Here is a 57,671-nt window from a genome sequence, read left to right as displayed (position 1 = left end):
GCACCCCGCTCGCGCCGTGCCGGCCGACGATGGGCACCAAGACCACCGTCATCGCGCCGGTCGGCCCGGATACCTGGAAGCGGGAGCCGCCGAACACCGCCGCGATCGCGCCCGCGACGACAGCGGTGGCGAGTCCGGCGGCCGCGCCCAGCCCTGAGGAGATGCCGAAGCCGAGTGCCAGCGGCAGCGCCACCAAGGCCACGATCAGACCCGAGAGCAGGTCGGCTCCGGGCGCGCGGAGCGCGGGTTTCCAGTCCGACCAGCGCGGCAACAGCGCGAACGCGTTCACAGGGCTCGGGCCAGACGCAACTTCAGCGCGGCCAATTGCGCACGCAGTTGATCGGGCAGCCGGTTGCCGCCGATGGTGGCGTACCACTCGTCGATCGACGCGGTCTCGAGCACCCACTCGTCGATATCGACGGCCAGCGCCGCGGTCGCCAGTTCCCGGGCGCGCTCCGAGAGGCCGGACAAGTCGAGAGCCTCGGCGGTGGGGACGAACCCGATCGGGGTCTCCACGGCATCGACCGCGCCGTCCAAGCGGTCGAGTGCCCACTGGAGGACACGCACGTTGTCGCCGAAACCGGGCCACAGGAAACCGCCGTCGGCGCTGCGACGGAACCAGTTGACCTGGAATATCCTCGGCAGCTTCGCGGGGTCGGCGGCGGCGCCGAGCTTCAGCCAGTGCGCGAAGTAGTCGCCGACGTGGTAGCCGAGGAACGGAAGCATCGCCATCGGATCCCGCCGCACCACACCCACCGCTCCCGCCGCGGCCGCGGTGGTCTCCGACGACAGCACCGACGCGGTGAACACACCGTGTTCCCAGTCGAAGGTCTCGGTCACCAAGGGAATCGTCGTCTTGCGGCGGCCGCCGAAGAAGATCGCGGAGATCGGCACCCCGGCCGGGTCGTCCCACTCCGCCGCTACCGTCGGGCACTGCCGGATCGGGGTGCAGTATCGGGAGTTCGGATGCGCGGCAGTGCTTTCCGCATCGGGGGTCCAGTCCTGGCCGTGCCAGTCGATCAGATGCGCGGGTGGTGTATCGGTCAAGCCTTCCCACCACACGTCACCGTCATCGGTGCGTGCGGTGTTGGTGAAGATCGAATTCCCGGCATCGATCGTGGCGATGGCGTTCGGGTTGGTCCGTGCTCCGGTCCCCGGGGCGACGCCGAAGAACCCCGCCTCCGGGTTCACCGCGTACAGTCGGCCGTCGGCTCCGAACCGCATCCAGGCGATGTCGTCGCCGATCGTCTCCGCCCGCCAGCCCGGCAGGGCGGGTTCGAGCATGGCGAGGTTGGTCTTGCCGCACGAGGACGGGAACGCGGCCGCGATGTAATGGACCTTTCCCCGCGGGGAGGTGAGTTTGAGAATCAGCATGTGCTCGGCCAGCCACCCCTCGTCACGCCCGAGCACCGAGGCGATGCGCAGCGCGAAACACTTCTTGCCCAGCAGCGCGTTACCGCCGTACCCGGAGCCGTGACTCCAGATCTCCCTGCGCTCCGGGAAATGTGAGATGTACTTGGTCGCATCGCACGGCCACGGCACATCCACCTCGCCTTCTCGCAGAGGCGCGCCGACCGAGTGCAGGCACTTCACGAAACCGGTTCCATCGGTGATCTTGTCCCACACCGGCGCACCGGAGCGGGTCATGACCTGCATCGCCACCGCCACATACTCCGAATCGGTGAGCTGCACCCCGTACTTCGGATCGTCGGCATCCAACGGTCCCATGCAGAACGCGATGACATACATCGTCCGTCCCGCCATGGCCCCGCGATAGTGCTCGGTCATCACCGTGCGCATGTCCAGCGGATCGACCCAGTTGTTGGTCGGGCCCGCGTCCTCGCGAAGTTCCGAGCAGATGAAGGTGCGATCCTCCACCCGCGCGACGTCGTCGGGATCCGACGCGCACCAGAAGGAGTTCGGTTTCGCCGCGAGCGGCACGAAGGTGCCCTTCTCCACCAGCAGTCCGGTGAGCCGGTCCCACTCCGCCCGCGAGCCGTCGCAGAACACGATGTGATCGGGCGCGGTCAACTCCGCGACTTCGGCGACCCACGCCAGGATGCCCTCGTGCTCGGTGGGGCACTGCACGCTCGCGGCGACGTCTAGATGGTTGGTCAAGACGGACATCTCCTTCGCAAACAATTAGGTTATTAGTTTAGAAAAGCTGCAATCAAAGGCCACGTGCGCACCCTCCGGGGGTGACGGAGGTCAGGCGGGTTCTTCCAAGGCTTCGACTTGGCCTGCGACGACGCCGGTGAGGATGGCCCGTGCGGCGGCCAGTAGTTGTGCGACCTCGGGGGTTGTCAATTCGTAGGTCACCGAGAGCCCTTCGCGGCGCGCGGTCACCAGGCCGGCGCGCCGCAGGATCGACAACTGCTGAGACAGGTTGGCCGCCTCGATTTCGATCTCGGTCAGCATCTCGGAGACGGCGTGCTCACGCTGGCTGAGCAGCTCGAGCACCCGCACCCGCACAGGATGCCCGAGTGTTTTGAAGAAGTCGGCCTTCATCTGATAGAGCGGTCGCTGCAGTCCGGGCATCGATGACCACTCCTTCCACTCCCACCGGCGGCGGCTCGGCATCCACGGCCGCACCCTGTTTGCAGAGTTTAGCAAACAGCGCAATCACTGCATCTCGCGCGGCCTGCCTTCGACTATGGTCCGGTGGGGCGCGGAGCGCGGGTCACGACGACAGCGGGTTCTTCTTCAACGCGACCGCGCCGAGGACGGCGGCGACCAGCCCGACGGCCAAGGCCACGAAGCCGCCGACGATCCCGTATCCCGTGCCCGGTCCGCCTTCGGCGGCGGCCACTACCAGTCCGCCGAGCACCAGCCCGGTCACTCCGGCAGCCAGCGCGGTGATCGCGCCGCGGCGTCCAGCGCGGTGGATGACGGCCCGGACGCCGGTGACGACGCCCAGCAGGCCCACCGCGACACCGACCAGGGACCAGAAGCGGCCGGGGGTCAACCCGGAGCTGCCCGCCTGGGCGAGAAGCTCCGAGGTGGCGAGCAGGTGCGGAACGGACATGGTGTGCTCCTTCTTCAACGACGCGGACGGAGCCCATCCTGTCTGCCGTACCGCTTCCGGTCGTCCTGCACGCGCAGCAACTTCACGCTGCCACCGAGGGCGTAGGAACCGGAGGGGAGTACCGCGTCCGCGGTAGACAGTGATCATTCCGGTGGACGACTCTCCCGCGCGGGCATCGGGTTAGGGTGCAGCCATGGAACGGCTTCGGGACTGGGCGATCGCCGTGGGCATCGCGGTGTTCCAGCTCGTCTCGGGGCTGTCGGGGCCGGTGGCCGGGTGGGTGCTGCTGGTCGCAGGCGGGTTGTCGTTGGCCGCCAGCCGCCGGGCGCCGGTCGTGGTGCTGGCGGTGACCGGGTCGACCGCGCTGGCCTACCAGGCCATCGGGGTGGACGTGCCCGCTGTCGCGTTCCTGTTCGCCGTGTACGCGGCGTTCCGTGCGGGGCGCCGAGTGGCGGCCGTGGCGGGGTCGGTTGTCATGGTGCTCGTCATGCCGCTCGCGTTGCTGATCGCACCGCGCGGGCTGCCCGTGGGCGAGGCGTTCGCGCAAGCCCGTGGCGTGCTGCAACTGGCGTGGTTGGTCGCCGCAGGCGCCGCGGGCGAAGCGCTGCGGCAGGCCGAGCGGCGGGCCGAGGAGGCCGAGCGTACCCGTGAGGAGACCGCGCGGCGGCGGGCCGACGAAGAACGCCTGCATATCGCGCGGGAATTGCACGACTCGCTGACCCATCAGATTTCGGTGATCAAGTTGCAAGCCGAGGTGGCCGTACATCTGGCCCGCAGGCGCGGCGAGCAGGTCCCCGAGGCGTTGCTGGCGATCCTGGCGGCAGGCCGCGAGGCATCCAGGGAGCTGCGGGCCACACTGGAGGCCCTGCGCGACGACCGCGAACCGTCGTACGGGCTCGATCAGGTGCCTGCGCTGGTGGAAGGCGTCCGCGCGACCGGCTTGGACGCGAAGCTGACGGTCGAGGGGCAACGCGAGGCCCTGCCTGTGGCGGTGGACCGGACCGCCTACCGGATCGTCCAGGAATCGCTGACCAACATCACCAGGCACGCCGCCGCCGACACCGCGTCGGTCCACATCGAGCACCGTCCCGACGCCCTGGTGATCCGAGTGGACGACGACGGCCGCGCCACGCCCGACACCACGCCGGCGCCTGGCGTGGGGCTGCTCGGGATGAGCGAGCGGGTCACCGCCCTCGGCGGCCGGTTACATGCCGCACCCCGCGGTGAGGGCGGTTTCACCGTTCGCGCCGAGCTACCTGTGGAGCGGGCCCGGTGATCCGCGTCCTGCTGGTCGACGACCAGTCGCTGATCCGTAGCGGATTTCGCGCGCTGCTCGACGCGGAGGAAGATATCGAAGTCGTGGCCGAGGCCGCCGACGGCGCCCGGGGCGTCGAGCTGGCCCGCGAACACCTCCCCGACATCGCACTCGTGGACATCCAGATGCCTGTCGTGGACGGCATCGAGGCAACACGGCGCATCGCCGCCGACCCGGCCCTGACCGGAGTGCACGTGGTGATACTGACCAACTACGGCCTGGACGAGTACGTCTTCGACGCCCTGCGCGCGGGTGCGGCCGGGTTCCTGGTCAAGGACATCCATCCGGAGGACTTCCTGTACGCCGTCCGGGTGGCGGCCCGCGGTGACGCGCTGCTCGCGCCGTCGATCACCCGCAAACTGATCAACCGCTACGTCAGCAGGCCACCGGACTCGGGGGAGGCTCCCGGCCTGACCGAGCTGACCAACCGCGAGCGAGAGGTGGTCACGCTCGTTGCCCGGGGCCTGTCGAACGACGAGATCGCCGAGCATCTGGTGATCAGCCCACTGACCGCCAAGACGCACGTCAACCGGGCCATGACCAAGCTGCACGCCCGCGACCGCGCCCAGCTGGTCGTCTTGGCCTACGAATCCGGCCTCGTGACCGCTCGCCGAGCCTGACCTTCCCCGGGGCCTGGCGTGGCCGTCCGCCGCGCCGAGCACGCTACGGAGGGTGCGTTGCCGCCCGCGCCCCGAATCGGCGTGTCTTCTCCGCGTTCAGTCCGATACCCCGCCAAAATGCGACACAATTGATCTGGATGTACGGGTGCGCACCCGCGTCGTTTTCACGGTGAACCCGAAATCGCACCGACGAGAAAAAGATGGGCGCGAGTCGGCGATCGGCGCCGACGACTGGTACGGCGGCCACGCTTGAACCCATTGCGATGTCTCGAGAGATCAGCGAAGGAATCAGGATATGGCTCGATACCTGTTGGCGGCGAGTCCGATATCCGGTCATGTCGCACCCATGCGGGCCGTCGCGGCCGATTTGCGGCGACGTGGGAACCAGGTTCGGTTGCTCACCGGAGCCGTGTTCGGCACATCCATTCGAGCGCGAGGTGTCGAATTCTCGGAGCTACCTCGCGATGCCGAGGTGGCGCGCGCTGCACAGCCGCGTAATCGGGCCTCGGGTCTGGTCCAGCGGTGGCGAATCGGCCGAGTGGAATTGCAGTCCGCTTTTCTCGCGCCGATAGCGGCACAGCACCGTGCGTTGCGCGCCGAGCTGGACCGCGCGGACTTCGATGCCGTCCTGGTCGATGTGATGTTCACCGGGGCCATTCCGCTGCTGTTGACCCAGCGGGAACGTCCGCCGGTGATTGCCTGCGGCGTCGTTCCGTTGATGCTGTCCAGCGCGGACTGTCCGCCGTTCGGGACCGGATGGCAGCCGCAAGCGGGTCGCGACTACACGTCCATGAACCGGTTCGTACAACAGGTGCTGTTTCGCGGTGTCCAGGCGAAACTCGATGTAGTTCTGCGTGCGCTCGGCGTGGGGCCCGCGCCGGTTTTCCTGCTCGACTGGCCGCTCCTCGCCGATCGGATATTGCAGTTCACTGTGCCAGGATTCGAATATCCGCGACATGATCTGCCGCCGTCGGTGGTCTTCACCGGACCGATCCCGGCTCCTGCGGCCATGGATGCCGCCGTACCGAGCCGGTTGCCCGCCGCGGATAGTGCCGAAACGATTGTCCATGTCACTCAGGGAACATGGGACAATCGGTGTTTCGATCAGTTGCTCCGCCCTTCCCTGACCGCATTGAGTCATCGCCCCGATGTGCTGGTCGTCGCGTGTACCGGCGGCTCCCACGCACCGATCGGCCCGCTGCCGGCGAACGCATATGCGGCCGATTTCATCTCGTACGACCGTCTTCTACCGCGCGTCGATTTGATGATCACCAATGGTGGCTACGGTGGCGTCAACCAAGCCCTGCGCCATGGGGTGCCGTTGATCGTCGCGGGCGATACTGCGGACAAGCCTGAAACAGCGGCCCGCGTGGCATACGCCGGCGTGGGAATCAATCTCGGCACCGCACGGCCGCGACCCGCTGCCATCATCGCGGCGGTCGACCGGGTGCTGAGTTCGGGCGGCTTCCGTGACGCGGCGAACCGATTGGCGGCGGATATCGCGAATCGGTCCCCCTTCGACTCGGTCGCGGATGTGTTGACCGAAGTGACAGCAGGTCGGCGGCCCGCCGTATCCGCGCCCGCCGTCGGGCAACGGTATCCGTGGAAAGGGAACGGGGAATGACGGTGCCCGCCGATTTCGCCGTTGAGGAGAGGTGGACATGATGCGAACCGAACTCGACGCCGCCGGCATCACGGAGCCGGAACTGCGCCGGTCGTATCGGATCTGCCGCGAACTCAACGCTCGCCACGGGAAGACCTTCTTTCTCGCCACCCGGTTGCTCGCACCCGATCAGCGGCCCGCCGTGCACGCGCTGTACGGATTCGCCCGTCGCGCCGACGACATCCTGGACGATTTCCGCCCGCAGTTGTCGACGACCGAACGCGCTGCCCGGCTGAACGCACTCGCACGGCAATTCGAAGCCGGGGACACCGGTGGCGATCCGGTACTGGCCGCGGTGCTGCACACCGCGCAGACCTATCGGATACCGGGCCATTTGTTCAGTGCGTTCCTGGCCTCGATGCGTCTGGATCTTTCCGTCACCGACTATCCGGACCGCGCGGCGCTGGACCGATACGTCTACGGATCGGCGGAAGTGATCGGGCTACAGCTGCTGCCGGTGCTGGGCGCCACGGACACGGCGGCGGCCGCGCCCTACGCCGCCGCCCTCGGCAAGGCATTCCAGCTGACGAACTTCTTGCGTGACGTCGACGAGGATCTGGCTCGCGACCGTGTCTATCTGCCCGCCGATGAACTGGCCGCGCACGGTGTGGACCGAGAGTTGCTGTTGTGGTGCCGCCGACATCGCCGAGGCGAGCCGCGAGTGCGCCGCGCATTGGCGGCACAGCACGCGATCACCAGGAAGATCTACGCTCACGCGCGGGAGGGGATCGCATTGCTCGCACCTCGCTCGCGGCCATGCGTGACGACCGCGGCGACGCTGTACGCGGAGATACTCGACCGCATCGAAGCCGCGGACTTCGAAGTGTTCGGCCGACGCGCCAGAGTCGGCACCGGTCGAAGATTGCAGGTCGGCGCGGCGGGCCAGCTCCGCGCGTGGTGGGCACGACGGCCTGCCGGACCGACCCGGCCGAACACTCCGCGCGCGGCAGCGCACGATTCCGTATCACCGCTCGATTCCACCGATTCGCGCGAACCTACGTGAGGTGGTTGGGATGGACCATTGGCGTTATCTACTTGTTCTCCTCACCTGCCTGGTGCTGACCGCTCCGCTGGAGTTCCTCGGTGGCGGCGTCTACCGGAGACCGCGGCTGCTGCTCGGCGCCCTGCTGCCCGCCGTCACGTTGTTCGTCGTCTGGGACCTGGTGGCGATCGCCGCCGGAGTGTGGGACTACAACTCCCGCTATCTGCTGGGTGTGTTCCTGCCCGGGACGATTCCGCTGGAGGAGTTGCTGTTCTTCCTCGTCGTCCCGCTGTGCGGGCTGCTGACCTACGACGCGGTCGAAACGCTGCTCGGCGCTGCTCGCCGCCGCGGCAGCACCAGCCCGACGAAACAGCCGCGACGATGAATTCGGTGGGTTGGGGGTACACGTTTCCCGCCGTGGCGGCGGTCGTGGTGGTGTGTCTGGTCGAGTGCACGCTGTTGCGGACCGGGCTGTTCCGGCGACCTGGCTACTGGTTGACGATGCTGATCGTCCTCAGTTTTCAAATCCCCGTCGACGGGTGGTTGACCAGGCTCGACGCGCCGATCGTGCGGTACAACCCCGACCATGTCCTGGGGCTCCGGTTCCCCTGGGATATCCCGGTGGAGGACTTCTTGTTCGGCTTCGTCTTGGTGACCTCGGTACTCCTCGGCTGGGAGCGGACAAGGCAGCGGCAGGAAGGCGTGCGGCGATGAGGCGCGATGGGTCGGCTTCGCGGCGGCGCGGGGATTCCCGGCGCGTCCGCTTTCCCGCCGCCGCGGGGCACATGGACGTCGGCCGCGACGGTCGCCGCCCGCGCGCCGTTGTCGTCGGTGCGGGGATCGCGGGCTTGGCGGCCGCGACGGGGCTCGCCGAACGGGGATTCCACGTCGAAGTCATCGAACGCGAACGGTACCTGGGCGGACGGGTCGGCGGCTGGACCGAGCGGCTTCCCGACCGCAGCGCCGTCGGGATGAATCGCGGCTTCCACGCCTTCTTCGCGCAGTATTACAACCTCCGCAAACTGCTCGCCCGTACCGATCCGCAGCTACGCAGGCTGCGTCGGCTCGACGACTACCCGCTCATCGACGCCGAGGGCCGCCGCGACACCTTCCGCCATCTTCCGAGCACTCCGCCTTGGAACGCGCTCGCCTTCGCCCTGCGCAGCCCGACGTTTCGACTGCGCGATCTGATTCGTATGGACCCACGCGCCGCCGCGCCGCTGGCCGCGGTCTCGGTCCCGGACATCTACCACCGGATCGATCACCTGGATGCGGAAACGTTCCTGCATCGCGTCAACTTTCCCGAAGCGGCGCGCCACCTCGCGTTCGAGGTGTTCTCCCGCAGCTTCTTCGTCGCTCCCCAGCACATGTCCGCCGCCGAACTGGCGACGATGTTCCACATCTATTTTCTGGGCTCCAGCGAAGGCCTGCTCTTCGACGTGGCCGAGGACAATTTCGATGTCAGCCTGTGGACACCACTCGCGGAGTACCTCACCGCGCCGCGAGTGCCCCGGCGGCCGGGCACCGTCCGCATTCACACGGGCGTGCGCGTCGGCCGAATCGATGCGGACGAAACCAGCGGATTCCGGGTGCTCGACGACACCGACGCCGAGACGACCGCCGACGCGGTGGTCTTGGCCGTCGATATCACCGGGTTGCGCCGGATCGTCGCCGCGTCACCCACGCTCGGCGACGGCCCATGGCGCGCGCAAGTAGCCCGATTGGCTGTCGCACCGTCCTTCGCGGTGCAGCGTCTGTGGCTGAACCAGCCGATTCGTGCTGACCGTCCGAGCTTTCTCGGCACCGGCAATCTGGACCCGCTCGACAACATCAGCGTGGTGAGCAAGTACGAGAAGCAAGCGGCGGACTGGGCGCGCGAGAGCGGTGGAAGCGTCGTCGAATCGCACGCGTACGCCGTTGCGGACGGGATGCCGCCCAGCCAGGCGCGTGACGAGGTCCGCAGCCGGATGCTGGCCCGGCTGCACCATATCTACCCCGAGACGGCCGAAGCGCGCATCGTGGGGGAGACCATGCTGTGGCGGCAGGATTGCCCACGGTTCGCGCCGGGCGACTTCGCTCGACGGCCCGGTATCTCTACTCCGCACCCGCGATTGGTCCTGGCCGGCGACGGCATACGCGTCGACCTGCCGGTCGCTCTGATGGAACGCGCCGCCACCACCGGCTGGATCGCGGCGAACACGCTGGTCCGTCAGTGGGCCGGTGCCGGACACTCCTTGCAGACGGTCCCCATCCGGGGCCGATCGGCGATCCTGCGCGCGCTCGCCGCTCGCGGGGGTAGCGATGAGTAAGCGCGCCGAGTTCGGCAGATGGCCGAAAGACATACCGCTACAGCGGTTCGCGCCGGAGGAATGGTCTCGCCAGCGGCCGACCCACGCGGATGCCGACCCCGGTCTGATCGCGGCGGCGACACGATGGTCACAGCAGCGACCCTCGGGTAACTGGTACACCCTCGCGGCCAGTCGCAGTGTCGGTCGCGGCCGTCCGCTGAGCGCGACCATCGGCGGGATCGAACTCGTCGCCTGGCGCGACGAGCGCGACGTCTTGCACGTCGGTCCGGGAGCCTGTCCACACCTGGGGGCGCCGCTCGCCGAGGCGCAGGTCGATGACGCCGCACTGATCTGCCGATGGCACGGACTGCGGGTGGAAGCGACCGGATCCGCCCGATGGTGCCCGTACCCGAGTTACGACGACGGCGTGCTTGCCTGGGTGCGGCTGGACACGATCGGTGAGCAGACACCTACCGACACGCCGATCATCGGCCCCCGCCCCGCCGACACCACCGTGCACGCGGTGACCCGCTCGACCGGCGTGTGCGAACCCCGTGACATCATCGCGAACCGACTCGACCCCTGGCACGGCGCATGGTTGCATCCGTACTCGTTCACCCGCCTCGAGGTGACACAGACCCCGCCGCGGCACGACATCACCGAGGAGAATCACCGATTCCTGCTCACCGTGACCTTCCGAGTGACCCGCAGGCTCGGCGTGCCCGTCGTGGCCGAGTTCACCTGCCCGGATCCGCGCACCGTCGTGATGCGAATCGTCTCCGGTGAGGGAACCGGAAGCGTGGTGGAAACCCACGCGACGCCGATCGGCCCCGGCCCCGACGGCCGGGCGCGCACCGCGGTGATCGAAGCAGTGATCGCGAACTCGGAACGGCCGGGTTTCCGGTACGCGCATCGACTCCTGCCGGTGTTGCGCCCGCTGATGGCTCGCGCCGCGACGCGGCTGTGGCGTGACGACTTGGCGTACGCCGAGCGCCGGTACCAACTGCGTACTCACCGTCGATAGGGAGTGGAACCCCGGCGACGAACTGTTCACGCACGATCGATCACGAACGCGCCACTATCGCGACCGCCGATCCCACGGGTCCGCGGCGGTCGGCGTCATGGCCCAGCAGGTCCATCGACCCGCGGTGAACCGGGATCACCGCTGCGACCATCGTCGGGCTGATCTTCGGTGCCTGATCTCTTGCCCGCGCTCTTCGCGATTCGGCGCGGTTTGACCGTGCGCCGGATGTCGGCGGCGGGACTATCGCCACCAGCTCGTTTCCTGCGCAACGCGTCGAGGTCGACCACAGTTCCGTCAGGCTCGGCACCACCTGGATCGCTCTCCGGAGCGCGATGTCGCGCCGTGCCGGGGCCGACCGGCCACCAGCCTGTCTCCCGCTGCAGTTCCGATCGCAGGACGGGCTTGGTCGGCGCGGGGTCGTAGACGGAGCCACGGTCGGAGCGCCAAGTCTTCTGAAGACGCTCGCCGGCCTCTTCCGCCACGCGTCGCGGGCGGCGTGGTAGTCGGGTGACTTTCGACGTGCCGTCGTCGGCTCCGGGCATCTCCACAGCCTTCATTCCTTCTGCCTGCCTACTGCGCAACCGTTCCGGCTCGTCGAACCTCTTCCCGCCGGACTGCGGCATGGATTCCCATCCGGGCCCTACCCGCTCCGACATCGGGCTAGCAGCCGACGAGTGCCACTGCACCCGTCGGCGCCACGACCGCTGATACGTCGAGCTGATGTTCGAACGTGCTGCCGATTGCGTCGCTCACGCCCGTATTCTCCCTCAACAGATAACCGCCGAGCACCGGAGCCAGGGACATGGCAGCTGGGCGGCCATACGGGCCCTTCCGGTGTGGGCCGCGCTTCGGCCTCCCGCTGCGGTCGCGGACCTGCGGGCCAGCGGTCTCTCCACTGACGATCGTGACCATACCTGCTCTGCGTGCGTAGTGGGCGATCGCCTTCGTAAGCCACGAACGGCGGCGACTTGCAGCGGCTGGCTGTGCTATGCCCGGGGCAGGGGAATCTCGAGGTGCACTGTCTGAAATCCGCTGTGCGGTCCGCGTGCGTCGTGGACGATCCGGCCGAAGGTGAGCCAGAACTCCAGCGCGCCGGGCGTCCTGGCGTCGGTGTGCAGATACAGCCGCTCGAACGCCGGTGTAACCGAGACGTAGTCGATCGCCGCGTCGACCAACCGTGTGGCCAGGCCGCGCCGGTGGTGCTCGGGGCGGACGTAGACGCGGAACAGCTGTGCGGTGCTCTGGTCGGGGTACTGTTCGGCCAGCCACGCCGGGTGCGGTGGGTGGCGAGGGCCTTGTGCGCGGATCGCGGTGGTGGCGACGATGCGGCCGGAGTGCTCGACGACCCAGAGCCGGTTGCGAGGGTGGCGCAGATACACCGTTTCCGGGTCGATCACGTCATAGTGGTGCTCGGGGAGATAACCGATGCCGAACACGTCGTAGAAGGTGTCGAGCATGACACTGCGGGCGCCGGGAAGATCGTCTGCGCAGGCCACGCGCAGCTGGTAGCCGGTGGCGGCGGGCGCGCTCACCGGTGCGCTCCCAACTCGCGGTCCAGCACTTCCAGGCCCTCGACGGCGACCGGTCCAGGGCCGGTGTAGCCGAACGGGACGGCGATGATTCGGTTGGCGCGGATCGCGCGCAGTCCGGCCAGTTCGGGGCGCTCGCGCAGGGCGTCGCGGGCCGATTCGGGGGTCTGGGTGCCTTGGGTGAGCAAGATGACGACTTCGGGATCGCGCTGGATCAGAGTTTCGGTGTTGACGTCGAAGTTGCGTTTGGCTACGTCGCCGAAGACGTTGTCCAGACCGAGGATCCGCATCTGGGTGGCGACGGTGCTGGTGCTGCCGTAGGCGCTGAGCTTGGCGCCGTCGCGCGAGATGATCAGCGCCGCGGCGGGCCGGGCGGCCCGCTCGGCGCGGTGGCGGTCCGCGACCGCCGCTACCCGCTGCTTCAACGCGGTGACTTCGGCGTTCGCCGCCGCGGACGTGCCGAACAACCGTCCGTACAACTCGATGTCGGCGAAGATATCGTCGTAGTTCCCCGCGGCATCGCGGCAGTAACCGCGGGTCACCAGCAGCGGAATGCGCACCCGTGCCAGATCCTCGGGCGTGACCGCCGCACCCTCGAAGCTCACCACCAGATCGGGGGTTCGGTTGATGATTTCCTCGCGCGCCAGTTCGCCGGTGGGGGCCGTGATTTCGATGCCCTCGAGGGCGTCGGCGTATCGGCCGGGAAAGGGAGCGGTTTCGAATGTACGGGTGACGATACGATCGGCGGCGCCCGCGGCCGCGATGAGCGGGGCTGCGACGGATCCGACCGTCACCACGCGGCGGGGCGCGCTGGTGAAGGTGACGTCGCGGCCACAGCTGGAGATCGTCATCGGGAACCCTTCCGCCGCCTCGACGGTGGCGGGTGCGGGGCTGCCGCAGCCGGTGAGCAGCGCCGCGGTGAGCAGCGCGACGGGTACGGGTGCGAGCCGGGGGAGACCTATGGACACGATGATCGTTATTCCTCTCCTGCAGAGTTTCAGGTGGGTGAGTGCCGGAACCGGCGGATCAGCACCAGCAGCAGCGGCGCACCGACGACAGCGGTGACGATTCCCAGCGGTAGTTCGCGGGGGGCGAAGACCACGCGGGCCGCGACGTCCGCGACGACCAGGAACAGCGCGCCCAGCACCGCGGACAGCGGGATCAGTCTGCGATGCGTCCCGCCGCCGCACAGGCGGGCGACGTGCGGCACGATCAGGCCGACGAAGCCGATCGCGCCCGCGACCGCGACGACCGCGCCGATGCCGAGCGCGACGACGCCCAACGCGAGCATCCGGAGCCGGACCGGGGACAGGCCCAGCGCGCGTGCGGTGTCGTCACCCGCGGCGAGCACGTCCAGTCGCGCCGCCAGCAGCAGCAGCGAACCGGCCATGGCCGCGGTGACCAGCGCGGTGGTGGCCACCGACGACCAGCCCGCCGAACTGAGCGAACCCAGCAGCCAGAACAACACGGTCCGGGCGCCTTCCTGGTTGTCGGAGGCGAAGATCAGGAAACTGGTCGCCGCGGAGAACAGGTAACCGATGGTGACCCCGCCCAGCAGTAGCCGCAGCGAGGTCATCTGCCCGTTGATCCTGGCGATGGCGAACAACAGGACCGTCGCGGCGAGCGCACCGGCGAACGCGCTGGCCGCGAGCGCGCTCGCGGTGGCCGCGGTGACACCGAACAGCAGCGACATCGCCGCGCCGGTCGAGGCGCCTGAGGTGACGCCGAGGATGTGCGGGTCGGCGAGCACGTTGCGCACCAAGGTCTGCAGCACCGCTCCCGCGACGGCCAGCGCCGCGCCTACCATGGCGCCGAGCAGCACGCGCGGCACACGCACGAGCCAGACGATGGAATCCTGGGCCGGTGTCCAGTCCGCCACTGCGGGCGTCCCGAAGAGGTGGTGGCCGACGATGCGCGCGACGGTGCCGGGTGGCACCCACACCGGCCCCAGCCCGGTGGCCACGATCAGCACCACGGCCAGCGTGGCGCCGAGCCCGCCGAGCCACAGCACGGTTGTCGCGCGGTGGCGCGCGTGGTCCAGATCGTCGGCGTCTTCGGTGCGGGGTGAGGTCGCGGTCATCGAGCAGCCGCCTTTCCCGGATCCAGAACCTCGGTGGGCGACTCCGCGTCGCGGGGGCCGAACAGCAGTTGCATCGCGCCGAACGCGGCCGACATGTGGACGCAGACGCCGTAGACGGGTTCGAGGACGGCCGGAGTGAGTACTTCCGCCACCGGGCCTGCGGCGGCCACCCGGCCTCGGTGCAGCAGCACCAGGCGGTCGCAGTAGCGGGCGGCCAGATTCAGATCGTGCAGCACCACCAACGTGGTGGTGGTCGTCAGACCCCGGATCAGTCCGAGCAGTTCGTGCTGATAGCCGATGTCGAGATGGTTCGTCGGTTCGTCCAGCAGCAGGTGGTCGGCTTGCTGCGCCAGAGCTCGTGCGATGAGCACCCGTTGGCGTTCGCCGCCGGAGAGCGCGGTGTAGGGGCGATCGGCCAGGTGACGGGCCCCGACACGAGCCAGCGCCGCCGCGGCGGCGATACGGTCGGCGCGCGAGTAGCCCTGTAGCGCACCGGCCCACGGGGCACGGCCGAGCAGCACGGTTTCGGCGACGGTGATCGCTGTCTCGGCGGGTGACTCCTGCGCGACGACGGCCAGTCGCGCCGCCAGGGCCCGGCCGCGCAGCGCCTCGACCGGAGTGTCATCGATGGCCACCACACCGGACCGGGGCCGCAGCGCGCGATAGAGCAGGCGCAGCAGTGTGGATTTGCCCGAGCCGTTGGGCCCGATCAAGCCGACGGTGGTGCCGGGCTCTGCGATCAGTCCGACTCCGTCGAGCACGACCTGACCGCCATAGGAGAAGCCCACGTCATCGACCGTGATCATCGGCTCACCGCCGCCGCGGCACGCCGTGGAGACTCGGTCCAGTCCGGCGGCGCGGGCCGCCACGTGCGGTGCACGGTGACCGCCGTGGCGAAACCGGCGCAGACACGCTGTGCCGCCTTGATTCTCGCCGGCAGCGCCGGGTCGGCCTCGTCGAGCAGGATGCCGGTCGTGGTGCCGCTGTGCGCGACGACCACCCCGGCCGCGCCGAGTTCCCTGGCCGCGCCGATGGTCGCGTCCAGATGCGGCCGCGACCGCAGCATGGTGCTCAGTTCCGCGCTGCGGGTGGCCACCGCGCCGATCGCGGTCACGTCGCGACGGGCGACCGCGCCGGTGAGCTCGGCGAGCAACGCACTGTATTCGCGTTTGACGGCCGTGGTGAACGGGCGCTTGCGCCGGTTGAAGGCGACGGTGTCGACGTGGCCGCCTTCGTCTCCGGTGACGATGGTCAGCGGCGGCAGCGCGCCGAGCACAGCCAGCAGCCGTACTTCTCGGTGGTAGAAGGCGACCGCGCCGGGATACATCACGCCGTCGGAGGGTTCGATACGCCGTAGTTCGGTCTCGATCTCGCCGGGGCCGATCTCCCGGCCCTCGGCGTCGGCCACGGCGCGGGCGGTGGCGACCAGGTCGGCGGTGGAGCTGGCCAGGCCTTTGCCCTCGGGCAGGTCGCCGAGCAGGGTGAGCACACCGCCACGCAGCACCGGCGAGCGTGCGAGCAGCGCGCGGGCCAGGGCGGCGGACTTGGTCTTGTGGGCGGGAACGACGGTGACGGTGTGCCGGTGCGGGTCGGGTTCGAAGACCGCGACCGCGCCGCGCGCGATGGGCAGGGTGACCAGGAAGTCGCGGTCGTGCTCCGCGGTGACGCCTTGCAGCAGTTCCCCGCAACTGCCGAACGCGCTGCCGACGCCGACGCGGGGTGCGGCGGTCACCGCGGCCCCGTGGCGGTGCGGCGGGCGACCACGTGCAGCCGGTCTCCGTCGAGCCGCTCGGACAGCACGCCGTCGGCGGGCCACCCCGGTGTGGTCAACGGTCCCGGCGCGTCGAACAGCGCGAGCACCTCGAAGCCCGCACCCGCCAGCAGGTGACGCAGTTCCTGCGGGAACAGCAATCGCCAGGCAGTGTGCTGGACGACCGGCTCCCGACATCCCGGCCACGTCCAGATCCGTTGCCTGCGCAGCAGTTGCGCGGGCAGGTCCACGGTGAGCGAGGTGCGGGAGGTGTAGGTGATGCCTTCCCAGTCGACCTGCCGGACCAGTTGCTCGTCGAGTAATTCTCGTCGCCCGCGATCGGTGAGCAGGAAGGCGCCGTTGCGCATCTCGAGGATCAGAAGACCCCCGGGGCGCAGACACGTCGCGAAACGGTCGAGGGCCGCGACCAACTCGGCGGTGTCGTGCAGGTGCAGCAGCGTGCTTCCCAAGCAGGTCAGCACGTCCACCGGCGCGTCGGCGCGCAGGGCGCGGGCGTCGCCGACGCTGAAATCCACTGCCGGGTAACGGGTCCGGGCGTATTCGACCATGCGCGGTGAGATGTCGATCCCCCGCACCCGGTATCCGAGTTCGCTGAGACGGGCCGCGTCGCGACCGGTGCCGGACCCGACGTCGAGCAGGTCGGTGAGCGTGCCCGCGCCGAAGCGGGCGAGCAGATCGGCGACGAAGCGCGCGTTGCGGTGGCCGCTGTCGGGAAAAGTGCGTTCGTAGAGCGCGGGATTGTCGGTCAGCAGGTTCTCGCTGAGCAGGACCGGGCCCTGATCGTGAGCAGTCATCGGGCGGGATCGCCTTTCGCCGTGCGACTCGGCGTCGCGTCGATCGGTCGGGGTTGCGATGCGGTGGGCTTCGGGAGGCAGCCGCGCCTGCGCAACAGCAGCACGGCGACGGCGGACAACCAGCCGATGCCCGCGCACAGCAGGGCGGGCGGCCAGGTCAGCGGTCCGCCCGCATGGTCGACGGCGGTGCCGACGACGGTGGTGGCCACCACGGTGAACACGCCGGAGGCCAGATAGAACGCGCCGAAGTAGGTGCCGGTCAGGTGCGGTCCGCTGAAGCGGGGAATCGCCTCGTTCACGAACGGCTGCACGGCCATCACACCGAGCGCGAGCGCCACCGCGGCCGCCACGACCGGCGCGACTCGCACCGCGACGGCGATCGGTCCGTCGCCGCCCGGCGACGCGGCGACTCGCCCGGCGGGCGGGACCAGGAATGCCGCGCCCAGCACCGCCATCCCCAGCGCCATCGCGGAGCCACGGTCCGTCCGCCGCGAGAGCGTCCTGGTGATGGGAACCTGTAGTGCCACCACCGCGACCGTCTCGACGACGAACAACGCCGCCACCGCCCCCGGGCCGGCGGAAGACCCGGCGAGGTCCTGCACCTGCAGGGTGAACAGGAAATAGATCTGGCTCTGCAGGGCGAACATGCCCATGAGCGCGAGCGCGAAAGCCCAGAATCGGCCATCGGCGAACACCCGCGCGAAATCCGCGCGCAGTGCGGTGTCCCTGCGCGGCGCGGGCCGGGCGGGCAGCAGGATCGACTGCGCGATGGTCAATCCGGCGAAAACGCAGGACGCGGCCACCGCGGTCAAGCGGAATCCGGCCGTGGCCAGCAGCGTCCCGACCACCGGCCCCAAGGCCGAACCGGTATTGCCGAAGATGTTGAACAAGGCGAACGCCTCGGCCGCCCGGTCGCCGCTGTCGCGGGCGATGTAGGCGCGCACCGCCGGGTTGAACAGCGCCCCCGCGAATCCGGTGAGCACCGACGCGAGAAGCACCACCGGCAGGGAGCCGCCGACGGCGAACAGCGCGAACCCCGTCGCCCGGATGCTCGCGCCGACGATGATCACCCCCCGCGCGCCGAGGCGATCCGAAGCCGAGCCCCCGACCAGGAACAGCCCTTGCTGACTCAGATTGCGCACGCCGAGCACCACACCGACCACCGCCGCCGACAGCGCCAGATCGGTGCGCAGGTATTCGGCCAGGAACGGCACCAGCATGAAGAACCCGATGTTCCCGACGAGCTGGTTGACCAGCAGTAAGCGCACCGAGAGCGGGAACGTGCCGAACAGCCCCAGCCCCCTCACGCGGCGGCTCGCACGCGCCGTACCCCGAGTCCGGGCCCGGCCGGTCGCCGCAGCGTGCCGTCCGCCCCGCCCAAACCCGTCCACGGGTCGTCGGCCAGCAACAGATGACCGTCCAGATCCACCCAGCGCGCAGCCCCGGCCAGCTGGGCCGCGGGAGCGATGCCCAGTGAGCTGCAGGCCTGGCAGCCCAGCAGCACCGGCAATTCTCGCGCTCTCGCCCAGTCGAGCATCGTGCGCGCCGCGTCGAGCCCGCCACATTCGGCGAGTTTGACGTTGATGCCGCCGATGCCGTCGGGCAGCCGGTCCAGATCGGCGAGAGAACCCGCGTCCTCGTCGGCGAGCACCGGCATCGGCACCTGCCTGGCGACCGCAGCGAGTCGATCGGGGTCGCCTGCGGTCACCGGCTGTTCGACGGCGGCGATGCCCTGGTCGGCGAGTGCGTCGAGCACCGCGATGGCGGTGCGGACGTCCCAGGCGCCGTTGGGGTCGAGCAGCAGTTGCGCGGTCGGCGCCGCCGCGCGGATCGCGCGTACACGTGCGATGTCCTCGGCAGGGTCCGGCGCACCCGCTTTGACCTTGAGCACGGTGAATCCGGCCCGCGTGATGCGGTCCGCGGTAGCCTCGGCTTCGCCTGGGCTCATCAGGCCGATCGTGTAGGCGGTGGGCACCGAATCCCACTGCGGCAGTCCGAGATACGCACCCAGCGGCAGCCCCGCGCGGCGGGCGAGCACATCGTGGACCGCGCTGTCGAGCGCGGCGACCACCGGCAGCGCGAACTCCGAGCGCAGCGACGGCAGCAGCGCGCGGACCTCATCGGGATCGGCGCAGCCCGCGATCCGCCCGGCGAGCCCGCGCAGGGCGGCGTCGATCGCGGCGAGGTCGAGCCCGAGGCGGGGGCTGCCGACGACTTCACCGTGTCCGGCGTGCCCGTCGGCGGTCAGCGTGACCCACACCGCTACTCGCTCCACCATCGTCGCGCGCGAGATGCGCAGGGGGCGAGCCAATTCCAGAGTCGTGGTCGTCCACGTCGTTCTCATGCGCTGACCTCCTTGCCCAACGGGTCGCGGACCACGGCGCACCGAGCCCACCCGTGCGCCTCTTCGGCGTCGGGCGCGGGCAGTTCCACCGGTTCGGTGACGGTCGATCCGAGCAAGCCGTTTCGCCGGCACCACTCGTCGTCGTAGATGCTGCGCAGGTAGCGGTGTGGTCCGTCGGGGAAGACGGTGAGTACGCGAACATCGGGCTCGCGCCGGGTGATCCAGCCGGCGACCAGCGCGGTCGCCCCGGTACTCCAACCGCCCGCGATACCTGTGGCGGCGGCCAGTCGACGGCAGGATGCCGCCGCTTCGGACGGGCCGACCCAGTGCACCTCGTCGAAGTCGTCGTAGGCGACGTTGCGCGGCAGAATGCTGCTGCCGAGGCCGCGCATGAGCCGCGGCCGGGCCGGCTGACCGAAGATGCGCGAGCCCACCGAGTCGACACCGACCACCCGCAGTTCCGGCCAGTGTGCGCGCAACACCCGGGTCAGGCCTGCGCAATGGCCGCCGGAGCCGATACCCGCCACGAGCACATCGGCGTGGCCGACTTGCTCGAGCAGTTCCTGGGCCATGGCCGCGTAACCGGCGGCGTTGTCCGGATTGTCGTACTGGTCGGGCCAATACGCGCCCGGGGTGGCGTCGAGCAGTTCGGCCAGCCGGTCGAGCCGGGCGCGCTGCCAGCCGCCCTCGGGATGCGGGTCACAGACCACTTCCAATCCGACACCGAAGGCGGTGAACAGCGCGCGCATCTCCGGCTCGAGTTCGTCGTCGACCACGAGCACGACGGGATGACCGAGCGCCTTGCCCGCCAGGACGAGGCCGAGACCCAGCGTGCCGCTGGTGGATTCGATCACCGTCGCACCCGCGGTGAGTTCGCCGCGGGCGCGTGCGGCGCTGAGCATCGACACCGCCGCACGCGCCTTCATGCCCGCGATGCTCGCGGCCTCCAGTTTGGCCAGGTAACTGCCCGCGCCGGCCGGGATGGGGACGACGGGGGTGCCGCCGACCAAACCGAGGAGCGCGGGTTGCGGTGCGGGGCTGGTCATCGGTTGCACGAGGTTCCCCCGTCTCGGTAGCGGAACAGGGTGCTGGGGCCGCCGTCGAGGGAAAAGAAGGGATACGGTTCGGCCGAGACCGCCGTGACGCCCCGGCCAAGAAACCAGGGCAGGACGGCACTGCCGGTCTGGGCGAACAACACCAGGGGGAGTGATCGGTCGTTCGCTCCGGCCAGCAGCGCGTCGAAGGTCCCGTTGCCCAGTGTCATCCCGGTGACCAGCAGCGCGTCGTAGTCCGGCGGCGTGTCGGCGACGGCGCGATACACGGGCTCGTCCCATTCGGTTCGCCCTCCGACCAGGTCGCACGGGTAGTAGCCGATGCCGCGGGCACGCAGTGCCGCGAGCAAGGAGCCGACCACGCCGACGACCAGCACGCGCCGCACGCCGGAGGGCAGCAGATCCACCACCGCCTCGGCGCGCTGACGGGACTTCTCCAGCGAGCTGCCCCCGGTCACGTCGACGAGTTCGGCGGCGACACCTGCCGCGACGGGGTGCGGCCGTAGATGCATCAGATACGCGTCCAAGGCGGCGATCCGGACCGTCTGTCGTGGATGGGCCAACAGCTGCGCCACTGTCGCTCCCACACAGTCGTCGAGCACGTCCGCGCGGCCGCAATCCTCACCCGGCTCGAGCCCGCAGGAGCCGACGGCCGCACCGACGCGAACGCTCAGCACCTCGTTGCGATACCCGCCGCGACGGCCCGTGTGCCGGGTCCCGTAGCGGGTGTGGAACGCCGTGGCCACCGCCAGGCCGGCCGGATCGGCGCCGAGACGAGCCTCCCGTGCCCAGTCGGTGAGTTCGACGACCGAGCGGGGCCGTGGCGCGAGGGCGAGATCGGCGGTGGTCATGACGCCACCCGCGCGACGTCGACGGTGAGCTTGTCGATGAGGTCGCGCGCCAGATCGCCCGCGGCGCCTGGTTGCTCGTCGACCACCATGACATGGCCCAGGTAGGTGTTGTTGTCGGTCGCGATCCGGACCTCGGTGCCCGGCTCGGCCAGGGTGTGCTCGACGACGCGCGGATCGTCGTCCCAGCGTTCGTCGCCCGATATCGCCGTCAGCACACCCGCGCGATCGGCTACCGCGAATGCGATGGCGGCGCTGCCCGTACCGGTCGGGCGGGGTGTCAGGTCGGGGGTGTCACCTGCGGCCACCTCGGCGTGCACGGCCGCGAGGTCGATCCCGGTCACCCGGCGCACCAGTTCGGTGATCCGATTGCCGGCGGGACGGGGATTCACCTCGATCAACCGAGGCCCGTCGGCGGTGCGTTTGATCTCGGTGTGCGCGACGGTGTCGTCGAGGCCGAGCGCCGTGATCGCGTCGCGGGCCACCGCGCTGACGGCCGCCTGCTCGTCGTCGGTCAGCGTGGCCGGGAACATGTGCCCCGCCTCGATGAACGCGGGCGTTCCGGTCAGCCGCTTGTCGGTCACGCCGACCACGGTGGTGTGGCCGCGCACGGTGACCGTCTCGACGCTGAATTCCGGCCCCGCCAAACACTCTTCGACAAGGATTTGTGGTGCGCGTATCTGCCCGCGCGCGTTCACCGGAAAGCCGGCGATCCGCTCGACGGCCGCGCGCAACTGCTGCTCGTCGTCGACGCGGCGGACGTACATGCCGCCGCACAGGTCCACCGGTTTGACGACCAGCGGGTAGCCGATTTCTGTTGCCGCACGGGCTAATTCGCCCCAATCCTCGGAAACGGCGAAGGCCGGGCCCGGCACTCCGGCGGCCTGGCAGAGCGCGCGGGTGCGGTCTTTCCGGCAGGCCGCGTCGACGGCGTCCCTGGCGGGGCCGGGCAAGCCCAGATCCGCGGCGATCGCCGCGACGGTGGGCAAGTAGTAGTCACACGAGGACAGCACTCCATCGAAGGCCAGTACCTCGTGCAGCCTGCGCACATACGCCACCAGTGCCGTCTCGTCGTTGGTTTCGGCGGTGAGGACGTTGGCCGCGCCCAGAAGCGGATGGGTGCTCGGCTTGCCGCGCAGGTAATGACTCAGATCTCGGGTGAGGAAGCTGAACGTATGCCCTCGGTCGCGTATCCCGGCCGGAAGCAGCGTGCTCATAGAGCCGACCCAGCTCTCCACCATCAGCAGATGTCCCACAAACCCTCCAACCTTCGAGCGGCACATAATGATAACCATTATCACTTGTGAAGCAAGAGGGTTCTGCGACCGACGAGCGCAGAGGCATTGTGGTGCAACATATTTCGCGAAAAATTTGCTGATAACGATAATCATTCTCAATAATGACTCGTGGTCGCGCACCTGGCTCGACCAAGATCATGATGAGGAACCACCATGTTGCTGAGGACACTTGCCGTGCCCGCGCTGGCGCTGGCCGCCCTGACCGCCGTGACGGGCACCGCCCACGCCGACCCGGGCGACGACCGGCCCATCTCCTTCACCGCGCATGCCACCGACACGTCCTCGATCATCGAAATCGACTCCGGCGCCTTGGTGGTCGAGGACGGAGCGCTGAAAGTGAAGTCCCGAGACGGCGTCACCGTCGCGGGGACGCCGCTGCGGTTCACCGTCGACGAATTCGAATTCCCGATCGTCGCCGAGATCTCCGGCCGCACCGCGACCCTGACGCCGGACCTGTCGATGGATCGCGCGGTCTACAAGCCGGTGGCGCTGCCGTTCGAGGACAAGGCGCCGTGGAAGACCGAGTACGACCGTGAACAAGCCGCCTGGTCGCGCATGACCAGCACGATCAGCATGGGCGCCACCATCGGAACCCTGGTCGGCGGCCTGGGCGGCGCGGCGGTGGGCTGCGTGCTCGGCGGCCTTGCGGGCGCGACCATCGCCGCGGGAACCATCGCGGGTTTGTTCGGCCCGTTCATCCCGGCCGCGGGCGTCGGCTGCCTTGTCGGCATCGCCGCGGTCGGCGCTCTGGGAACCGTGGCGGGCCAGATCCTGGTCACCGCTCCAGTGGCGATCGGCGCCGCGATCCAGTACTTCACCACGATCAACACCCCATTCGCGACAAAGTAGCCAGCATGGCCCCTCGATGCGGGCGGCGAATCTCGGGCCGCGCCCCTGTCCGCCACCCCGCCGCGTCCAGGACGCCGCCCCCATCGAGCGCCATTATGGATCCAGCCGGTCGTTACCCGTTGGGTGGATCGCCGTCGCCGAAGCCGGTCTTTTCGTCGAGCGCGTGCCATCGCGTCAGCGCTCGGTAGCCCGCCGCGATGAACAGCGTCAGGATGAATTGGTTCTCGCGCCATCCTGACGCTGTTCTGCTGTACTGCGCGGCGACCGGGCTATGGGCGGGTCACCTCGGTGGCGTGGAGGTTGCGCAGGACGCCGTCTCCGGCCTCGTGCTGGGAGGGGTAGAGCAGTTGCACGGCCACGGTCAGGGGTGTGCCGGGCTCGATGGTGTGGGTGTCATCCGGCGTAGTGATCACGACCGATCCGTCTGTGCCGTCCTCGATCACGCGATACCACTGACTCTGCTGGGGATTGATGCGGGTTCGTGGCGGGACGTCGAATCGGATCTCCCACCACACCACCCGCTGCTCGTGTGCGGCCAGGGTGAGGTCATAGCTGATGACCCAGCCTTTCGCGTCGTCAGGCCAGGTCTGGGGCCACTGCCCGACGATCACGGGGGAGACGGTGACGGGGGGCCGATCGACGTCGGTGGTGACCGAGCCGGAGTGCCGTTCGGCGGTGTTGGCCCGTGAGGGTGAGGTGATGAGGCTGGTGCAGGTGAGTCGGCCCTCGAATTGCGGGTCGATCGTGCCGGTCAGGTGGATGACCGCCTTGCTGCCCTTGGGCAGGTCGATCGGCAGGTGCATGCCGTCGCGAACCGAAGCGGTGCCGCAGACGGCTCCGTTCTCGGCCTGGCAGGTCAGTTCCAGATCGGTCAGCTCTGTCGGAACAGTGCCGTCCAGCACGGCGTCGGGGGCGTCGTTGGGGCCGAGGTTCTGCACGCCGATGGTGTAGGTGATCCGATGTCCCGACTGTGCTGTCTGCGGGCCGCTGATCTCCAGAGGCATTTCCGCGGGCAGGGTCACCTTCAGGTTCCTGATCCGGTGAGAGGCGGTCGCGGCGCCGGTTCCGGCCGCGAAGCCCAACTTGAAGGTCTCGGGCACGCGGGACCGACCGTTCGCGCCGCCGAGATCGAAATTGTCGATCAGTAGAGTGCCGTTCGGGTTGCTCCTGTCGGCGTGCCGAACGGTCAGCCGACCGCCGATGATGGAGACCTGGATGTGAGCGCCGCGCTCCCAATCCGCGCGGAATCCGCCCGGCACCGCAACGCCGGTGAGCCAACCGAACCCCTCCCGCAGACTGCCGGCTGCACGTACCCCGGCGGTGTTGGGCCGTTGTGCTCCGCCTCCGGAACCGGCCAACGGTGTGGCGAAGTTGCCATAGTTGTCGAAGCCGACGCCGACGAACCCGGCAGTGACCCCGGGCGCGACGATCTGCCCCGACCCTGTTTTCGTCATCGAGTAGCCGAGTGCGGCGCCGATACCGCCGGGCTGGGTGGTGTGCGCACCGTCGATCACATAGACGCTGAAGCCGTCGCCAAGCGTGGCCCCTCCCTCGCACGCGTAGTCGAAGTCGATGGTGACGCCGAGCGTGGACGAGAACGGCTGATCGAGGAACGCCGTCCCCGCCTGGGAATTGGCGTTGGGCGTCAACTCCAGGCTGCCGTCGTGCAGCCGCGCGCTGCCCAGCAGTTGCCAGTGCGGGTTGGTCACGGTTTCCTGGGTGAACGATTCCACGATCGGGAACTGTGCCTGCTGGATGGTGACCGGTGCATACGTCGTCATAGTCGAACCCTCCTTGGCCGGATGTGCCATGAGATGAGCGATTGCGCCGTGCAGATCGACTTCGCCGCAGATCCAGCGGAGCCACGGTCTACTGATGCGGCTGCTGGCCGAGCAACCCAGAGCCACACAGTCGACTGTAGGAACATTCGAACGCGACCGATTCACCCCTTTCGAGTGAACCGGGGCAACCCGGCAGCTCGCTCAGCCGGCGAACCACAGTCGCAGCCGCCGTTGACAACGAGGGCTTTTCGACGCGGACGGAAGAGACCACGCATGGTGCCTGACAACAAAGCAGCGATGTGAACGGCGGGGTTACCTCTTCCTCAGTCCGTCCAGGGCCTGCTGGGCTCGAGTCCTGGCGACGGTGCCGAGTTCGTCGAGGTTCACCGAGGGCTCGCCATGCTGGCGCAGGATGGGGATGCGTACTCGTACCGAGACGTTGCTGTCCTGCACGCCGACGAGGTAGTCCATTCCAGTTGTGTAGCTGGATTCCGATACCGCGGTGTGCCAGTAACCCTGGGCGCCGATTCCGGTCATCTCGCCGGAACTCGATCCCGGCCCGGCAGTGGTGTCTTGGCGTTTCCAGTCGTCATAGGCGGGAGCGGCTCCGGCCGCTGTGAACTCGACGCTGAGCTCGACGGCCGCTTGATTCCAGTGGACGCCGTCGCGCGCGAGGCTCTTGTAGCTGAATTGGCATGACAGACGACCGGGGGTGTAGACGCTCGGTGGAGTTTCGTGGTGGGAGGGCGGCTGGTCCGGCGTGGACGACCACTGGAGCAACGGGGCGGGGTCGACCAGATCGCACGCGTTGGCTATCCCGCTCATCGAATAGTTCCCCGGCGCCGGCTCCGGACGTGGAGTAGTTGTGGCGGTAGACGATGTCGCCGCGGCGCTGGCGGACGCCTCGACAGGGACGGACCGACTGCCGCCGGCGCCGTCGGCGATGACGATGCCGATCACCACACCGGCGCCCAGCATCGCCACCAACGCGACCACACCGGCGGCGAGCAGGCCCGGCCTACCGAAACCGCCAGAGGAGGACCCACCCTGCGGCGCACACGGCTGAGACCCCTCACCAGGTTGGCCGTACCCTGCGACCGGCCGTGTCCAGTCGCCGGTCGACGAAGGTGGTTGTCCTAAAGCGGGATCGGAGTCGCCCGGGACCGGCTGGCTGGGTGTGTGCCGCGGGTCCGTCATCTCTCGCAGCCCTTCGATTCCTCGACGTGCTCACCGTCGACCCCTCCGTTTCGCGCCGATCGTACTGCGCCGGTGCCCGAGTAGCCACCGACCATCGGCATCGGCCCGTTCGAGTCGATGGCCGCTAGTTCTGTCGCAGTCCGGCCAGCACCTTGCGAGCTTGGGATCTGGCGACCGAATCGAGTTCGTCCCTGCCGACCACCGGTGCTTCCTTTTCGCGTGAGAGGTCGATCTCCACCCGCACCGCGACACCGCCGTCCCATACGCACATCACGTATCCGGCGTCCACGATGCCGCCGAAGTTGTCGTCTTCGAACTGCCAGTAGCCTTGGGTACCGATTCCGGTGAACTCCCCTGACGTCACCACGGATCCGTCATCGGCGAGGTCGGCGGCGCTGCGTTTGCAATGGTCGTAGGTCCGGGAAGCCGAGCCATCCACGACGTCGGCCCGGACCCTGACCGTCGCGGTGTTCATGGGGAAGGTGTCGCCGGTCGAATTGCCGTAGTGCACATCGCAACTCAGGGTGCCGAAGCTGCCGGATGACGGAGTTTCCTCATGTTTCGGATCGAGGTACGGCGCCGACGCCCACTTGGTCAATGGAGTGAGATCGACAAGGTCGCACGCATTGGTGACCGCCCTCATCGAATAGGTCGGCGGTCCCGGCGGCGCAATGGCCGAGGCGCTGACGCTGTCCAGGGACCGCACGGCGAAACCGATCACCACCCCGATCACCAGGAATATCACTCCCAGCCCGACGACACCGGCAACGATCAACACCGCCTTACTGCGACCGACCTGCTGCGTCGAATACACCGGTGGCAGAGGTTGTTGCGGCGCCCGGTGCCCGCTACCGGCGTGCTGGATTCCGACGGGATGACCGGGGGGTGAAGCCGACACGGGAGAGGAGAGGTCCGAATCAGGGATCGATCGGCCATCCGTCGGCGAATTCGGTTGCCACATAACAGAATCAGTGTCGAGCGCCGGTCCCTGGTCACCGGGTTCGTGCGCAGCGCCAGTCATGCCTGTAGCCCCTCCGGCCCTGGACGGACCCCGCCACGTCGTCGAGTCGGCCCTGATCAGAGCTGTTCCATCGCAAGCCCGGCATCGTCGACCTCGCCCAAGCGCGTGTCGTCGGTGTCGATGACGGCTTGTGCGGCGGGTTCTCCGGCAGTCGTGGCTATTTCTCCGCTTCTCGCAGATCCACGTCCAGTTCAGGCCAACCGCCTATCGGAAAACCGCCTCGTTTGGCATAGAAGTCGATGGCGCTGCACCTCCGCAGCCAGTGGCGCCGCGCGAATGGCGTCGAGTTCTCGTGCGACCTCCGAGCTGCCCACTTCCGGGAGGCGGTGGATGATATTGACCGCATACGGGGACGCCATGGCGGGGATCTCGGCGACGATGCGCGTGAGGGTGGATTCGTCCGCCTGGTTGAGCAATGGGCCGAAAATGCTCTTCCATGCGCCTGCGATGTCGCGCGGCGCGCGATTGGTGACCCCTGGTCCCGCGAGCCGCCTGCCGACCGCGATGAGCACTTCGGCACTGGCCTGCACCGGCACAGGACCCGCGGGTCGGTTCTTGGGGACGAACAACCCGGCCAGACCGGCCACAGCACTGGTCTCGATATCCGCGAGGGAGGAATGCGAGATCCACCATCTCGGTGTGATTCGATTCCTCGCCATGCATCGCCAGCAGGCTTACTTGCAGACGGCGGAGAATCCGGATCTCGTGGTCGTCGCCGACGGTGCCTGCTTCCATCGCGGCCGACAGCCGGGCCCGTAGATACGCGATGAGCGGCTGGGCGGCGAACACACCGCTGTTGACGGCGTGGTAAGCCATTTCGGCCAGATCGGCGCGAACCACGGGATCCGGGCTGTCGGACAGGGTCGAGCGCACTGTGGCGGACAGCGTCGAGGTCGATGGAGGTGATCGCGGGGCACGGGGTTGTCCCGGCTAGGTCCGGCACCTGAAGTCAGAGGGGCATGTACTTGCGGCGCAGGTAGTCGACCACGCAACGGGGGTGGATCCGAGTAGTCCGGTACTCGTGCGGGTAGCGAGCCCTCGCGAGGAATATCGTCTGCTATGGCGACGTCGCACTGTCATCGAGCACGGTCATGAACTTCACTACGCCGAAGTTCGATGCCGCGGTAGCCGCTTTCAAGGCCGACTTCGGCAGCCACACTCAGATGTTCACCGACGGTCAGTTCTACGTCACGAACAAGACGGTCGCCGGCATGATCCGGCAGATCGAAGCCGAACTGCGCAGCAATCTCCGTCTGCAGTTCTTTCCGGCTACCGAATTGACCAAGGCGATCGAGTTCTTCCGTAAGAAGCTCAATGCCGACCCGATCGATGTCGGGGCAATTCTGGCGATGCTGAATTTGCTCGAGGTCGACGGGGACATGTTCCCGATCCGGCAGCTGTTCACCACGGGCAAGACCGACGCGGCTGCCGCGCGCGCGGACTTTCAGCAGCTTTGGTCGACGCCCGACATTCCGCCGGCTCCGTATTGGTCGGGCAGCGCCGACACTATCGGCAAGGTGTTCGCCGCGCACGAACTGGAGAAGGACCGCTGCTTCGAGGTGCTGCGCGCTATGGCGCGCAAGCTGCTGGCCAAGCGTGGGGCGGTGACCTTGCCGCCGACGGCGGTGATCAGTAGCGGTCGACTCGCTGACGCGGTGGTGGTGCCGGGCGTTGCGGCCACGGCGGACGAGGTCGCCACACAGCGGATCCAGCACAACTCACCGGGGGCGCTGGCCGCCGCATACGCTCGCATGCGCGCCACGCTCGACGCCGGGGGGTTCGTGCACTGCGGCGTGCTGAGCGGCGCTGCTCATGAGCGCAGCAAGTTTCCCCAGCCGGAGCACCACGTGCTCGTGTTCGCGCACGACACGATCGCCGGTAAGGACGCGTTTCTGTTCTGGGATCCGGACGCAGCGCACACGGAGATTACTTCGACCACATGGGGCCGGGGGTTCGGCGTGCTGTTCGCGACCGCGACGCGATTGTCCACGGCGGTGGACGACGCCGACCTGGCCAAGATCGACCGGCACAAAGCCGCCAAGGAATTCGGTGACCATACCAACGACACCCGCCGGCACTGCTACCAGGTGTATTACCTCCAGTCGCTGCCGTTGGCCAAGGTCGTCAAGGTGCACACCAAGGTGCTCGCACCGCCGAAACGTGCGTCGGTGGACCAGATGCTGTACAACGCCATGACGCTGTTCGCGGCCAACGGCGTGGAACTTGTCGGAGTGTCCCAGGAAGACCTGACGGACCCGGGAGATCTCGACCGGTTCCGCACGCTGTACGTCGGGACCGCCGCCGCGCCGACAGCCGAGGTGACCGACCTGCATGCGACGTTTCGCTCGCCGGAGTACGAGTCCGGCCCCGGGTTGGAGGCGAGCGAGGTCCTGATCGCGGTGGTGCGGGACATGGTGCCCGCGGCGTCCGGATGCGCGAGCCACCCCGAGGCACAGCCGGGAGTGCTGCTCTCGGCGTCGCTGGCGAGCGAGTGGACGCTCGCGCATGAGCTCGGACACGTGCTCGGGCTCGGCGACTCCGCCGACTCGGACAATCTCATGTACGCCTCGACCGCCGCGATCACAGCCGACCCGCCGCAGTTGTCCGAGGACGACGTGGCCACCGTCTCCGCCAGCCCGCTCGCGGAAGGCTGAACGACATGCCCATATCACAGGAACGCATTCGCGAACTGCTCGACGCCGACGAACCGGACTATCGCGCCGCGGCGGCCGAGGTCGGCGGCGACGGTTTCGATGCGCTGACCATACTGGTGGCCGATCCCGAGCCCGCGGTTGCCGCGCGCGCGGCCTCGCTGCTCGCGACGATCGCTGTCGACCGGACCCACAGCGCCGCGGCCGTGCCGGTACTGACCATCGCCGCGCAGCACGCCGATCCAGGCACCCGAGCCGCGGCGGCGCTCGGCGCGACATCGGCCGGTGACGCGGCGAAAGATCTCATTGCCGAGTGCCTCGGCGATGCCGACGCCGGTGTGCGGCTGATCGCGTTCCGCGGACTGACTCCTCCGTTGGACCCGACGGTCGCCGCGGCGGTACAAACAGTCGCGGCGGCCGATCCCGCGCCCGCCGTGCAAGACCTCGCGATCGGCTTGTCCGCGCGCAACCCCGACCCAGCGCTGGCCACCGAACTGCTCGCGAGCGCTCTGGAGTTCGCCTTCGCGCGTCTGGCCGAGCTACGCGGCCTGCTCGCCGACGTCCCCAGTTTCGCCGCCGGCGTTGCTGTCCCCGGGTTCGCGGATGCGGGCGGAGCGGTCGCGAGCCTGCTCGTGGCCGCGAATGCGGCACTGGACCTGGTGCCATCTCGGATCGCGGCGCTCGACCTTGCCGGAGCCGCGCTGCAGATGGGGATCGCGCTGAAGGCGATCGGCGACGCCACGGCAGCGGTCGGTGGCCTGTCACTGACCGGTCTGCTGGCCACGAGGATCGGTTGGGATGCTGTGGTTCCACGCGGCCTCGCCGCCCAGCTCGGGCTTCCGAAGGCCGTGCCACAACTGCGGGTCGCGGACGGCGCCCTCGAGTACACGCTCATCGCCCCTGGACGCAGTCTGTTCGCCGCACCGGTCGGCGTGAGGTTCGACCAAGCGAAGGTGACCGTGCGGCTCGGAACGACCGGGCAGAAACCGGACTTCGGGATCAAGTTGGCGTTGACCGGGCTCTCGGCCGGTGTCGGAGGCGGCGCCCTCGCCGCGCTGTTCGCCGGTGCGGCAGGCTCATTCCAGGCTGACGCGGTCGTCGGCGTCGAGCTGGGCCGGGGCGTGACGATCGGCGGCGGTACCCGCGTCGTATTGCCCGCCAGGGCGAAGGAGGGCCCGATCGACGTCCGCGAGATCGCCGTCGAGCTGCCTGCGGGTGTTCCGAACACTGTCGACGTCGGGGCAGGACTGACCACCGAGCTCGGCGTTGTAGTCGCGACCGTCGACGGGGCGGGCGTGCACCTGCGCATAGATCCGGCGGCCGTGCGCGACGGCGTGAACCCCGTGTCGGTCGCCGTCCGCGAGCCCACCGGGATCGGCCTGCTGCTGGACACCGGGATCGTGCGCGGCGGCGGGTATCTCGGCATCCGTCCCGGTGGATTCGGGGGCGCGCTGCAGCTGCGCATGGGACCGGTCGAGATCAAGGCGGTCGGGTTGCTCACGCTGGATCCGGAATTCGCGCTCGTGATAGTGATGTCGGTGGAGTTCCGCCCACCGATGGACCTGACGTTCGGGTTCACCCTCAACGCGGTCGGCGGCATTCTGGGCATCCAGCACAGCCTCGACAGCGATGCGCTGCGTGTGGCCATGGCCGACGGCGCGCTCGACCACATCCTGTTTCCCGCCGACCCCGTCGCGGCGGCACCCGCCATTCTCAGCACCCTGGAGCGGGTATTCCCGACGTCGCCGGGATCGATCGTCGTCGGGCCGATGCTGGAGCTGGGCTGGGGCCGGCCGGTCAGCTTCCTGACCGCCCAGGTCGGTGTGATCGTGTCGCTGCCCGATCCGCGCATCGTGCTGATCGGGCGCGTGCGCGTCGCGCTGCCGACCCCCGACGTGCCGATCGTCGACCTGCGGGCGCTCGTCTACGGCGAGATCACTGCCGACCACCTGCTGGTGTTGGTATCACTCAACGGTTCCAGGATCGCCGGGTTCGCCGTCGGCGGCGACATCGGCCTGTTGTTGCGATGGGGCGGATCACCCGAGATCGCGATCAGCGCGGGCGGATTCCACCCGCGCTACCAGCCGCCGCGAGAACTCGCCGGAATGACACGGCTGAACATGGATCTCTCGCCCCCGGCGATCCTGTCACTGCGGGCGGAGGCCTACTTCGCGGTGACAACGAACAGTGTGCAGCTGGGTTCACGGGTGGAGATGTCGGCCGACGTCGGAGTGGCCGATATCAGTGGGCATTTCGCGTTCGACGCGCTGGTGCTGTTCTCGCCCTCCTTCTCGTTCCTGATCGACGCCAACGCCGGTCTCACCGTGCACGTGTTCGGAACCACCCTCGCGGGCGTTTCGCTGACGCTGCATCTGTCGGGCCCGGCGCCCTGGCGGGCGGCGGGCAGCGCCGAGGTGGAGGTCCTGTGGACGAGTGCCGATATCGACGTGGGCCCGTTCACCTGGGGTGACAACGACAACCCGCCGCCGACCCCGGCGGAGCCCCGCAAGCTCGTGCACGCCGCGTTGCATCGCAATCCCGGAGCGTGGCAGGCATTGTCGCCACCGGACTCCGACCGCGTGGTGCGGCTGAAGACCGCGCCGCCGAGCGAGGTCGAGGTGACGGTGCACCCGATGGGGCTGTTCGACGTGCGCCAGCACGCGGTGCCGCTCGAGACGATCGTCACGCGGGTGAGTGCCAACCCCGTCCCCGAGGGGCAGCGCCGGGTACACCTGGGGGTGCCGCTGGTGAACAACACACCGGTCGGCGCGGTGAGCCAGGTGACCGACTCGTTCGCGCCGGGTTCGTATCTCGACCTCGCAGAAGATCAGAAACTGTCGCGGCCGAGCTTCGAGCAGATGCCCGCCGGTGCGCGCATCCGGCCACCCGGTGAAGGCGCGAACTTCGACGCTGCCCGCGAGACCCAATCGCGCTACGAGACGTTCGTCTGCGACGACGACGAGTTGCTCGGACTCCACCTCATCGGCACAGACACGTTGTTCGCCTCGACCGCGTCCGTGGCGTTGCACGCAGGGGCCGCGGCGCGCAGCGAACTGCGCGCGCGCAGCCGGTATTCCGCCGCCCGCGATCCGATCGTGCTCGCCGATCCAGCCGAGGTCACGGTGGTGTCCAAGGCGACTGTCGCCACGGACGGGCAGTGGCAGACCTATACCCACGCGGCGGAGCAGCACCTGGCCGCTGACACCCAACTCGCACGGCTCGGAGTTTCCTGATGGCCGACACCCTGGAATCGCTTGCGGGCGCGAGGTTTCGCGCCGACGATGTCATCGCGGCGCTGCAGCAGCCGCTCCCCCCGGAACAGATCGTGCTGGACCGTTACGTGTTCATGCCGCACGCGCGCACCGGCATCGCCGCCGCGCTGACGACGCCGTTCGACTGGAACCTGCCCAGCCGCGCAGCGGTGGAGCTGAAAGTGCCGGTCGTCGACGAGCGCGGCTCGGTGGACGCCGAGATGCGTGTGCGCGTCTACGGTCCCGCCGACGTCCTCGAGGTCGATCCGCGTCAGGTGATCCGGGCCTTCCCGAAGGACGACGCCGTCGACGCCGAGGTGGACGACCTGGTGCACGTCGAATTCGATCGGCCCGACCTGCCGTGGCTGTTCACGCCCGCGGGGCCGGACGAGCAGGGCCGGCTGGTGCCCTGGCTGACACTCGTGGTCGCACAGAAACGACTCGTCGAATTCGGCGAGCAGCGCGGATCGGTGCGGGTGGCGCGGATCCGACGCGACCAGTTGCAGCCGCTGCACGACGCGTGGGCCTGGGCGCACGCCCAGGTAACGGGCGCCAAGGCCGCTGACGCCGAGACCGAACCCACACTCGAACGCCGCCTCGGCGAGGCGAACGCCGCGCACAACCTGAGCCGGCTGGTCTGCCCGCGCCGGCTCGATGACAACACCGCTTACACCGCGTGCGTCGTGCCGACGTTCCTGGCCGGCGCACAAGCAGCGCTCGGGCTTACTCCGGTGACGACGCTCGCGCCGGCGTGGGGCACAGCGGCCGACTCCACCGCCGGCGACCCGCTCGACATGGTGACGCTGCCGGTCTACTACTCGTGGAGTTTCGCCACCGCGCAGGACGGCAATTTCGAGAGCCTGGCACGGAAGTTGCGGCCTCGGGTGGCACCGCCCGGGGTCGGGCGCCGCCGGGTCGACACCACACATCCCTGGCCCGAACTCCAACTGACGGCCGAGTCCCAGGGCGCGGAGATGGTGGTGGCCGGTCCGGTCGTGTCGCCGCAGAAACCGGAGTCCGTGCCGGAGGAAGAATGGCCGACCGAGGCGGACCAGCAGTGGCCCGGCGATGTCACCGACACGCTGGTGTCGACGCTGAACCGGCCGGAGCGACTCGCGCACGCCGAGGACCCCGGGCCGCCGCTGGTCGGACCGCCGCTCTACGGCGCGATGCACGCGCGCCAGCCTCGGATCGAGATGGCCGAACCACAGTTGTCGAGCCAGCCGCAATGGTTCCGAGAGCTGAACACCGATCCACGTAACCGGATCGTCGGCGGGCTGGGCACGCGGGTCGTCCAGGCCGAGCAGGAGGATCTGATCGCCGCAGCCTGGAACCAGATCACCGGCATCGAGGCGGCCAACCGGGCGCTGCGGCTGGCGCAGCTGGCAAAACACGTCACCGCTTCGCTGCACCGCCGTCACTTGTCCCGGTTCACCGACGCCGCTGTCCTCGCGACGACCGAACGGGTGCATGGCAAGGTGCTGGACTCGCCTGGTCGCAGCGTGTGGGCAGTCCTCGGCGCGTCCAGCCTGCCGCACGCGGTGACGGCAGGCGCCTTCCGTCGGCTGTCGCGGGTGCGCGGGCCGATCGTGAAGACGGCGGTGCGCGAGGCGGCGCTGCGCCGAGCCCGTGTCGACGCGCTGACCGTGCTGCCGGACCGATTCACCCGCAACTGGGTCGCGAAATACGTTGCGCCGGACGGTATCCGCGCGTTGAGCGCCGCGGCCAGAGCGCGGCTCACCGCCGGCCTCGCCCAGGCGGTCGACCCACAGGTCGACCGCGACACCCTGCTGGCCCGTTGGCAGGAGTCGTTCACCCAGCCGACGCCGTCGGAGCTGTTGACGCCCGAATCGCTCGATCAGATCCCACAGGACCCGGTCCCGCTGGGCCGACACATCATCGAGTCGCTCGGCGCCCGCTTGGTCCGCACCGCGCCCGATGATACGGAGATGGAACACAGCGCGGACGCCGCCGCCAACGGGCTGGCATTCGCGACGATGCTCGGCGAGATCGTCGCAGGCGCCGACATCGTCGGACTGCTCCAGTTCCCCGTCGCTCGCGCGGACGCCGAGCGGCTGCAGCTCGAGCCGCTCGGACCGGCACGCGAATCGGACCAGGTATTCGTCTCACCGGTCGCACTGCGAGACTACGCAGCTCGCGCCAGGGAGTGGGCAGTGCGGTGGGAGGCTACCGCGCTGGACGAAGAGTTCGCGCAGACCGCAACCCGGTTGACCGGCTTGATCGGCGACAGCATCGACGTCGGCGGCGGCCGGATCTCGGCGGCGCTGCGCGCGATCGCGACCAGCGTGGTCATTGATGATCGGTTCACCGCACCGGCACGGGGGCGGATCAACGCTCCGGCGCTCGAGCTCGTCCGCAAGCTGGATCCCGCCCGCACGATCCCGGCCCGGGTCTCGGCGCGACTGCACCTCGGCAGCGGCCGATTCCCGAACTGGCTGCGGCCGGACTGGTTCGATGACCTGCTGGTCGAGCCGGTGATGGCGCACCCGCGCTTCACCTACCCGATGTACGAGCCGCTGCACCGCTACGACCGCGAATGGATGGTCCCAGGGCTCGGGCTGATCGAGTCGCCGGATATGGCGACGTTGCTGCTCACCAACAACCGGTTCATCGAAGCCTATCTGATCGGCCTGAACCACGAGATGGCGCGCGAGCTGCTGTGGCGCGAGTTCCCGACAGATCAGCGCGGCACCTACTTCGACTCGTTCTGGACCGGCGCCAAGGAGCTGGTGGCAGATCTGCACGAGACGGCTTGGCATAGTGGCGGTTTGCGGTCCCATGTCGATCCGCACCTCGACGGGCAGCTGGTCTTCTTGGTACGTGGCGACCTCATCCGCCGCTACCCCGGCGTCGTCGCGCACGCCGCGCGCGAAGCCGCCAGCGACCGCGGCATCCCCGTCTTCGAGGCCGACTCTCCGATCAAGACCCTCTTCCACGTTCATCTGCCGCCCAACCTGCTGCTGGTCGGGTTCGCGATGCCACGCGAACGCATCGATACGCCAGGCGAGAAATGGTGGTTCACCTTGTCCGAGAATCCGACAGAGCCGCGCTTCGGCCTCGACCCGTCCCGTGACGGGCCGATCACCCGAGACAATCTGGTGTGGACCGACCTCGGCGTCAACCGGCCCGGCGGGTTCCTCGACGCGACCACGCACACCGACATCGCCTTCGACAACTGCCGCTGGGGTGCGTCGAGCGCGCAGACGGCGTATCTGCTCTTCCAACTGCCGGCGCGAGCCGCGTTCCTTGCCAAGAAGATGGTCGCGGGGGCGGTGCTGTGATGGCCGAACTGGGGCGAGCGCGGATTCGGCTGGCTGCCGCCACGGCCGAACGGTCGAAGCTGATCGCTTCGCTGAACGAACAGGTGGCGCAAATCTCCTCGGCACGAGGATATCTCGGCGAGATTCAGGTATCCGGCGCACCGGGCGACCGCGACGCCGCTGCCGCTCGGGTCGATGAACTGGTCGAGCAGCGCGCCGCGGCGGCTCGGGCGATCAGTGAGCTCGACGAGCGGGTGCGGCTCGAACTGGGTGGATTGCTGGGCAACACGTTGCGGCTCGACGCCGACCTGCCGTTGGCGCTGCTGCCGGTGCGGGTGGAGACCCGCTCGACCGAGGACGGCGCGCGGCTGCGCGTGCGGATCTACCACGACACGCTGCACTCGGAGTCGCTGGACGAGGGCTTGTCGGACGTTGAGCGCGAGGCGGGCATCACGTACTGGACCGCCGTGTGGCCGGATCCCGCCGCGACCTCCGCCGCATGGCAGACGCTGCTGGCCGCGACGGGGAGACGCCGTGCCACGTGGGTGGCCGAAGCGCTGCGCCCGCGCAACCTGGCGCGGCGGCCCGCCGACCCACCGGACTTCCCGGCGACGCCGCCGCGCACCGCCCGCCCACCTGCGGCGCGCACCCTGCCGGACCGGTTCTATGTCCGGATCGAGCAGGACGGGGCAGCGCCGGTCACGGTGGCGGGCAACGCGATACCGGATGAAGTGCCCACCGGCCTGACCGACCGCGACGAGCTGAGTGCGCTGCGAATCGAGGGCCGGGACCTGCCGCCGATCGATGAGTCGCTGCGCTGGCTGGTCGACTACGACGAGGCGGTCCGTATCGGGATGGCCGTGACCGTCACCCTGCCGCGGCCGGGGGTGACCGTACGCAGGCTGCTGGTATTCGGCGTCCGCGCCGCTCTGGACGGCGCGGCAAGTGCGCAACGGCTCGAACAACTCCTGCGCTCGCACCAGTTCACCGACGGCGCCGAATTCGTTGCGCAGGGTACGCCGACGAACAACACCGAGTCGGCGCGTTCGGGGTGGAGCAAATCGACCCCGCCCGCTCCGCCGGACACCGACATCTCCGCTGCCGCGCCGGGCTCGAACGCTGCGGTGACGGCAGCCGCGCTCGGCGTCTCCCCGTCATCGACCATGTCCTTGGCCGGCGCCGATGGCCGCGAGCAGGCGCACGCGGCGGCGTTCAACACGGCTCTGTGGGCGACGACCTGGGGTGAGGCGATCGAGCACCTCACCCCGGCCGGTCGCGCCAACGGTGATCGGCGGCTCGACAGCGCCGCGCTCGATGCCGTGCGTGACCATTGGATTCACCATGTCCGCGGGCGCGGGCCGCTGCCGGTGCTGCGGCTGGGCAAACAGCCCTACGGGCTGCTCCCCGTCGTCCGAACCGACGAGGCATGGCAACCGCTACGCGGTGGCTTCGTGGAGAACCGGCTGGTCCCGTTCATCGACCAGCAGGTTCGGCGGATATGGGAGGACGGGCTTGGCGACGTCGCGACGGTGATGAACCAGCCCCTCGACGACGCGTTACCACGGATCCTGGGCACGGACGCCGTGCTGCGCGGCCTGCGGGTGCGCACGGCGCTCTCACCCGACCCGATCGTCCGCGGCGCGATGGCGTTGACGCTGCCGGATCTCGGCGATACCCGCAGCGGCCGCGAGATCACGAAGACGCTGCTGCTGCTCGCGGGCGTCGCCGACAACGCGCTCGACGACAACGATCTGCTCGGCGCCATGACCCGGTCGCTGGCCCTGCCGCTGGCGCACGACTCCGATCCGGCGTTCGTCGAGGCGCTGCTGCGCGGCGAGCCGCCCGGCGGGCCCAAGAGCGTGCTGCAGGTGCTGCTGGCGCATGCGGCAGCGGTCGAACAGCACGCCCGCGACTCGGTGCTGCCAGCCGGGCGGGCCGGTCTGCTGCACGAGATCATCGGCGAGAGCCGAACCGATTTCGACCGCGACCTCGTCGGGGCAGCCGTCGACTCGCTGTTGGAGGGCCGCGGCTGGGACGACCCGATGGTATCGGCGGCGGCAGTGCACATCGAGGAGCGCGTCGGACGGCTGGATCCGCGGACGATCGCCGATCGCAACCCGATCCCGGCGCTCGCGCCCCGCTCTACCGTGCAACGGGTCGCGGGCAGACAGGTGCGGCTGGAGCTGTTGACCGGCGCGGCGGGCCTGCAGGTGATCGGCGAGCTGCTCCTGCGGACCGGCTGGGGCGCGCGGTTCCGGTCGGCGCTCGAGACGATCGCGGGAATCGACTCGCTCGATGAGCGCCGGCTGTTGCTCGCCGAGACGCTGGACTGCTGCTCGCACCGCCTCGACGCCTGGATCTCCGCCGCGGCCGCGCGTCGGCTCGCCGACGTGCGGTCGAGCCGGCCGCGGGGTGCGTACATCGGCGCGTACGGATGGCTGGAGAACATCGAGATCCGCGTGCCGGCCGACGCGGGGACCGTCGACGGCCTGGATGTGCTGCAGGATGGGGCGGACGGCGGATACGTGCACGCGCCCAGCCTCACCCACGCCGCGACCGCCGCGGTACTGCGCAGCGGCAGGCTCACGCATCGCCGCGGCGACCCGAACACCGATGCTCTCGACATCGACCTGTCGAGCAACCGCACACGCGACGCGCTGTCGTTGCTGGAAGGGATACGCAACGGCCAGTCGCTGGGCGCGCTACTGGGCTACCGGCTGGAGCGTCGGCTGCACGAACGCTCGGGCGGTGAACTCGAACTCGACCGTTTCATCTATGTGCTACGCACACTCGCTCCGCTGCGGTCGGGCAAGCTCACCGAACCCGGCGCACCGGTACAGGAGGGCTTGGCAGCGTCGGATGTGGTGGACGGCCTGCGGCTGATGGCAATCGACCCGCAGCTCATCGCGCAGAAGCTGGAGGAAGGCCCCACCGACAACCGGTACATCGACCAGTGGGTGCCGCCGCTTGCCGACGAGTCGAAGGCGGTGCTCGCCGCAATCGCCGAACTCGAGCACACCCACGACGCGGTCGCCGACTTGCTGCTGGCCGAGTCGGTGCACCAGCTGGTCTCCGGGAACCCCACCCGGGCCGCGGCCGTGCTCGATGTGCTCGGCGCCGGAGAGTCCGTGCCGCCCGACCCCGACGTCGTCCGCACGCCCCGCACCGGGGTACCGATTCAGCACCGGATCGCGATCGTCGTGCCGGACCCGTTGCCGTCCCGGGTGCCCGGGTGGAGTCCGATGAGTCCACGAGCAGCGGCCGAACCGCGACTCGAGGCGTGGGCGCAGCGGGCACTACCGGACCCGTCGGCTATCCCGATCGTGCCCGATCGTGCGTTGAACGTCGCCTATTCCGGCCTGTCCGCCCTCGACATGCTCTACGACAGCGACGGCGACAACGTCGGCGCCTCGACACTGGTCCGCCGGCTACGGGTGCGGTTCCCCGATCTCGGCGACGACTTCTCGGCACTCGCCCCCTACTGGGAGCTGGCCTCGATGCTGCGGGCTTTGTTGACCGGCGGGCGCGCGCTCGACGTGGCCGACCTCGGCCGCCCGCTCGCCGCGGCGGACGTGGGCCGAGCCCCTGACACTGCCGAACTGCTGGCCCGGGCGCGACAGGCCACCGATCAACTGAAAGCGGCTGCGACAGGGGTCGATCCGGAACCGATGCTGCTCCGATTCGGTGTGCGTGCGCCGGTCGGGGCGGGTGCGGCCGACGGCGGCGAGCAGGCCGCGACCCGGCACGCTCTGGTCGAGGAAGCCGAGCAGCGAGCGGCGGCGGCGGCCGCTCTGCTGGCGAGGGTTACCGTGGACATGCCGGCGAAGTCGGTGGTGGAACTGGCGACCGAGGCGCTGCGAGTGGTGTTCGGCGGCGAGTTCCGGGCAATTCCTCTGCTGTTCGCACCGAGGGCCGGCGAAACCGACCTGTGGTCGGGTGCGGTCGGTACCACCGCGGTGAACCCGCGGCCCGGGGCGGACCTGCGGCCGTGGCTGGAGCGCGCCGGGCGGATGCGCGCGCACACCGGCACATTCGGCGAAACGCTGCTCGTCCGTGAAGCATTCGGCATGCATCCCCGGTTACGCGCAGTCCAGTCGCCCGCCGGGGCCTATGGGTCGTGGGTCGGCCTACCGTTCCCCGAAGGCCGTCCGCCGATGGTGCCGCTGACGAACACGGTGGTCGAGGTGGCCGGGCCGCCTGGCGCCGACCTCTCCGGCGCAGTGGCGGGCGTCGTGCTGGACGAGTGGACCGAAGTGCTGCCGCGGCGGCTCGAGCGGCGAGATCCCACCGACCCGGACGCCGCACCCGAACTGGTCGACGTGACGACGACCGCGATCGCGCTCAATGCCAACGCACCCGGCTCCCGTCCGCCGCAGGCGATCCTCCTGGCGTTGTCCGCGGACGGCTCGGACTGGGACGCCGACAAGCTCGTGGCGGTGCTCGACGAGACGATGGCCTTGGCCAGGATGCGGCTGCTCACCCTGCAGCAGCTGCCCTACGCCGGGCGATACCTGCCCGCGCTGTACTTCCGTGACTGGTCGCTGCAAGGTGAGCCGGTGATCGAATGGGCGAAGGTCGCGACCGAGTTCGACACAAGAAGCGTGCTCGACTATCTCGAGGCGGAGCAGTAATCATGGCAGCCGACTTCATTTCCGCTCGGGAACTGACCGAGATGCCGGTCTTCGCGCTGGCGGACCCCCCGACATGGACCCGGCTGGAGCCGCAGAGCAGTTCAGGTGACCCGAGTCCAGGAACCCAAGCGCGCGTGCACGATCCGCTGTGGCTGATCGGCCGGCAATGGCAACTCGGTGAATTCGAGGGAGAAGACGCCGGTACGCCGCTCACCGTGCGGGTGGTTACCGCCACCACGGCGGTGGATCGGTGGGCGGCGCGTGACGACACCGCGGGCATCGCGTTCGGCCGCGAGCGTCAGGAGTTGTTGGAGCCGTTGGTCGAGCGCGAACCGGTGGGCGAGGTTTCGCCAGGCCTGCGGGCACGTGCGGAGGCGGCGGCGGCGTTGCTGGCCGCGCTCGCCGACGCCGGGCTCGGTGGCCTGCGCGCCGACGTCGTCGTCAACTGCCCGCTGGATCTGGACCCGCTGCATCACCCGGACGGCACGCACGCCGCGCTCGATCCGCACTGGCTGCGGCTGGCGCGGCTGCTCGATGGCCGCGGCATGGCCGATGGGGAACTGATCGCCGACGCGTTGGGGGCGGCGGCACCGGCGCTGCCGGCTTGGCTGACGGGAGCCGATGAGGCGGGGGTACGGGCAGTGACCGATCCCTGGCTGTCCTGGTATCGCGCCGAGGTGTCGCCTCCGGCCGGTGGGACGGATGCCTGGGTCGGGCCACGGCTCGAACATTCCTTCCGGATCGGCGCGGGCGACGTCGTCCTGGATGCGCCTTCGCATTCGGGAGGCGATGTCGACTGGTACAGTTTCGAACCCGCCGCAGCGGGCGCGACGCTGTCCGAGCCCGTCGGGGCGCGCGCCGCTGCGCCGCCGCAGCGCCGGGTGCATGCGTTGCTGGCAACTCCCTTGCGCTACCCGGGCATGCCCGCCGATCGGCTGTGGGAGATGGAGGACGCGGCGGTCAGCCTCGGTGTGGTGGAGAGCGAGCCGTGGGATCTGGCTCGGTTGTTGGTGGCCGAGTTCGCGCTGACTTACGGCAACGACTGGCTGGTGGTACCGGTCGACGTGCCGTTCGGTTCGTTGACCACCGTCGAATCCGTGGTCTACACAACGACCTTCGGCGAGCACTTCGTGGTGCGTCCGACCGACGTGACCAGCCCCGACAGTCGCTGGCGCATGTTCACGATCACCTCCGATGACGGAGTGACCGCGGACGGATTGCTGGTGCCTCCTGGCGCGGTCGCGGTGCAAGACGGACCGGCGGTCGAGGAGGTTCTGTTCCTGCGTGACGAGATGGCGAACCTGGTATGGGCGGTGGAACGTTCCGTCGAAGGGCCCAGCGGGCTGGCCCGCGATCGCTCCCGCGAACACGACGACCCGCCCGCACCCACGCGCGGACCGGTGACGCGGGCCGCACTGGACTATTCGCTGCAGACGGGGGTACCAGCGCGCTGGATCCCGTACGTGCCGCGCTCCACCGGATACCGGTCGGTCGAGCTGGTGCAAGGTCGCATGCCGCGTCCCGACGGCACACAGGCCGAGCCGCAGGGCCGCTTCCTCGCTCGGACCGACACCCGCGAGATCGCCGATGCCGAGATCCCGCGCGAGGGCTTACTCATTCGCCGCCAGCCGAGCATTACGCGCCTACCCGACGGCAGCTACCTGCGCTGGACAACTCGGCGTGTCGGTGTCGGACGCGGCGAAGGCGCAAGCCAGCTCGCGTTCGACTCGGCTATCGCGCGGCGCCCGGCTCAGTAGGGCGACTAGCTATGACGGCTGGAATGTTCGCAGGTATGTCCGGACTGCCGCAACGGTATTCAGCGGCTGCAGATGGTGGGCGGCGACAAACGGGAGCCCGAGGCTCCCCGCGATTCGGGCGGTGTGGTCACCGCTGCCGAGCATCCAGATTTCCGGTCTGTTGCCTACGGCGGGCACCGCCGCCGCTCGGCCGCCGTCGTTGTCCGTGTCGAACAGCGCGAGCAGTTCCCGTACCTGATCGTCGAATGGTGTGACCGTGCGTTCCTGTTCGCTGCGCACGCGGTCGGCGATGTCGCGAGGTCCGCCGAGGGCACGCCCGAGCCCGAGATCGATACGTCCGGGGTGGAAAGCCTCCAGCGTGCCGAACTGTTCAGCGATCACGATGGGAGCGTGGTTGGGCAACATCACCCCGCCGGCTCCGACCCGTATCCGCTGTGTCACCGACGCAATGCGTTCGGCGACAACTGCCGGTGCCGCGCTGGCCACGCCTGGCATTCCGTGGTGTTCGGGCACCCAATATCGGTGGTAGCCGAGATCGTCGGCCAGCTGCGCCAGTTCGATGCTGTTACGCAGCGCCATGCGCGCGTTCGATAGCTGCGTGATGGGAGCCGTGTCCAGAACCGAGATGTGAACCTTATGCTGATGTTTCATCGTCGAGGGTCCCTTCCGCGGCAGGATCCCGCGCTTGTCCAGTTCCGACCGACATGCACCATCCATCGTGCGCGAGGTCTCCATCCTCCGAGTTCGGGGCTCGATCGGTGGATAGCGGGAGCGGGATCCACTGGGACGGGCACACCGACACACCTCTGCGGTACTCGGGACGGATCCACGACCCGAAAGCTGAGAAGCCGTTTCGAACTCCGACAAGAGGTGATGGCGGCGGGCAGGACGAGCGGGGCGGTGGAGTGAAGGTCCACTAGCCCTGCGCGGGAGTGGTGTCGAGAGCGCGCAGCTGGCCAGGGTCGATCGCGCGCAGAACCGCCAGTGAGGCGGTGACGGCCAGGTCGCAGGCCGCGCCGATGTCCGCGCCGTCGACGATGACCGCCCGGTAGGCGATGTCGAGGCTGATGCCGAGCAGCATGGTGGCGAGGGTGTCGGCGCCGCGGCCGATGGGCGTTCCACGCTCGGCGTAATTGGCGCGCAGTTCCTCGGCGACGCGGGGTTCGAGAGCGGCCGAGAGCCGCCGCCCGGGATCGGTGTCGTCGTATCGGTTGTCCAGCAGCACGCGGAAGCCGCGGGGGTGGCGGCGCGCGTATTCGAACAGCGACTCGATCGAGTACCTGGCCCGCCTACCGTAGTTCATCGTCTCGCCGTGATCGTAGATCTCGAACATCCAGGTGGTGAGTTTGTCGAGTTCGCGTTCGATCACGGCGTGGACCAGGGCGTCGCGCGAGCCGAAATGGGCGTAGAGCGTCACCCGCGAGGTGTCGGCACGGCTGGCGATGGCGTCCATCGTGGCGCGATCGACGCCGACCTCTGCCATCACCGCACACGCCGCGTCCAGCAGCTGTGTGTCGGTCGGACGGTTGCGAGTGCTGCGGCGCGCGGGCGGGCCTTTGCGCCGATCCCGGTGCCCGCTCTCGGTCACGTTCCTCCCCTCTTCGCCTGACGAAGCTCTCGATGCGGCGCCACCTCCGCAGGAGTCGGGGGCGTGGCATCGCGAGCGTCAGTTCCGCGCCGGATTCTCCGACGCGTCCTCGAGGTTACCGAAGTAGGCCGCTTCGACCTTGTCCCGGCGCTCCCGCAGCTCGGTCGCGGAACCGGTCAGCGCTGCCCGGCCGTGGTGGAGCACCACCGCCGAGTCGGCGATCGACAGCGCGAGTCCGATGTGCTGCTCGACCAGCACCACGGCCATGTGCTGGTCGTCGGCGATCTCACGCAAGCGAGGCAGCAGCTCTTCCACCGCGATGGGGGACAACCCGAGGCTGAGTTCGTCGATGAGCAGTACTTTCGGCCCGCACAGAAACGCTTTGGCCAGGGCGAGCATCTGCTGTTCACCGCCGGAGAGCGTGCCGCAGCGGCGGGCGCGCAGCGTGCGCAGCTTCGGGAAGTAGTCGAGCACGTCGTCGAGAGCGGGACTGTTCTTGCGACGGGAAAGGCGTAAGTTGTCCTCGACCGAGAGGCGGTGGAACACCCCGCGGCTGTCGGGCACCAGGATCACGCCGCGGCGCGCGTTGCGTTCCACGCGCCGGTCCAGAGGTTCGCCGAGCGCGGTGACGGCGCCGGAGATGATCGGCAGCGCACCGACCGTCGCCAGCAGGGTCGTGGTCTTACCCGCGCCGTTGGGGCCCAGCAGGGCGAGGATCTCACCCGCCCTGACCCGCGCGCTCAGTTCGCGCACCGCGGGGACGCCGCCGTAGCCGACGGTGAGCCCTTCGATACTCAGGACGGGCTCGGTCCGGGACTGGACGGGGCGGGTCGCGGCGGGGCTGGTCATTCGTTCTCTCCTGCCGGCCGGTCGGCCGTCGCCGGTGGTCGCGCGTCCTCGCCGTGTGCGGCGGTGCCCAGATAGGCGGTGATCACGCGGGGGTCCTCCCGAATCCGAGCTGGTTCGCCGCTGGCGATGACGACGCCGAAATCCAGGACGTACAGGCGGGCACAGATGTCGAGCACGAGCTGCATGTCGTGGTCGATGAGCAGCACGCCGATGCCCGAAGCCGCGATCCGGCGCAGATGCTGCCCGAATTCCGTGCTTTCGTGGGTGTCGAGCCCGGCAGCGGGTTCGTCGAGCAACACCACCCTGGAGCCGCCGACGAGGGCGCGGGCGACGCCGACGAGTTTCTGCTGCCCAAGGGTGAGTTCGGTGGGGCGAAAGCCGCCGACACCGGGCACACCCACCAGATCCAGTGCGGCCTCGATGGTCTCGCCCGGTGGCGCGGACCGCCCTACGATGTCGGTCAGCAGGGAACGCAGACCGGTGCGCTGCAGCGCGACGGCGAGGTTCTGCTTCACGGTCAGGTCGCCGAACAGTTCTCCGGCCTGCCAGGTCCTTGCCAGTCCGGCGCGGCGGCGGCGATGCGGTCCGAACCGGTCGAGCGCGACGCCTTCGAGGGTGACGTGCCCGGTCGCATCGGTGAAGCCGGTGACCGCGTCGACGAAGGTGGTCTTGCCTGCGCCGTTGGGCCCGATCAGGCCGACGATTTCGCCGGCGCCGACGGTGATGTCGATATCGGAGTTGGCGGCGACGCCGCCGTAGCGCACCGACAGTCGCTCGGTTCGCAGTAGGGTCGTGGTCTCAGACATGTGCCGCCGCCTTCTCCTGTGCGCCCGGCGCCGGTGCGGCCGCGGGTTCGCCGCCTGATCGGCGGGCGATCACCGCCTTCAGACGGTGTGTCGTCCCGGTGATCGCCCCGGCCACGCCGACCGGGTTGAGCACCGCCATCAGCAGCAGCACGCCCGCGGCGATGAGTTCGTAGTACTCGCCGAGTTCCAGTGTCTGGTTGAGGAATACGTAACCGACGCCGAGCGGGCCCGTGATCCCGGCGATGAACGCGCCGGTGACGGAGGTGATGCCGCCGACGTAGGTCATCGCGAGCACCGTCAGGCCGATCATCACCGTGAACGACCCTGCCGAGAGCTGCCCGCGGCTGTAACCGATGAGGCAGCCTCCGACGCCGGCGAGGAAGGCCGAGACGGCGAAGCCGAGCAGCTTCGTCTTCGCGACGTCGATGCCCACCGAGGCCGCCGCCCGCTCGTTGGAACGCACCGCCAGCAGCGCCCGTCCGGTGGCGCCGCCCATGATCCGCATCACCCCGAGCGTGCAGATCGCGACCACCGCCAGCACCATCAGGGCGAACCGCAAGGTGACCAGGTCGGTACCATCCCGGACTCCGAGATCTACGCCGAACAGGGTGGGGTCGGCGATGAGATTGCCCTGCGCCGGTGTCAGCGACGGATTGTTGAACACGAAGCCCTGGATGGCCAGTGCGGCCGCCAGGGTCACCACCGCCAGCTGGGCGCCGCGGATGCGCAGCGCGGGCACGCCGACCAGGATGCCGAGCGCGGTGGCGACCAGCGCCGCCGCGATCATGCCGAGCGGGAACGGCACGTGCCAGTTGTTCGCCAGCTTCGACAGCGCGAATCCGGAGGTGCCCGCGAAAGCCATACTGGCGAGGGAGATCTGACCGAGGTAGCCGGTCAGCAGCACCAGCGAGAGCGCGATGAGCGACAGGATGATGGAGGTGACGACGCCGAACCGCCATGTGCCCGTGGTCGAGACGATGGCCGCGAGGGCGATCGCGACGACGGTCAGCGTCGGCGCCAACCGGATCCGGGGGATCGTGACGGCGGGCATCTGCACCGACCCGAGCGAACCGCGCGCCGGGATCCTGCCGCCGAGCAGGAACAGCGCGATGATGATGATCACGAAGGGCACCGCGTCGCCGAGCCCGGCCTGGGCCCAGTTCGGCCAGAAGTCTTTGGTGTCGGCCCACAGGATGACTGCCTGGAACGATCCGAGCACCAAGCCGGCAGCGCAGGCCACGCCGAACGACGCGAGCCGCCCGACCAGTGCCGCGGCCAGCGCGGGTATCACGTAGAAGGTGTAGCTCGTCTCGTTGAGGCCGATGGTGTAGGCGGCGAGGACGCCGATGAGCCCGCAGGCCGCGCCGGTCATCACCCACACGATCGCGGCCAGCCGGTCGGGCGAGTAACCGGTCAGCCGTGCCGCGAGTTCGTCCTCGGAACCGGCGCGAGTCGCGATCCCGACGGTGGTGAGCGTGAAGTATGCGCGCAGCCCGACCGCGACGGCGATCGCGACGCCGGCCAGGATCAGATCCGACACATTGACCGTCGCACCGGCCACCGTGACAGTGTTCTCCGGCAGAAGCGGTGTCGCGAAGAGGTTTTCGGTGTCGAACCGCAACCCGACGAGGGCTTGGAGGAACAGCATGAGCCCGACCGATGCCACCACTTGGGCCAGCACCGGCGCCTTGCGCAGCGGCCGGAACACCAGCAGGTGCGCCAGCAGCGACCAGGCCGCCGCAGAGCCGACGCCGAGCGCCGCGGCGGCCACCATCGGTGTCGGATGGTCGGCGGTGCCGAGGGAGAGACTGCCGACGGGCAGGACGAAGGTGCCGTCGGTGCGCAGCGCGGCCACGACATATACCGCCCACAGTGCGAAAGCGCCCTGCGCGAAATTGATGATTCCCGTGGCGGCGTGCACGCCGACCAGCGAGGAGGCGAGCACCGCGTATACCGCGCCGGTCGACAGACCTAAGAAGACGAATTGCAAGAACTGGGCCATGTGATCCCGATTTCTCTTGAATGGCCGAGGTGGAAAGGGGCGGGCCGCTCGAGTTCGAACGGCCCGCCCCCGGTCACTTCGGTCGGCTACGCCGCACCCGGGATCAGCTTCAGAACTTCGGGGCTCGGCGTGAGGAAGCCACCGGTCACCGGCGCCTGCTTCTTGTCCGCGGTGACCTCGAACAGCAGCATGTCCGTGGTGCAGTTCGGGCTGGTCGGCTTACCGCAGTTCAGCTTGGGACCGAGAAAACTCTGGTAGTCGGTGAGTCCCTTGAGCGCGGCCGTGATCGCGGGTCCGGTGAGTTCGGCCGGCTGCTTCGCGGTGAGTGCCTGGGCGAAATCGACCAAGGTGGCGAAGGTGCCGTAGGCGTAGAAGCCCGTCGTCCCGCCGGCGTTCTCGATGAACCGTTCGGCGATCTTCAGATTGGATTTCGCGGGCTCGGGAGCGGCGTCGACGGCGGGCGGCAGCCAGACCGGCGAATAGGCCTGCGAGCCGACAGCCTGCGGACCCAGCACGTCGACGAAATCGGTGCAGGCGGCGAGGAAGATCGTGCCCGTGTACTTCACCGACTTCAGCGCCTGGGCGAGCTTGTTGCAGGTGTTGTCGTTGGGTGAGGTCATCAGGCCCCCTGCGGCGGGATTGCCGTCGGCGATAGTGGAGGCCAGCGCGGTGAAGTTGGGGGAGGCGGGCGGGTAGTAGGCGCTCTTGACGTCGATGCCGAGCTGCTTTCCCAGCGGGGCGAGGAGCTGGTCGAACACCTGATGCGCTTGGGGCAGATCGGAATTGACCAGAGTCAGCGAATTCTTGCCGGCCTGCTTGAGCGACTGCAGGAAGCCGACCAGGAAGGCCGCCGGGGGCGGGCCGAAGAACACCCGGTTCTCGGTGACCGCTCCGGTGGCAGTGTTGAAGGGAATCTGGCCGATCAGCGGGATTCCCGCCGAGCTCAGGATCGGCATAGCGGCCGCGGATTCGGCGTTGTAGCCGTCGATGGTCGCGACCACCCCGGCCTGCACGAACTGGTTGGCGCAGGAGATGGTCGATTCCGGTGAGGTGTTGTCGATTCCGCAGTCGACGACTTCGATCGGGCGGCCGTCGATGCCGCCGATCTGCTTGTTGATGTATTCGATCGCGGCGTTCTTGCCCGTGGTCACACCCGGCTGGGTCGCCGGTCCCTTCGACGGGTTGAACAGGCCCACCTTGATCGGTTCGCCGTTCGCCACGACCCCCGGCGGAATGGACGATTCTCCGGTGGCGGACTTGCTGTCGTCACCACACGAAACGACGGAGAACGCGCATGCCGCAGCCAATGCCGCAGCGGCGATTCGACCAGTTTTGATACTCATAGTGAATGCCTTTCCAGGCCGGTCGCGGTTCCGGCGCGCATGCCGAACCGCCCCGTCGAGCTGCCAATTCGACGCCGCACCGCACGTCGCGCGATTCCGACGACCCGATCTGCTCCTGTGATCTGGGACACCTGAAGCTAGCTCAGCCTTACAGGGGTGTCAAGCTTCGATTCCGACAGGGTTTCGGCAGGAGAGCGGCACATTCCGACCGGACCGACCGAAGCCGGTTCCGGCAGGACGCCGGCCCGTTCGGCGACGATATCGATGTCGCGGTGCGCGCGGAGGCCGGTCTCGTCGCAGGCATGACGCCGGCTCCCGGCAGACTGCCGATCAGCGTGAGGCGGGCGGGATACTCTGCTCGTACTGGAAGACGTTGTCGGGGTCGTACTTCGCCTTGATTTTTCGCAGATGTTCGAAGTGCCGGCTCCCCCAATAGGCGGTTTCCCATTCCTGCATTCCGACGTTCGGCACGTTCACGTAGGCGCCTTCCACGTAGGGCCGCAGCGCCTGGCTGAACTCGGCGATCCAGGCCTGGGCCTGCGGGGTCAGCGGGTCGCTGACGCCTGGTTGGGTCGAACGAGTCCCCCAAGCTGCGCCGATCTCACCGTAGAAAAGCGCGTCGCGATGGACGAACGCGCTTCCGCCGCGCGGCTCGCTCTTGATCGCGCCGCCGAAAGCGTCGACGAAGTAGTTGCTGTCCTCTGTGGGAGCGTTGCGCATGAAGGAGCCGATGATCTCGATCGCCATCTTCGGCAACGGCTCTTTGACGAACTGCGAGAAGAATTTCCAGTTCGCGGGCTCTTGCGCGAGCGGAATCTGCGCTCGCGCGAAAATATCGCCCCAATTACCGACCTGCACCGTGACGTCGGGCGTGCCGACCGACAGGATCGGAGCGAGCATCTCTCCGGCCTGAGCCGCCTCCCCCTCCACAAGCCACGCGGACAGCAGGATCTGGGACTTGTGGATCTCGAGCTCGGATCCCAGACGGCTGTCGGCGGACGGCGCCGTCCGCTGCCATGCCTCGAAGACCCCGTCCAGGTCATCGAGTCCATTCCAGGTCGCCTGCACATTGGCCAGCCGCGTGAGTGAATACCCCTGGTAGGTGAGTTGTGTGACGATCCCGAAGTTGCCGTTTCCCGCGCCGCGCAGCGCCCAGAGCAGGTCCGAGTGCTGCTGCGAATCCACGTTGATCACCTCGGCGCAGTCTCGACCCGACGCGACGACGACCTCAGCCGCCATCAGGCTGTCGCAGGCCATGCCGAGCCAGCGGTTGAGGGGCCCGAGGCCACCGCCGAGCGTCGCCCCGCACACGCTCACGCTGCCCTCACTCCCGGTCGTGATCGCAAGGTTCTGCTCGGCGAGCGTCGTCACCGCCTCCAACTGGTTCAGCCCGGCGCCGACCGTCGCGATACGAGCGCCGGGATCGATCCGGACCGACTTGAGCCGGCTGACGTCGATCACGATGCCGTTGTCGACGTTCGACCAGCCCTCGAGGGCGTGGCGGCCGCTGCGCACCCGCAACGCGACGTCGTGCTGCCGCGCCCACGTCAGGGCGTTCACCACGTCCTGAGTCTCCTGCGCGAAGACGATGACCAGCGGGTAGTGCGAAAAGAGCTGGTCCCAGCCGAGGCGTGCGTCCGTGTAGGACGCGTCACCGGGACGAACGATGTGACCGGTCAGCGTCGCGGGCGGGCATTCCGGACTCGCGTACGCGATATGCGGAGTGTCTGCGGCGGTGAGGCCCGAAACGGCGACCGCTCCCACGCCGGCGGCCGCCGACCCCCTGAGCAGGTCACGACGAGAAAGATCGCTCAAGTCCAGGTCCTCTCGATCGGGCTACGCCACCCGGCTGCTAAGGGAACTCTTACCCGCCGATCGCCGGGCAATCCGCCGTAGTCGATTCCCGAACGGTAACGGTGTGACGTGGCGGTGTCCGGGCCGCGTTGTTGGCGGATCGTTCCCCTGATGGCCGTTGCGCTCCGGCGCGGCCGAGGCGGATGCGCTGATGGAGAACCGCAAAACTGGATCATCGGGGAAAACATCGCGCGCCCAGCGTCGCCGCGGCGACCATGACGTTCGATCAGCCCGCCGCGCAGGGCTCATCGATCGAAGCCGTTGGGAGACAGACGTGATTCGGCACGTTGATTCGGTGCCGAATCATTGGTTCCAGGGCAACAGCAGTCGGGTGAGGACTTGGCGGAGCTCGGCCGGCGGTAAGGGGGCCGCGCCGATCATGACTTGGCGTTGGATCAGTCCGTCGACGACGACGGTAACCGTCTCGGCGGTCAGAGCGGGTTCGGGGACCTCGAGCGTTTCGAGTAGCCGTTGGGTGAACTGCACGAAGGCGCGACGTTGCTGATCGAACAGGTCCCGCAGCTGGGGGTGGAACTGGGCCTCGCCCAGTAGCAGGTGTCTTGCCAGAGCCCGCCGACGTGCCGGTCCGGTGGTCATAGCCTCGATGAAGGAAGCCATGAGCTCGGCCAGTTGGGGAATCGAGGACAGGTCGTGGGCCGACACATCGGTGAAATGAGCGACCACGAGCTCGTAGTCGCGGGAGAACAGCTCCTCCACAGCCATGGCGACGAGCTTGCCGCGGGTGGGCGCGTGATAGTTGACCGCGCCGGGGCTCATCCCGGCCGCAGCGTCGACTGCCCGGTGGGTGAGACCGCGCACGCCGTGGTTTACGAGCACATCGATCGCCGCCGAGGCGATGCTGCGGCGGCGCCGGGCCACGTCCGGACGGGGGGGCTCGCTCATGACGGCATCGTAAAGCGCGGGTCCGGCGCCGCCATCGCCGCTGGTTGTCGAAAAAGCTGGAAGCCAGGGGCGCAACCAGCGACCGGCGCTGGCGGCCGAAGTCATGTGGGGTGCCGACCAGTGCGCGAACTCAGGGCCCTGTGTTGTGTCACAGAGCTGGGTCGACGGCCAGCCATGCCGACGCACCTCTTCTAATCTCAACACATGTTGAGAAGCTGGTGGATGTCGCGGCGCGCGATGCTGTCGATGATCACGAATGTGGGGGCGATATTGATGATCGAAGAGTCGACGGGCGCCGGGCACGCCACCCCTACGGGAGAGGCGCGTTATCGGGGGTATTCCGTCGAGGATCGGCTCCTGCCCTTTGCGCGGTTCTTCACCGCGCGCACGCTGCCCGCGCCCGCGGAGGTCGCCATGGCCTATGCGGGGCCTCCGACCGACCCGCAGCTGATCCCGGAGTTCGACTGTCTGCCCAGCGATTTGAGCCCGAGCGGATACTCCCCGGTCGAGACCGGATACGGGCATACGCGATCGGGTGTGATGTGGGTGGCGGTGCGGACGGCTATGCCGAGAGTCAGTGCGGCGATGTGGGACTGGTGGTTCGGTTGGCATATCGCCGAGTCGGCTCGGTATAAGCTTTGGCATCCCGAAGCGCACCTGTATGTCGGTGCCGCCCAATCGCGAACCGAGGCGGGGCTCGGTGACCGCGACAAATACATTGGCAACACGGTCTATGTCGATGAGTACATCGGCGTCAAGCTGCAGCAATTAGCCATCAGCTTTCACGACCCGGCGTTGCTCGGCCTGGAAGTACCCGACGGTCACACGATCATTTCCGGCCGGGTGGGCAGCAGCGTGGCTCCGCTGGATGTGGGGTGGTTGACGCATCAGGTCCGCCCCGTGGCCGGCGGATGCGAGATGCGCAGTCGGTTCTATCTGAATCTGTACGGCCCGCGAGTTCCCGATGCGGGTCAGGCCGCGCGGGCAGTAGCGCGCGGAGCCGCTGTCGATCCCGCCGATCTGATGCTCGGGCTGGATATGGCCCGCGAGCTTCTCCTGCACTGCGGACAGGAAATGAACCATCTCGCCACGTTCCTTCCCGAACTCCACCGCGAATTCGCAAACTAGGCCCGGCGGGGTACGGCCTGCGGTCGAACTGGCCGCAGGACATCCAGGCGGCCGGTGGCGGTCGGCTCCGCCGATACGGCCGCACGGTGGAGATCATGAACCCGCTACTGATCACCAAGGCGGAGGCGCTGCCGGTGATCAAGGCATCCTCACGCCTGTTCTACCGGCTGTTCCCGTTCGACGAGGCTGCGCTCATCCTCACCCGCGTCCAGCCACCGTCCCGGGCTGGGAAGGGGTCCTCCAAATCGGCGACCCGATCTCTCTGCAACATTGCAACCATCTTTGTTGCGATGTAGTCTAGATTTCGATTCCCGCTGATGGCACGACCAGTACCCCCCGGACTGTGAGACCTCATGGCACTGACAGCGACGCGACCTATCGCCCTTATGGGCCCAGTTTCTTTTCCGCCCACTACTGGTCGGCAGACCCCATCCGGCATACAGGCCGAGCCGTCGGGGCGGCACCCACACTCCGCGTGCGGGAAGGCCACCTCGGCGCCGTCGGCGGATGCCGGGCGCGCGGCGCCGTCGCAAAGGAGCCGCAAGTCCCACGAGAGCGGCCCGTTGGCCCCTGGTGGTGATGTGTATCTGCGGCTGTGGGTGAGCGGCATCGCTTTCGACTACGTGGTCTCGGCCGCGGCAGTGGGCAATCTCCTGCACGATTGGGCGAAATCGCGCTGGTGCACGATCGAAGTGGTCCGCAACCCGAGCATCGAGCACCGGCCGCCGCGTCTGCCGTGTGAACGGTTGTTCCTGGGCCCGTGACAGGCAGCGCGGGGTCCCCGCCGCCTGGACGGTTCAGCTCGGCGTGCAGCACCCGGTGCACCGCGGCACAGCGATCGGCCATATCCAGCCAGTCCCGCGACTGCAACCCGGGCTCGATCGGTTCATCGGACTGGTTCGGTGTGCATCGCCTGTGTGCCCACGACGGTCAGCAGCGAGAGCTTCTCGGCGGTGTCGGTCCCGGCGCGTGGGGTGAACCACAGCAACCGCTGGCGGCCGTCCTCGCTGAAGAGGCTGAGGCAGTTGAGGTCGAGCATGCCGACGGTGGGGTGGAGGATCCGCTTGCGCTCGTCTCTGCGCACCTCCACGTCCTGGTCGGCCCAGAGCGCCTGGAACTCCGGCGACTGCTGCAGCAGCTCGTCCACCAGTTCGGTCGCCTCGGCGTCGCCTGGACTGCGTCGCCCGACTGCCGCGCGCGGGTCGGCAACGAACGAGCGTGACTGCGGGGCGAGGTCCTCCTGCGGGTAGATCTGCCGCGAAGCCGGGTCGGTGAACTATCGGTAGATGAAGCTCGCCGCGCGGCCGTGGCGCGCGGACAGGTCGCCGAGCATCGCGATGGCGAGCGGGTTCTGGACCAGAACGGTGTGCAGGTCGGTGCTCACCATCGCCGGGGTCCCGTCGATTCGTGTCAGCAGGTCGAGCATCGCGGGGTGCACGTGTGACGCCGTCCCGCCCTGGTGCGGGATCGGTCGGTTCGCCAACCGGTACAGATGGTCGCGTTCATCGCGACTGAGGCGCGGCGGTCACCAGCACGGTGGAGCGCTTCGGGCCGCTCGACGCGGCAATCGCGAACGCAGGCGGCGCGTCCGCGGATCACTTCCGGACCGGCGGTGCCGGCGTCATCGACGGCGGTGATCCGCAGCTGTGAACCCAGGCATGATCGACACCGCGTTCTGGCACGGCCAGGCTCCCCCCATCGCGATGAGCCCGGATTCGGTGGCCGAAGCGATCGGCTTCGCGCTCGACCAGCCGGCAGGCGTCGACCTCAACACGGTGACGATCCGTCCGATCGGCCAGCCCGTCCGACTCCGGGCGGACAGCAATGGTGCACCGCAGCACACACGGCTCGACCTGATCTCCTACATCGAGACGTACCGACGACGAGTGCGCACCTTGTACCTCGCCGTCGATGAATACGGTTCGCGCGAAATCGTCGCGCTTCATCGCAGTTACAACATCGACCTGAAGGAGCTACGAGTGCTCGAGGCGGACCGGGTCGGCCCCTGCTTCAGCCGCCCCGATCGCTGGCGGCACGAAGAAGTCTTTGGGTAAGACGTTCGCTCCGAACGTCTTCGGTGGCCGGTGGACTTGCCACGGCTGGTGAATACCGGCATTGCGGCGGGGCGCGAAGTGCGAAATCTTCGCCTGAGAACACTTCGGATCCTGACGACGAACCGATTTCAGGCGATTTGTGGGAACTGTTCATGCACTGCTCGCGGTCGAGGTCGTGCGCTGGCCCATCCAGGGCTTCGGCGCGTTCGTCGTTCCCGGAGCACGGAGAGCGCCGTGACGTGGGCCGAGGATGAGGATCTCGCCGGGTCGGTCGAGCAGAGTGGCCGAGGCAGTTCTCCGCGAGTATCTCCGGACGACGACGAATTCCCCGATCCCCGGTCGGACCGGTTGCGTCCTCCCAGGGACTGGATCATCGCTGCTCACACGAGTAGGCGACTGTCGCGGGCGCTGTTCTGGTGATCAGATCCGAATTGATTGCGCGGGCATATGCACGCTTCGCCCAACACTTGAGCAACGAGATCAGAAGGATAGCGAGGGCTGATGCCGAACACGGCGTCAGGCCCATCGCTCGCGAAGCCAGGGACGCGGCGCAGATACTTTCCGACGCCGACAGAGGTTTTCGCCACGCTTTCGATCCCGGCGACCCATCGTTCCCGCGTCCGCTGGTGGGATCCGGGTCCACGATGCCGGATCGTTTCTATAACGGTGCACGCCTGTGGCAGGTCGATCAAGTGTTTCCCAGGGCATTTCGCGGAAGGGAATCCGCACCCGAGGAAGGCTATATCCGCACCGCGTCACACAGCACCGCCGGAGACGTGGTGTACCTGACCGACGGCAGCGACATCGCCGGCGTGTACGGCACGATCACGAGCTGGACCGATGTCCGCGACGGAACGATGCGGTTCCACCCCGCAGGCATGGTATTGGGTGTCGACGCCAACCGCATCAGGGTCGATCCGATGCTGGAGGAGGGCCATTCGGCGGCCAACTACCTCGAAGGTGTCAGCGACCGCGTCTTCACCACCCCGGGCCGCGTGGACACATCCAAGATCGTCAGCGTGGAATTCCAGACCTACGACGACATCATCGACAATCCCGATGTAACCCTGGTGGCCGACGGCTTTCCCGGATTCGACGGCCTCCGGCAAGAGTCTCTACGCGACCCCGCGGTAGTCGCCGAGCGCCTCTCCGCCATCGCCGACGCGGTGCGCAGAAACTACCCGACGATCGACGTCACCGTCAGCGCCAACCACCTCTCCAGCGAGGAAGCCATCAGAACCTTCCTGGCAACATGAGCAAAGCGCCGGCAGCCTCGGTCCGGTCGCTCCGGTCTCTCGTCAGTCGCTTCCTGGCGCGGGGTGGACGACCATGACGGGGCAGGAGGCGTGTTGCACGAGGTCGTTGGCTGTGGAGCCGAGGAGCATGCCAGCGAAACCGCCGCGTCCGCGGCTGCCCACGACGAGCAACTGCGCATCTTCCGACCGCGACAGCAGATGCGCACCGGGGGCGGCCATCTCCACCTCGCGGGTCACGCGCACGCTGGGGTACTTCTCCTGCCAGCCCGCCAGTCGCTCGGCGAGGACCGCACGCTCGACGTCCTCGCGTACGGCGTCGAGCCGGCCCGGCTGGCCGGCGAAGCGGCTGGCATCCCAGTCGCTCCAGACGTGTACAGCGACCAACTCCGCATCACGCGCGGCAGCCTCCGCGAAAGCAGCCGTGATAGCGGATTCGCCGACCGGGCTGCCGTCCACGCCGAGGACCACCGGGCCGGTGCGGTGGCCCTCACCCCGGGTGCCGGAATCGGGGCGCACGACGATCACCGCACCCTCGGCGTGCGCGGTGACCGCCAGCAGCGTCGATCCCAGATGCGCCATGGTCCCGGTGTTGCCGGTTGCCCCGAGCACCACCGCGAAGGCCTCGCGGCTGTGGTCGATCAGCAGCTGCTTGCCGGTGTCGGTGGAGGTACGGATTGACACCCGCAAGCCCGGCGCCACCGAAAGCGCCACTTTCTCTGCGCGGGCGAGCATTTCCTTTCCCTGCTCGCGGACCGCGTCGACCACCGACGGCATCAGGACTTCGTAGCCGCCGAGCACCCAGCTGGTGCCGACCAGGTCCAGCCCGTGCACGATCT

Annotated in this window: 47 protein-coding genes and 1 pseudogene (2 of these 48 only partly in view); 19 read left to right on the top strand and 29 right to left on the bottom strand. The window is 68.7% G+C overall.

Going from position 1 to position 57,671, the window contains the following annotated elements; translation table 11 throughout:
• The 4 genes from ACH49X_RS20640 to ACH49X_RS20625 form a co-directional block, all read right to left on the bottom strand.
• A protein-coding gene (locus tag ACH49X_RS20640; RefSeq protein ID WP_357206040.1) for a SulP family inorganic anion transporter crosses the window boundary here: on the bottom strand, positions 1-289 show its beginning. Its footprint begins 1,355 nt before the window's first position; only the first 289 of its 1,644 coding nucleotides appear in the window; it begins with the start codon at positions 287-289; its stop codon lies beyond the left edge, outside the window.
• Complete coding sequence (locus ACH49X_RS20635) at positions 286-2,118, bottom strand: phosphoenolpyruvate carboxykinase (GTP) (RefSeq protein WP_357206037.1); 1,833 nt, start codon at positions 2,116-2,118, stop codon at positions 286-288. Before ACH49X_RS20635 ends, ACH49X_RS20640 begins: the two co-directional genes overlap by 4 nt.
• 90 nt (positions 2,119-2,208) lie before the next feature.
• A complete protein-coding gene (locus tag ACH49X_RS20630) occupies positions 2,209-2,538 on the bottom strand; it encodes a metalloregulator ArsR/SmtB family transcription factor (RefSeq protein WP_195081313.1) in 330 nt (109 codons plus the stop codon).
• A 142-nt stretch (positions 2,539-2,680) separates the two neighbouring features.
• A complete protein-coding gene (locus ACH49X_RS20625) occupies positions 2,681-3,025 on the bottom strand; it encodes a DUF6223 family protein (RefSeq protein ID WP_195081314.1) in 345 nt (114 codons plus the stop codon).
• A 193-nt stretch (positions 3,026-3,218) separates the two neighbouring features.
• Between ACH49X_RS20625 and ACH49X_RS20620 the strand changes: the two genes are divergently transcribed.
• From ACH49X_RS20620 to ACH49X_RS20585, 8 genes are all read left to right on the top strand, one after another.
• Positions 3,219-4,301 carry a histidine kinase gene (locus ACH49X_RS20620; protein ID WP_357206034.1) on the top strand — a complete coding sequence of 361 codons (1,083 nt, stop codon included), beginning with the start codon at positions 3,219-3,221 and terminating at the stop codon, positions 4,299-4,301.
• Complete coding sequence (locus tag ACH49X_RS20615; protein WP_357105184.1) at positions 4,298-4,960, top strand: response regulator transcription factor; 663 nt, start codon at positions 4,298-4,300, stop codon at positions 4,958-4,960. Before ACH49X_RS20620 ends, ACH49X_RS20615 begins: the two co-directional genes overlap by 4 nt.
• A gap of 538 nt (positions 4,961-5,498) precedes the next feature.
• Positions 5,499-6,584 carry a nucleotide disphospho-sugar-binding domain-containing protein gene (locus tag ACH49X_RS20610; RefSeq protein WP_323124255.1) on the top strand — a complete coding sequence of 362 codons (1,086 nt, stop codon included), beginning with the start codon at positions 5,499-5,501 and terminating at the stop codon, positions 6,582-6,584.
• A gap of 37 nt (positions 6,585-6,621) precedes the next feature.
• Positions 6,622-7,626, top strand: coding sequence for a phytoene/squalene synthase family protein (locus tag ACH49X_RS20605; protein WP_195081318.1), 1,005 nt, complete (start codon positions 6,622-6,624; stop codon positions 7,624-7,626).
• A gap of 10 nt (positions 7,627-7,636) precedes the next feature.
• On the top strand, positions 7,637-7,990 hold the full coding sequence (locus ACH49X_RS20600; RefSeq protein ID WP_195081319.1) for a lycopene cyclase domain-containing protein: 354 nt from the start codon (positions 7,637-7,639) through the stop codon (positions 7,988-7,990).
• Positions 7,987-8,319 carry a lycopene cyclase domain-containing protein gene (locus ACH49X_RS20595; RefSeq protein ID WP_195081320.1) on the top strand — a complete coding sequence of 111 codons (333 nt, stop codon included), beginning with the start codon at positions 7,987-7,989 and terminating at the stop codon, positions 8,317-8,319. The genes ACH49X_RS20600 and ACH49X_RS20595 overlap by 4 nt, the downstream gene beginning before the upstream one ends.
• Positions 8,316-9,914, top strand: coding sequence for an FAD-dependent oxidoreductase (locus tag ACH49X_RS20590; protein ID WP_397070521.1), 1,599 nt, complete (start codon positions 8,316-8,318; stop codon positions 9,912-9,914). The genes ACH49X_RS20595 and ACH49X_RS20590 overlap by 4 nt, the downstream gene beginning before the upstream one ends.
• Complete coding sequence (locus ACH49X_RS20585) at positions 9,907-10,917, top strand: DUF5914 domain-containing protein (RefSeq protein ID WP_195081321.1); 1,011 nt, start codon at positions 9,907-9,909, stop codon at positions 10,915-10,917. The genes ACH49X_RS20590 and ACH49X_RS20585 overlap by 8 nt, the downstream gene beginning before the upstream one ends.
• 986 nt (positions 10,918-11,903) lie before the next feature.
• Here the strand turns inward: ACH49X_RS20585 and ACH49X_RS20580 are convergent.
• Genes ACH49X_RS20580 through ACH49X_RS20530 form a run of 11 tightly spaced genes read right to left on the bottom strand, consistent with a single transcriptional unit; the run spans position 11,904 to position 22,591 of the window.
• Positions 11,904-12,449: a GNAT family N-acetyltransferase gene (locus ACH49X_RS20580; RefSeq protein ID WP_323124254.1), complete on the bottom strand. Its 546-nt coding sequence runs from the start codon at positions 12,447-12,449 to the stop codon at positions 11,904-11,906.
• Entirely contained in the window at positions 12,446-13,414 is a 969-nt protein-coding gene (locus ACH49X_RS20575) for an ABC transporter substrate-binding protein (protein ID WP_195081322.1), read from the bottom strand. Before ACH49X_RS20575 ends, ACH49X_RS20580 begins: the two co-directional genes overlap by 4 nt.
• Before the next feature lie 29 nt (positions 13,415-13,443).
• Positions 13,444-14,526 (bottom strand): iron ABC transporter permease, encoded by a 1,083-nt coding sequence (locus ACH49X_RS20570; protein ID WP_357105193.1) that lies wholly within the window; start codon positions 14,524-14,526, stop codon positions 13,444-13,446.
• Positions 14,523-15,332: an ABC transporter ATP-binding protein gene (locus ACH49X_RS20565; RefSeq protein ID WP_195081324.1), complete on the bottom strand. Its 810-nt coding sequence runs from the start codon at positions 15,330-15,332 to the stop codon at positions 14,523-14,525. The genes ACH49X_RS20570 and ACH49X_RS20565 overlap by 4 nt, the downstream gene beginning before the upstream one ends.
• Positions 15,329-16,258: a kinase gene (locus ACH49X_RS20560; protein WP_195081325.1), complete on the bottom strand. Its 930-nt coding sequence runs from the start codon at positions 16,256-16,258 to the stop codon at positions 15,329-15,331. The genes ACH49X_RS20565 and ACH49X_RS20560 overlap by 4 nt, the downstream gene beginning before the upstream one ends.
• Complete coding sequence (locus tag ACH49X_RS20555) at positions 16,255-17,091, bottom strand: class I SAM-dependent methyltransferase (protein WP_357206029.1); 837 nt, start codon at positions 17,089-17,091, stop codon at positions 16,255-16,257. Before ACH49X_RS20555 ends, ACH49X_RS20560 begins: the two co-directional genes overlap by 4 nt.
• Positions 17,088-18,398 carry an MFS transporter gene (locus ACH49X_RS20550; RefSeq protein WP_357206026.1) on the bottom strand — a complete coding sequence of 437 codons (1,311 nt, stop codon included), beginning with the start codon at positions 18,396-18,398 and terminating at the stop codon, positions 17,088-17,090. Before ACH49X_RS20550 ends, ACH49X_RS20555 begins: the two co-directional genes overlap by 4 nt.
• Complete coding sequence (locus tag ACH49X_RS20545; protein ID WP_357206024.1) at positions 18,395-19,435, bottom strand: enolase C-terminal domain-like protein; 1,041 nt, start codon at positions 19,433-19,435, stop codon at positions 18,395-18,397. The genes ACH49X_RS20550 and ACH49X_RS20545 overlap by 4 nt, the downstream gene beginning before the upstream one ends.
• Positions 19,432-20,481: a PLP-dependent cysteine synthase family protein gene (locus ACH49X_RS20540; protein ID WP_195081328.1), complete on the bottom strand. Its 1,050-nt coding sequence runs from the start codon at positions 20,479-20,481 to the stop codon at positions 19,432-19,434. The genes ACH49X_RS20545 and ACH49X_RS20540 overlap by 4 nt, the downstream gene beginning before the upstream one ends.
• Entirely contained in the window at positions 20,478-21,338 is an 861-nt protein-coding gene (locus ACH49X_RS20535; RefSeq protein ID WP_195081329.1) for a hypothetical protein, read from the bottom strand. Before ACH49X_RS20535 ends, ACH49X_RS20540 begins: the two co-directional genes overlap by 4 nt.
• Positions 21,335-22,591: an ATP-grasp domain-containing protein gene (locus ACH49X_RS20530; RefSeq protein ID WP_195081435.1), complete on the bottom strand. Its 1,257-nt coding sequence runs from the start codon at positions 22,589-22,591 to the stop codon at positions 21,335-21,337. Before ACH49X_RS20530 ends, ACH49X_RS20535 begins: the two co-directional genes overlap by 4 nt.
• 195 nt (positions 22,592-22,786) lie before the next feature.
• Here ACH49X_RS20530 and ACH49X_RS20525 point away from each other — a divergent pair, with 195 nt between their 5' ends.
• Positions 22,787-23,482 (top strand): hypothetical protein, encoded by a 696-nt coding sequence (locus ACH49X_RS20525; RefSeq protein WP_195081330.1) that lies wholly within the window; start codon positions 22,787-22,789, stop codon positions 23,480-23,482.
• Between the two features lie 269 nt (positions 23,483-23,751).
• On the opposite strand, the gene ACH49X_RS20520 is transcribed toward ACH49X_RS20525, so the two are convergent.
• The 4 genes from ACH49X_RS20520 to ACH49X_RS20505 form a co-directional block, all read right to left on the bottom strand.
• Positions 23,752-25,263, bottom strand: a complete 1,512-nt coding sequence (locus ACH49X_RS20520) for a DUF11 domain-containing protein (protein ID WP_195081331.1) — start codon at positions 25,261-25,263, stop codon at positions 23,752-23,754.
• A gap of 312 nt (positions 25,264-25,575) precedes the next feature.
• Positions 25,576-26,088, bottom strand: coding sequence for a hypothetical protein (locus tag ACH49X_RS20515; RefSeq protein ID WP_357105214.1), 513 nt, complete (start codon positions 26,086-26,088; stop codon positions 25,576-25,578).
• Between the two features lie 496 nt (positions 26,089-26,584).
• The gene (locus tag ACH49X_RS20510; protein ID WP_323124252.1) at positions 26,585-27,274 is read right to left on the bottom strand and encodes a hypothetical protein; all 690 of its coding nucleotides are present in this window, start codon (positions 27,272-27,274) and stop codon (positions 26,585-26,587) included.
• Positions 27,275-27,672: 398 nt separating this feature from the next.
• Entirely contained in the window at positions 27,673-28,068 is a 396-nt protein-coding gene (locus ACH49X_RS20505; protein WP_195081334.1) for a hypothetical protein, read from the bottom strand.
• A 504-nt stretch (positions 28,069-28,572) separates the two neighbouring features.
• Here ACH49X_RS20505 and ACH49X_RS20500 point away from each other — a divergent pair.
• From ACH49X_RS20500 to ACH49X_RS20480, 5 genes are read left to right on the top strand one after another with little or no spacing between them, the layout of a single operon-like run.
• Positions 28,573-30,135, top strand: a complete 1,563-nt coding sequence (locus tag ACH49X_RS20500; protein ID WP_195081335.1) for a matrixin family metalloprotease — start codon at positions 28,573-28,575, stop codon at positions 30,133-30,135.
• 5 nt (positions 30,136-30,140) lie between these two features.
• Positions 30,141-33,365: a HEAT repeat domain-containing protein gene (locus tag ACH49X_RS20495; protein WP_195081336.1), complete on the top strand. Its 3,225-nt coding sequence runs from the start codon at positions 30,141-30,143 to the stop codon at positions 33,363-33,365.
• The gene (locus tag ACH49X_RS20490) at positions 33,365-36,685 is read left to right on the top strand and encodes a hypothetical protein (RefSeq protein ID WP_195081337.1); all 3,321 of its coding nucleotides are present in this window, start codon (positions 33,365-33,367) and stop codon (positions 36,683-36,685) included. The genes ACH49X_RS20495 and ACH49X_RS20490 overlap by 1 nt, the downstream gene beginning before the upstream one ends.
• Positions 36,685-41,295: a hypothetical protein gene (locus tag ACH49X_RS20485; RefSeq protein ID WP_357206016.1), complete on the top strand. Its 4,611-nt coding sequence runs from the start codon at positions 36,685-36,687 to the stop codon at positions 41,293-41,295. The genes ACH49X_RS20490 and ACH49X_RS20485 overlap by 1 nt, the downstream gene beginning before the upstream one ends.
• Positions 41,229-43,052: a hypothetical protein gene (locus tag ACH49X_RS20480; protein ID WP_357206014.1), complete on the top strand. Its 1,824-nt coding sequence runs from the start codon at positions 41,229-41,231 to the stop codon at positions 43,050-43,052. Before ACH49X_RS20485 ends, ACH49X_RS20480 begins: the two co-directional genes overlap by 67 nt.
• Before the next feature lie 9 nt (positions 43,053-43,061).
• Here ACH49X_RS20480 and ACH49X_RS20475 read toward each other — a convergent pair whose 3' ends face one another.
• The 8 genes from ACH49X_RS20475 to ACH49X_RS20440 form a co-directional block, all read right to left on the bottom strand.
• The gene (locus tag ACH49X_RS20475; protein WP_357206011.1) at positions 43,062-43,703 is read right to left on the bottom strand and encodes an MsnO8 family LLM class oxidoreductase; all 642 of its coding nucleotides are present in this window, start codon (positions 43,701-43,703) and stop codon (positions 43,062-43,064) included.
• 265 nt (positions 43,704-43,968) lie between these two features.
• Positions 43,969-44,640, bottom strand: coding sequence for a TetR/AcrR family transcriptional regulator (locus ACH49X_RS20470; protein WP_357206008.1), 672 nt, complete (start codon positions 44,638-44,640; stop codon positions 43,969-43,971).
• A 78-nt stretch (positions 44,641-44,718) separates the two neighbouring features.
• Positions 44,719-45,489: an ABC transporter ATP-binding protein gene (locus tag ACH49X_RS20465; protein WP_357206005.1), complete on the bottom strand. Its 771-nt coding sequence runs from the start codon at positions 45,487-45,489 to the stop codon at positions 44,719-44,721.
• Positions 45,486-46,295, bottom strand: coding sequence for an ABC transporter ATP-binding protein (locus ACH49X_RS20460; RefSeq protein WP_195081343.1), 810 nt, complete (start codon positions 46,293-46,295; stop codon positions 45,486-45,488). The genes ACH49X_RS20465 and ACH49X_RS20460 overlap by 4 nt, the downstream gene beginning before the upstream one ends.
• On the bottom strand, positions 46,288-48,297 hold the full coding sequence (locus tag ACH49X_RS20455; protein WP_357206002.1) for an ABC transporter permease: 2,010 nt from the start codon (positions 48,295-48,297) through the stop codon (positions 46,288-46,290). Before ACH49X_RS20455 ends, ACH49X_RS20460 begins: the two co-directional genes overlap by 8 nt.
• 86 nt (positions 48,298-48,383) lie before the next feature.
• Positions 48,384-49,640 (bottom strand): ABC transporter substrate-binding protein, encoded by a 1,257-nt coding sequence (locus ACH49X_RS20450; protein ID WP_195081345.1) that lies wholly within the window; start codon positions 49,638-49,640, stop codon positions 48,384-48,386.
• A 330-nt stretch (positions 49,641-49,970) separates the two neighbouring features.
• A complete protein-coding gene (locus ACH49X_RS20445) occupies positions 49,971-51,455 on the bottom strand; it encodes an FAD-binding oxidoreductase (RefSeq protein WP_357205999.1) in 1,485 nt (494 codons plus the stop codon).
• A gap of 342 nt (positions 51,456-51,797) precedes the next feature.
• Positions 51,798-52,397, bottom strand: coding sequence for a TetR family transcriptional regulator C-terminal domain-containing protein (locus ACH49X_RS20440; RefSeq protein ID WP_357205996.1), 600 nt, complete (start codon positions 52,395-52,397; stop codon positions 51,798-51,800).
• A 204-nt stretch (positions 52,398-52,601) separates the two neighbouring features.
• On the opposite strand from ACH49X_RS20440, the gene ACH49X_RS20435 reads away from it, so the two are divergent.
• The 3 genes from ACH49X_RS20435 (at position 52,602) to ACH49X_RS20425 (ending at position 54,289) form a co-directional block, all read left to right on the top strand.
• Complete coding sequence (locus ACH49X_RS20435) at positions 52,602-53,525, top strand: DAPG hydrolase family protein (protein ID WP_357205993.1); 924 nt, start codon at positions 52,602-52,604, stop codon at positions 53,523-53,525.
• An 86-nt stretch (positions 53,526-53,611) separates the two neighbouring features.
• Complete coding sequence (locus ACH49X_RS20430) at positions 53,612-53,821, top strand: hypothetical protein (protein ID WP_195081348.1); 210 nt, start codon at positions 53,612-53,614, stop codon at positions 53,819-53,821.
• A gap of 285 nt (positions 53,822-54,106) precedes the next feature.
• The gene (locus ACH49X_RS20425) at positions 54,107-54,289 is read left to right on the top strand and encodes a hypothetical protein (RefSeq protein WP_357205990.1); all 183 of its coding nucleotides are present in this window, start codon (positions 54,107-54,109) and stop codon (positions 54,287-54,289) included.
• 122 nt (positions 54,290-54,411) lie between these two features.
• On the opposite strand, the pseudogene ACH49X_RS20420 reads toward ACH49X_RS20425, so the two are convergent.
• A pseudogene (locus ACH49X_RS20420) lies at positions 54,412-54,951 on the bottom strand (hypothetical protein).
• A 232-nt stretch (positions 54,952-55,183) separates the two neighbouring features.
• On the opposite strand from ACH49X_RS20420, the gene ACH49X_RS20415 reads away from it, so the two are divergent.
• On the top strand, positions 55,184-55,579 hold the full coding sequence (locus ACH49X_RS20415) for a hypothetical protein (RefSeq protein ID WP_357205987.1): 396 nt from the start codon (positions 55,184-55,186) through the stop codon (positions 55,577-55,579).
• A 467-nt stretch (positions 55,580-56,046) separates the two neighbouring features.
• Positions 56,047-56,835 carry a hypothetical protein gene (locus ACH49X_RS20410; protein WP_195081351.1) on the top strand — a complete coding sequence of 263 codons (789 nt, stop codon included), beginning with the start codon at positions 56,047-56,049 and terminating at the stop codon, positions 56,833-56,835.
• A 42-nt stretch (positions 56,836-56,877) separates the two neighbouring features.
• On the opposite strand, the gene ACH49X_RS20405 is transcribed toward ACH49X_RS20410, so the two are convergent.
• Positions 56,878-57,671, bottom strand: the 3' portion of a protein-coding gene (locus ACH49X_RS20405; RefSeq protein ID WP_357205984.1) for a universal stress protein. It continues 136 nt past the right edge of the window; the window shows 794 of its 930 coding nt (coding positions 137-930); the start codon falls outside the window, past its right edge — the gene reads right to left on this strand; the stop codon is at positions 56,878-56,880.

This window comes from Nocardia sp. NPDC019323, from assembly GCF_044389845.1.
GTDB lineage: Bacteria > Actinomycetota > Actinomycetes > Mycobacteriales > Mycobacteriaceae > Nocardia > Nocardia implantans.
This window is presented reverse-complemented; position numbering and strand designations above follow the sequence as displayed.

Bases quoted from the DNA above. Each gene is read 5' to 3' on its own strand.
- ACH49X_RS20630 (WP_195081313.1), bottom strand. From the start codon at position 2,538: ATGCCCGGACTGCAGCGACCGCTCTATCAGATGAAGGCCGACTTCTTC.
- ACH49X_RS20625 (WP_195081314.1), bottom strand. From the start codon at position 3,025: ATGTCCGTTCCGCACCTGCTCGCCACCTCGGAGCTTCTCGCCCAGGCG.
- ACH49X_RS20620 (WP_357206034.1), top strand. From the start codon at position 3,219: ATGGAACGGCTTCGGGACTGGGCGATCGCCGTGGGCATCGCGGTGTTC.
- ACH49X_RS20605 (WP_195081318.1), top strand. From the start codon at position 6,622: ATGATGCGAACCGAACTCGACGCCGCCGGCATCACGGAGCCGGAACTG.
- ACH49X_RS20600 (WP_195081319.1), top strand. From the start codon at position 7,637: ATGGACCATTGGCGTTATCTACTTGTTCTCCTCACCTGCCTGGTGCTG.
- ACH49X_RS20595 (WP_195081320.1), top strand. From the start codon at position 7,987: ATGAATTCGGTGGGTTGGGGGTACACGTTTCCCGCCGTGGCGGCGGTC.
- ACH49X_RS20590 (WP_397070521.1), top strand. From the start codon at position 8,316: ATGAGGCGCGATGGGTCGGCTTCGCGGCGGCGCGGGGATTCCCGGCGC.
- ACH49X_RS20585 (WP_195081321.1), top strand. From the start codon at position 9,907: ATGAGTAAGCGCGCCGAGTTCGGCAGATGGCCGAAAGACATACCGCTA.
- ACH49X_RS20570 (WP_357105193.1), bottom strand. From the start codon at position 14,526: ATGACCGCGACCTCACCCCGCACCGAAGACGCCGACGATCTGGACCAC.
- ACH49X_RS20565 (WP_195081324.1), bottom strand. From the start codon at position 15,332: ATGATCACGGTCGATGACGTGGGCTTCTCCTATGGCGGTCAGGTCGTG.
- ACH49X_RS20555 (WP_357206029.1), bottom strand. From the start codon at position 17,091: ATGACTGCTCACGATCAGGGCCCGGTCCTGCTCAGCGAGAACCTGCTG.
- ACH49X_RS20545 (WP_357206024.1), bottom strand. From the start codon at position 19,435: ATGAGAACGACGTGGACGACCACGACTCTGGAATTGGCTCGCCCCCTG.
- ACH49X_RS20540 (WP_195081328.1), bottom strand. From the start codon at position 20,481: ATGACCAGCCCCGCACCGCAACCCGCGCTCCTCGGTTTGGTCGGCGGC.
- ACH49X_RS20535 (WP_195081329.1), bottom strand. From the start codon at position 21,338: ATGACCACCGCCGATCTCGCCCTCGCGCCACGGCCCCGCTCGGTCGTC.
- ACH49X_RS20525 (WP_195081330.1), top strand. From the start codon at position 22,787: ATGTTGCTGAGGACACTTGCCGTGCCCGCGCTGGCGCTGGCCGCCCTG.
- ACH49X_RS20520 (WP_195081331.1), bottom strand. From the start codon at position 25,263: ATGACGACGTATGCACCGGTCACCATCCAGCAGGCACAGTTCCCGATC.
- ACH49X_RS20515 (WP_357105214.1), bottom strand. From the start codon at position 26,088: ATGAGCGGGATAGCCAACGCGTGCGATCTGGTCGACCCCGCCCCGTTG.
- ACH49X_RS20500 (WP_195081335.1), top strand. From the start codon at position 28,573: ATGAACTTCACTACGCCGAAGTTCGATGCCGCGGTAGCCGCTTTCAAG.
- ACH49X_RS20495 (WP_195081336.1), top strand. From the start codon at position 30,141: ATGCCCATATCACAGGAACGCATTCGCGAACTGCTCGACGCCGACGAA.
- ACH49X_RS20490 (WP_195081337.1), top strand. From the start codon at position 33,365: ATGGCCGACACCCTGGAATCGCTTGCGGGCGCGAGGTTTCGCGCCGAC.
- ACH49X_RS20485 (WP_357206016.1), top strand. From the start codon at position 36,685: ATGGCCGAACTGGGGCGAGCGCGGATTCGGCTGGCTGCCGCCACGGCC.
- ACH49X_RS20480 (WP_357206014.1), top strand. From the start codon at position 41,229: ATGGGCGAAGGTCGCGACCGAGTTCGACACAAGAAGCGTGCTCGACTA.
- ACH49X_RS20475 (WP_357206011.1), bottom strand. From the start codon at position 43,703: ATGAAACATCAGCATAAGGTTCACATCTCGGTTCTGGACACGGCTCCC.
- ACH49X_RS20465 (WP_357206005.1), bottom strand. From the start codon at position 45,489: ATGACCAGCCCCGCCGCGACCCGCCCCGTCCAGTCCCGGACCGAGCCC.
- ACH49X_RS20460 (WP_195081343.1), bottom strand. From the start codon at position 46,295: ATGTCTGAGACCACGACCCTACTGCGAACCGAGCGACTGTCGGTGCGC.
- ACH49X_RS20455 (WP_357206002.1), bottom strand. From the start codon at position 48,297: ATGGCCCAGTTCTTGCAATTCGTCTTCTTAGGTCTGTCGACCGGCGCG.
- ACH49X_RS20450 (WP_195081345.1), bottom strand. From the start codon at position 49,640: ATGAGTATCAAAACTGGTCGAATCGCCGCTGCGGCATTGGCTGCGGCA.
- ACH49X_RS20440 (WP_357205996.1), bottom strand. From the start codon at position 52,397: ATGAGCGAGCCCCCCCGTCCGGACGTGGCCCGGCGCCGCCGCAGCATC.
- ACH49X_RS20435 (WP_357205993.1), top strand. From the start codon at position 52,602: ATGTTGAGAAGCTGGTGGATGTCGCGGCGCGCGATGCTGTCGATGATC.
- ACH49X_RS20415 (WP_357205987.1), top strand. From the start codon at position 55,184: ATGATCGACACCGCGTTCTGGCACGGCCAGGCTCCCCCCATCGCGATG.